This is a genomic window from Acidobacteriota bacterium (assembly GCA_038040445.1).
Taxonomy (GTDB): domain Bacteria; phylum Acidobacteriota; class Blastocatellia; order UBA7656; family UBA7656; genus Onstottus_A; species Onstottus_A frigus.
Genome location: JBBPIG010000012.1, coordinates 115,343 through 173,013 on the forward strand (window position 1 = coordinate 115,343; position 57,671 = coordinate 173,013).

The 57,671-nt window shown below is 58.4% G+C and carries 35 protein-coding genes (2 of these 35 running past the window's edge); 10 read left to right on the forward strand and 25 right to left on the reverse strand.

Annotated features, from left to right (window positions below):
- A protein-coding gene (locus AABO57_14755) for a glycosyltransferase family 39 protein (protein MEK6286996.1) crosses the window boundary here: on the forward strand, positions 1 to 1,217 show its 3' portion. Its footprint begins 625 nt before the window's first position; 1,217 of the gene's 1,842 nt are visible here — the last part of the coding sequence; the start codon falls outside the window, past its left edge; its stop codon occupies positions 1,215 to 1,217.
- 296 nt (positions 1,218 to 1,513) lie between these two features.
- Here AABO57_14755 and AABO57_14760 read toward each other — a convergent pair whose 3' ends face one another.
- The 4 genes from AABO57_14760 to AABO57_14775 form a co-directional block, all read right to left on the reverse strand.
- Complete coding sequence (locus tag AABO57_14760; protein ID MEK6286997.1) at positions 1,514 to 1,870, reverse strand: HNH endonuclease; 357 nt, start codon at positions 1,868 to 1,870, stop codon at positions 1,514 to 1,516.
- Between the two features lie 67 nt (positions 1,871 to 1,937).
- Complete coding sequence (locus AABO57_14765; GenBank protein MEK6286998.1) at positions 1,938 to 2,333, reverse strand: STAS/SEC14 domain-containing protein; 396 nt, start codon at positions 2,331 to 2,333, stop codon at positions 1,938 to 1,940.
- A 299-nt stretch (positions 2,334 to 2,632) separates the two neighbouring features.
- Positions 2,633 to 5,065: an ABC transporter permease gene (locus tag AABO57_14770; protein MEK6286999.1), complete on the reverse strand. Its 2,433-nt coding sequence runs from the start codon at positions 5,063 to 5,065 to the stop codon at positions 2,633 to 2,635.
- A gap of 223 nt (positions 5,066 to 5,288) precedes the next feature.
- Complete coding sequence (locus AABO57_14775) at positions 5,289 to 7,757, reverse strand: ABC transporter permease (protein ID MEK6287000.1); 2,469 nt, start codon at positions 7,755 to 7,757, stop codon at positions 5,289 to 5,291.
- Between the two features lie 378 nt (positions 7,758 to 8,135).
- On the opposite strand from AABO57_14775, the gene AABO57_14780 reads away from it, so the two are divergent.
- The gene (locus AABO57_14780) at positions 8,136 to 8,582 is read left to right on the forward strand and encodes a hypothetical protein (protein MEK6287001.1); all 447 of its coding nucleotides are present in this window, start codon (positions 8,136 to 8,138) and stop codon (positions 8,580 to 8,582) included.
- A 169-nt stretch (positions 8,583 to 8,751) separates the two neighbouring features.
- Here the strand turns inward: AABO57_14780 and AABO57_14785 are convergent, their stop codons facing one another.
- The 7 genes from AABO57_14785 to AABO57_14815 all read right to left on the reverse strand — a co-directional run bounded on the left by AABO57_14785 (position 8,752) and on the right by AABO57_14815 (position 25,530).
- Complete coding sequence (locus AABO57_14785) at positions 8,752 to 11,457, reverse strand: ABC transporter permease (GenBank protein MEK6287002.1); 2,706 nt, start codon at positions 11,455 to 11,457, stop codon at positions 8,752 to 8,754.
- A 13-nt stretch (positions 11,458 to 11,470) separates the two neighbouring features.
- Positions 11,471 to 14,266 carry an ABC transporter permease gene (locus AABO57_14790; protein MEK6287003.1) on the reverse strand — a complete coding sequence of 932 codons (2,796 nt, stop codon included), beginning with the start codon at positions 14,264 to 14,266 and terminating at the stop codon, positions 11,471 to 11,473.
- Positions 14,267 to 14,339: 73 nt separating this feature from the next.
- On the reverse strand, positions 14,340 to 16,919 hold the full coding sequence (locus tag AABO57_14795; protein MEK6287004.1) for an ABC transporter permease: 2,580 nt from the start codon (positions 16,917 to 16,919) through the stop codon (positions 14,340 to 14,342).
- A gap of 142 nt (positions 16,920 to 17,061) precedes the next feature.
- Entirely contained in the window at positions 17,062 to 19,449 is a 2,388-nt protein-coding gene (locus tag AABO57_14800; GenBank protein MEK6287005.1) for an ABC transporter permease, read from the reverse strand.
- A gap of 241 nt (positions 19,450 to 19,690) precedes the next feature.
- Entirely contained in the window at positions 19,691 to 22,540 is a 2,850-nt protein-coding gene (locus AABO57_14805) for an ABC transporter permease (GenBank protein ID MEK6287006.1), read from the reverse strand.
- A 5-nt stretch (positions 22,541 to 22,545) separates the two neighbouring features.
- Complete coding sequence (locus AABO57_14810; GenBank protein MEK6287007.1) at positions 22,546 to 25,182, reverse strand: ABC transporter permease; 2,637 nt, start codon at positions 25,180 to 25,182, stop codon at positions 22,546 to 22,548.
- Between the two features lie 15 nt (positions 25,183 to 25,197).
- Positions 25,198 to 25,530 carry a PadR family transcriptional regulator gene (locus AABO57_14815; GenBank protein MEK6287008.1) on the reverse strand — a complete coding sequence of 111 codons (333 nt, stop codon included), beginning with the start codon at positions 25,528 to 25,530 and terminating at the stop codon, positions 25,198 to 25,200.
- Positions 25,531 to 25,852: 322 nt separating this feature from the next.
- Between AABO57_14815 and AABO57_14820 the strand changes: the two genes are divergently transcribed.
- From AABO57_14820 to AABO57_14850, 7 genes are all read left to right on the forward strand, one after another.
- Complete coding sequence (locus AABO57_14820) at positions 25,853 to 26,293, forward strand: hypothetical protein (protein MEK6287009.1); 441 nt, start codon at positions 25,853 to 25,855, stop codon at positions 26,291 to 26,293.
- A gap of 15 nt (positions 26,294 to 26,308) precedes the next feature.
- Positions 26,309 to 27,301 carry a cyclase family protein gene (locus AABO57_14825; protein MEK6287010.1) on the forward strand — a complete coding sequence of 331 codons (993 nt, stop codon included), beginning with the start codon at positions 26,309 to 26,311 and terminating at the stop codon, positions 27,299 to 27,301.
- A gap of 25 nt (positions 27,302 to 27,326) precedes the next feature.
- Entirely contained in the window at positions 27,327 to 29,195 is a 1,869-nt protein-coding gene (locus tag AABO57_14830) for a PQQ-binding-like beta-propeller repeat protein (protein ID MEK6287011.1), read from the forward strand.
- Positions 29,196 to 29,245: 50 nt separating this feature from the next.
- The gene (locus AABO57_14835) at positions 29,246 to 29,995 is read left to right on the forward strand and encodes a nucleotidyl transferase AbiEii/AbiGii toxin family protein (GenBank protein ID MEK6287012.1); all 750 of its coding nucleotides are present in this window, start codon (positions 29,246 to 29,248) and stop codon (positions 29,993 to 29,995) included.
- A 225-nt stretch (positions 29,996 to 30,220) separates the two neighbouring features.
- Positions 30,221 to 31,450, forward strand: coding sequence for a CoA transferase (locus AABO57_14840; protein ID MEK6287013.1), 1,230 nt, complete (start codon positions 30,221 to 30,223; stop codon positions 31,448 to 31,450).
- A gap of 278 nt (positions 31,451 to 31,728) precedes the next feature.
- Positions 31,729 to 35,538, forward strand: a complete 3,810-nt coding sequence (locus AABO57_14845; protein MEK6287014.1) for a hypothetical protein — start codon at positions 31,729 to 31,731, stop codon at positions 35,536 to 35,538.
- 73 nt (positions 35,539 to 35,611) lie between these two features.
- Positions 35,612 to 36,412 carry an enoyl-CoA hydratase gene (locus AABO57_14850; protein ID MEK6287015.1) on the forward strand — a complete coding sequence of 267 codons (801 nt, stop codon included), beginning with the start codon at positions 35,612 to 35,614 and terminating at the stop codon, positions 36,410 to 36,412.
- 169 nt (positions 36,413 to 36,581) lie between these two features.
- Here the strand turns inward: AABO57_14850 and AABO57_14855 are convergent, their stop codons facing one another.
- Together AABO57_14855 and AABO57_14860 are read right to left on the reverse strand one after the other, a co-directional pair.
- A complete protein-coding gene (locus tag AABO57_14855) occupies positions 36,582 to 37,769 on the reverse strand; it encodes a thiolase family protein (protein ID MEK6287016.1) in 1,188 nt (395 codons plus the stop codon).
- 31 nt (positions 37,770 to 37,800) lie between these two features.
- Entirely contained in the window at positions 37,801 to 39,939 is a 2,139-nt protein-coding gene (locus tag AABO57_14860) for a 3-hydroxyacyl-CoA dehydrogenase NAD-binding domain-containing protein (GenBank protein ID MEK6287017.1), read from the reverse strand.
- 379 nt (positions 39,940 to 40,318) lie between these two features.
- On the opposite strand from AABO57_14860, the gene AABO57_14865 reads away from it, so the two are divergent.
- Complete coding sequence (locus AABO57_14865; protein ID MEK6287018.1) at positions 40,319 to 41,602, forward strand: DUF2235 domain-containing protein; 1,284 nt, start codon at positions 40,319 to 40,321, stop codon at positions 41,600 to 41,602.
- 66 nt (positions 41,603 to 41,668) lie between these two features.
- Here AABO57_14865 and AABO57_14870 read toward each other — a convergent pair whose 3' ends face one another.
- From AABO57_14870 to AABO57_14925, 12 genes are all read right to left on the reverse strand, one after another.
- On the reverse strand, positions 41,669 to 45,109 hold the full coding sequence (locus tag AABO57_14870; protein ID MEK6287019.1) for a caspase family protein: 3,441 nt from the start codon (positions 45,107 to 45,109) through the stop codon (positions 41,669 to 41,671).
- A gap of 207 nt (positions 45,110 to 45,316) precedes the next feature.
- Positions 45,317 to 46,138 carry a cyclase family protein gene (locus tag AABO57_14875; GenBank protein MEK6287020.1) on the reverse strand — a complete coding sequence of 274 codons (822 nt, stop codon included), beginning with the start codon at positions 46,136 to 46,138 and terminating at the stop codon, positions 45,317 to 45,319.
- Between the two features lie 3 nt (positions 46,139 to 46,141).
- Positions 46,142 to 46,303 (reverse strand): tetratricopeptide repeat protein, encoded by a 162-nt coding sequence (locus tag AABO57_14880; protein ID MEK6287021.1) that lies wholly within the window; start codon positions 46,301 to 46,303, stop codon positions 46,142 to 46,144.
- A gap of 406 nt (positions 46,304 to 46,709) precedes the next feature.
- Positions 46,710 to 49,175 carry an ABC transporter permease gene (locus AABO57_14885; GenBank protein MEK6287022.1) on the reverse strand — a complete coding sequence of 822 codons (2,466 nt, stop codon included), beginning with the start codon at positions 49,173 to 49,175 and terminating at the stop codon, positions 46,710 to 46,712.
- 89 nt (positions 49,176 to 49,264) lie between these two features.
- Positions 49,265 to 51,676 carry an ABC transporter permease gene (locus AABO57_14890; protein MEK6287023.1) on the reverse strand — a complete coding sequence of 804 codons (2,412 nt, stop codon included), beginning with the start codon at positions 51,674 to 51,676 and terminating at the stop codon, positions 49,265 to 49,267.
- A 102-nt stretch (positions 51,677 to 51,778) separates the two neighbouring features.
- Positions 51,779 to 54,196 carry an ABC transporter permease gene (locus AABO57_14895; GenBank protein ID MEK6287024.1) on the reverse strand — a complete coding sequence of 806 codons (2,418 nt, stop codon included), beginning with the start codon at positions 54,194 to 54,196 and terminating at the stop codon, positions 51,779 to 51,781.
- A gap of 568 nt (positions 54,197 to 54,764) precedes the next feature.
- The gene (locus tag AABO57_14900) at positions 54,765 to 55,163 is read right to left on the reverse strand and encodes a periplasmic heavy metal sensor (GenBank protein MEK6287025.1); all 399 of its coding nucleotides are present in this window, start codon (positions 55,161 to 55,163) and stop codon (positions 54,765 to 54,767) included.
- Positions 55,153 to 55,653 carry a hypothetical protein gene (locus AABO57_14905; protein ID MEK6287026.1) on the reverse strand — a complete coding sequence of 167 codons (501 nt, stop codon included), beginning with the start codon at positions 55,651 to 55,653 and terminating at the stop codon, positions 55,153 to 55,155. The genes AABO57_14900 and AABO57_14905 overlap by 11 nt, the downstream gene beginning before the upstream one ends.
- A gap of 25 nt (positions 55,654 to 55,678) precedes the next feature.
- Positions 55,679 to 56,248 carry a sigma-70 family RNA polymerase sigma factor gene (locus AABO57_14910; protein MEK6287027.1) on the reverse strand — a complete coding sequence of 190 codons (570 nt, stop codon included), beginning with the start codon at positions 56,246 to 56,248 and terminating at the stop codon, positions 55,679 to 55,681.
- Between the two features lie 111 nt (positions 56,249 to 56,359).
- Positions 56,360 to 56,881 (reverse strand): Spy/CpxP family protein refolding chaperone, encoded by a 522-nt coding sequence (locus tag AABO57_14915; protein ID MEK6287028.1) that lies wholly within the window; start codon positions 56,879 to 56,881, stop codon positions 56,360 to 56,362.
- Between the two features lie 480 nt (positions 56,882 to 57,361).
- Positions 57,362 to 57,544 (reverse strand): hypothetical protein, encoded by a 183-nt coding sequence (locus tag AABO57_14920; GenBank protein ID MEK6287029.1) that lies wholly within the window; start codon positions 57,542 to 57,544, stop codon positions 57,362 to 57,364.
- A gap of 84 nt (positions 57,545 to 57,628) precedes the next feature.
- Positions 57,629 to 57,671, reverse strand: the final stretch of a protein-coding gene (locus tag AABO57_14925; GenBank protein ID MEK6287030.1) for an ABC transporter permease. The gene runs 2,405 nt beyond the window's last position; the window shows 43 of its 2,448 coding nt (coding positions 2,406–2,448); the start codon falls outside the window, past its right edge — the gene reads right to left on this strand; it ends in the stop codon at positions 57,629 to 57,631.

The following is a 57,671-nucleotide window of genomic DNA, read 5'->3' on the forward strand; positions in this document are numbered from 1 at the left end:
TGATCGCTGCCGTCCTTTGGAAGGTCAGAGAGAGTGAGATCCGCGCAGGCACAACGATAGCCAGTCGCCTAAGTGTGATCAAATACATTGGCGCCGCATCGAAACCAATTGCGCTAACCGTCGCAGGGTTCGTATTGACTTCGCTGCCTTTCTTGCTTTACATCGCAGCAACGCAATCGCTCTCCCGCTATAAGCTCTACGTGTGGGACTTGAGCTCTAGCTATGCTCGCTACTATCCGGTGTCGAGAGCGGGCGTCATTTTCCTTCGATACGGGACAGACTATTTCTTGATTAACAACACGCTGTTTATCACGCTAGTCGTTATGGCCGCGGTCACTATCCGGCAAGTGTGGCGATATGCGAGGGGGCGGCAACTAAGAAGCGCGGATGAGGTTCAAGCGGATGATGATTCAAGATTCAACGCCACGGCCTGCCGCACATTCACATCAGACGCAGCGCTCCTCATGTGGTTTGCAGTCTCTTTCGCAGGTGTCGCCACCGGTGGGCGGTTCTTTGCCCACTATTATTTTCAAGTGTTGCCGAGCTTATGCTTGATCGGCGCACGCGGCCTCGTTGTCATTAACATGCACCTGAGAGCGCGCAACCGACTATTGCGGGGAGCTGCGATCACAGTGCTGATCACCGGTTTTCTCTACACGCTCGTACGTTCTCACAGCGAGACTGCGGGGCTCGCCGTTGATTGGGTGCGTGGCAAGAACAGTGTTCTCAACCGTGAAGCGCGAATAGTTGCTGCAATGGTCAGGGACATACCTGATCCGGCTAACACTGTGGATCGTGTCGGCGTAGAAAGCATCCGCGAAGGCGGGCCACGCACGCGCGCGGTTAACGGGTCATCCGACTATCTTTTCATCTGGGGTAACTGGCCTGAGATTTACTACCGGTCAGGGTTGCTTCCAGCCTCCGGATACCTGGCTGCGCCACCGCTCACGGGTATACCTGCTGATGTGCAATACGGCAAGGAAGAATACCGGTCACTTCTCTACGCGAACCTGACCGCCGCCGCGCGTACGGAGCTCGCGCGAGATATGGAACAGACTCAGCCTAAGTACATCGTTGATCAACTTGGCTTTCTCGACCGGCAACTGTCTATTGAAAGATATCCGGAGTTGCACGAGCTCATGAACAGTTATGAAAGATATACACCGGACAATAGCTTGCCGATCTACATCAGGAGAGTTCCCGCGAAGGCACGTTAGTCGGGTCCAATCAAGGGTCTGACTTCTGACCTCCGGCCTCTGACTCGACTGGCCGCTTCCGGTGTCGACCAACTTCATTCCCGCGATTGCCTTTTTGCCCATCGCGCTTTGCTCCTTCCGTCTGCTTGTCGCGGTGATCTCGTCTGATGAAAAGAGGCTTCGAAGCAGGAATTCGTGAGGGAAGACATGAAGTTCTCGAGGGAGCGATAAAGTTTCTGGACTCGAGCGCCAAGAAGTAGCCTCGAAGCCGCAGAGCTTGAGAATGCGAACGGCGCCCTGTCGTTGACCCGTTCGGATCATACGCCAACGGGCGGGTGTTCACCGTGCGCGAAAAGGAGGCTGCGCAGATTGACAACCTCGGCGCGGTTTAGCTGTAAGGCCTCCACCGTGGCGCGTCCTATCGGGGTGAGACCAAGAATCAACTTGTAGTTGGCGCTCCAGGTGAAGTGATCCGTCCACGTGTGCTTGCGAGGGTGAAACAGGAGCGCAAGCTTCTTAGTTAACGGATCTCGCGCCTTGGTTTTGGTGTACTTGTGATTGTTACAGCCCTGACAAGACAGCGCGAGGTTAGACGCGGTCGTCAGGCCGCCACGGACTCTGGGGATGATGTGTTCAATGACGAAAGGATGGGTCGAGTAGCGGGCTTGGCTCAAACAATACTCACAGCAGTCTTGCGCGCGAGTCATTGTAAGACGCCGCAGTTCCGCGCGCGTGCGCGACTCAGGCATAGTCCGGTTCCGGCGCCTCGATGCCGAGCGCCCGCATCAGGTCGGGCAGTGAAAGTCCTCGCAACCGCGCCAGGTCGGACAACCGCTTCAGACGCTCGACATCGTGGCACTCGATCTCTCGCGTCAGCGCCAATAGGTCGCGATGTTCTGCTCTGGTCAGCTTGTGGCGGCGGCGCTTCCTCATCAGCGAGTCGTAACGCCGTTGAACCTCTACCGGCACTCCCTGATTGATCTTCATCAGCAACTCCGACTCTCCCGGCGTCAGACTCGGCGCTTCCTGTCTCGCCTTTAGAGCGAACAGTCTCGCGACAAATCGTTCCAGCTCAGCCCGCGACATCTGCAACGCGGCGTCGAGTAACCGCTCGGTTTCGAGTTGACTGGTTGACATATGGTTGGCGTTCCCTCGCAGCCTTAGGCGCGACAGACTTATTGAACCTCAGCCTGCATACGTCCACGATAATCGTAACTCGCGATTGCGTCAATTGGTTGTGAACTCGAGTGACACGCATCGCAGCGTTTTCCCTTTTGAATTCACACGAAAGGCGCACACTTTCCCGGTGAGAGCGCGCGCTTCGGATGGTTGACGCGCGATGCTCGCGCCTTCAATGCCTTGTCTGAGCCGCTATCCGCGCTCACCGCCTTGACAGTTTCTTGCTCGAACCTCCGCTCGCGAGAATCGAGGCTCATCTACTCGTGACGTAGCGCGACCATCGGATCCACTCTCGTAGCTCGCCTCGCCGGAAGGTAGCACGCCACCAAAGCCACCACACCCAGCAGCAACGACGCGACGACAAACGTTATTGGATCAGTCGCGCTCACGCCGAACAGCACCGTTTTCATCAATCGCGTCAAGACCAACGCCGCCGATAAGCCGATCGCCACGCCGATCAACGTCAGCCTCATTCCTTGTCCAAGCACCAGCTTCAATACATCGGCTTTTTGCGCGCCCAACGCCATGCGAACGCCGATCTCGTGTGTGCGCGTCGACACCGCATAAGAGATCACGCCGTAGATCCCGATCGCTGCAAGCACCAAGGCCAGCAACCCGAAGCCGCCCAGGACCGATCCCACGATGCGCGCCGGAAGCAACGGCAGATTCATCTTTTCGACCAGCGTGGCGCTGGACATCGGAATGTGCGAATCCAATTCAAGGACTTCACGCCGAACTGCGGCGATCAATCTTTGCGAATCGCCGTCGGTGCGAATTATCACGCTCGTCGATCCAACGTCCGACTGCCACAGCGGGCGGGCGACGAATGGCTTCGGGTCTTCGCCCAACCCTGCGTACTTGCCGTCCTGGACAACCCCGATGATCTGAGTCTTCGTCCCTTCGGGACTGCCCAGACTGAAGCGCTTGCCGATCGGGTCTTCTCCGGAGAAAAAGCGGCGCGCAAAGGTTTCGTTGACGATCGCCACCGGGGGCGACTTCTCATCGTCCTGCTCGGTGAAGTCGCGGCCTTGCAGGAGACGCGTGCTCATAGCTTCGAAATATCCGGGCGTTACGCGATTGCGCATCGCAGTCGGCGTGTTCGCGGCGCGTTGAACGGCCTGGCCCTCGATGAAAACAGCGGCGCGCGAGAAGTGGAGATCGACGGGGACCAGATCGGCGATACCGGCGGACCGCGCTTCGGGCAAAGCGCGCACCCGTTCGAGCAATCGCTTTTGAAACTCCTTGCCCTGCGCGCTTTCATAACCCTGCAATCGCAGATGGAACGACACTTCAACGGCGTTATTCGGATCGAAGCCGAGGTTGATTGTTTGCGCCTGCTCGAGCGCGCGCATCATCAAGCCTCCGCCCACCAGCAGCACCAAAGACAACGCCATCTGAGAAACAATCAGACTGCTCTTCCACCACGAGCGGCGATGACTTCCGAATGAGGCTTCATCCTTCAACGCGTGCATCAGATCAGTCTTGGTCGCTTGAAGCGCCGGCAATAATCCGAACAGCACGCCGGTCGCAAGCGAGAGCAGAAGGGTAAAGATGAACACGCGATAGTCGATGTGCAGATCAATCGCCACCGGAACGTTGACCGGCAGTCTGAAAGCCATCAGCAGATTGACCAGCCAGAAGGCCGGCAGCAGTCCCAACGCGCCGCCAGCCAAAGCCAGCAGCAAGCTCTCAGTCAGCAGTTGCCGCACGAGCCGGAAGCGGCTCGCTCCCAACGCCAGGCGCACGGCGATTTCCCGGCGGCGTTCGGCCGCGCGCGCCAACAACAGATTGGCGAGATTGATGCAGGCCAGCAGCAGAACCATCCCAACTACCGCCATCAATAATCCTACAAACCCCAATACCGGGCCGCGCATTGTAAGCCCGATAAAACCCGGAGATGACAGCACGACTCGCTTGCGTTCATTGATTTCCGGATACTCGCGTTCGAGCTGCGCGGCAATTGCGTTGATCGCCGTTTGCGCCTGGGTCATCGAGACGCCGGGTTTGAGCCGGCCTTGCACAAAGATGTTTTCGACATTTCTTTTGTCCAGCCACTGGGCGCCGCTTTCGATTTGCGCCTGCATCGCCATCGGGAAGAACAACTCCGGCGCTGAGACGACTTCAGTCCCGTAAAACCCCTTGGGCGCAACGCCGATGATCATGTAGCTGCGGCCATTCACGATCACGTCTTTGCCGATGATGTTTTGATCGCCGCCGAAACGCTGCCACCAGCATTTGTAGCTCATCACTGCCACCGGATGTGCGCCCGCCGTTCGGTCATCATCGGATGAAATCACCCTGCCCAACGCCGCTTCGACGCCCAACACTTCGAAATAATTACCGGTGACCTGGTAGCCCCACACTCGTTCATTGATGCCGTCGTGGCTGAGGCTCAACGGCGCGTAGCGGTAACCAATGAGACCGGAAAACACATCGTTTCGATCGCGAAAGTCTTTGTAGTTTGGATAAGAAAAAGAGGCGAACGCGAACGCGTGGTTCTCCTCGGTGTTGTTGAGTGAGACTAGTTGCCGCGGCTCATCTATTGGAAGCGGACGCAGCAGAACGGTATTAATCAGGCTGAAGATCGCTGTGTTAGCTCCAGTGCCGAGCGCCAAAGAGACCACGGCAACTAGAGTAAAGCCTTTGTGCTTGAACAACATTCGCACGCCGTAACGTAAGTCTTGAATCATTTCATCCTCCCATCAAGGAGTTCAGGGTTTCTGGTTTCGGGTTTCGGGTTTCTGGTTTCTGGTTCAGGGTTCAGGGTTCAGGGTTCAGTGCCCAATGACGTGCGGCGTGACCTGGGCTTGGAGTTCGAAAACCACAAACCAAAAGAACAAACCAGAAACCCTGAACGCTGAACCCTGAACCCTGAACCCCGAACCCTGAACTCTGAACCAGAAACCCCGATTCTCATTCGTGCCGCAGTGCCATCATCGGATCAACTTTCGTCGCACTCCGCGCTGGGAGATAGCAAGCGGCGAGGACCGCCATCGTCAGCAATAGGGAGACCACCACAAATGTTAATGCATCGGTTGCGCTCACGCCGTAAAGCACACTCGACATCAGACGAGTCAGGGCCAGAGCCGCGGCAAAGCCGATGGCCAGTCCGATCGCAGCCAACGCCATGCCTTGTCGCACTATCATTGTAAGCACATCACCCGCCCGCGCGCCGAGCGCGATTCGAATGCCGATCTCACGGGTGCGCAGGCTGACCGCGTAGGCCATCACACCATAAATGCCGATAGCTGCCAGCATCAGCGCGAGCAGCCCGAAGCTGCCCGCGCTGGCAGCGCCAACGCGCAGCGGAAACAGCGACAGCCGCATGTGTTCGGTCAAGGTCTTGACATCGAAGACGGGAAGGCTCGCATCCAGTTGCTGAACTTCGCGGCGCACAGCGGCGATGATCGCGCTGGCGCCGGCCGCGGTGCGAACGATGAGTGTCCCATCATTGTTGGCGCCCCCAACGTAGTTTTGGAGCAGCGGGCGGTACACGAATGCTCTCGGCTCTTCACTCAGGCTGAAATACTTCCCGTCCTTAGCGACACCGATGACTTCGATGAGCGGCCCCTCGCTCCCGCCGGTGCTCAATCGCTTCCCGACGGCGTTTTGACCCGGCCAGAAGCGCCGCGCGAAGGTCTCGTTGATGATCGCAACAGGCGGCGCATCTTTTTTGTCTTGCTCCGTGAAATCGCGCCCTGCGATGAGTGGAATACCCATCGTCGAGAAGTAATTCAAGGCGACGCTGCCTTGCATCGCTTCGGAAACGCCGGCGCCGCGCGCTGACGCCGGAGCTTCTATATAAATCGGGACGCCCACGTAGTGAAGGCTGAGCGGCAGAAAGCTGGTGACCGACGCCGACAATACTCCGGGCAGTGACTCGGCGCGCGCGATGAGCTGCCGGTAGAACTCCTGTCCTCTTGCTTCGTCGTAGCCTTGAAGCGACAGGTTAACGGACATCACCACGCGGTTCTCGGTCTCAAATCCCGGCCCGAGCACTTGTACGCGTTGCAAGCTGCGAACCATCAGACCGGCGGCAACAAGCAGCACGAATGATAAAGCGACCTGCGCGACAATCAGGCCGTTGCGCAACCCGGAGCGGCGATAGCCGGAAATTGAGGCATCGTCTTTGAGCGCCGGTACCAGATCGGTTTTGGTCGCTTGCAACGCGGGGATCAGCCCGCACAGCACTCCGCTCACCAGCGACAGCAGCAGTGTGAAGCTCAGCACGCGCACATCCATCTGCAAATCAATGGTGACCGCGAAGTCCAAAGATGGTTTCCAGGCCACTATCAATTCCAATATCCAAAAGGCGAGCAGCAACCCCAGGCCGCCGCCCGCTGCCGCCAGCAGCACGCTCTCGGTCAGCAACTGACGCACAAGCCGCCAACGGCTGGCGCCGAGCGCCAGACGAATTGCAATCTCCCGGCGTCGCTCAGTCGCACGCGCCAGTAGCAAGCCCGCCAGATTGGCGCAAGCAATCAGCAGAACCAGCCCGACCGTCACCATCAACATCCCGGCAAAACCGATCGCTAGAGTGCGAGCGGCCGGAATCACCAGACCCGGAGGAGTGAGCTGGATGGTCATCCCTTCATTCGTCTGCGGATGCTCTCGTGCCAGCTCGGTGGCAAGTGCGTTGAGCGCCGTCTGAGCCTGAGCCACGCTCACGCCAGGCTTCAATCGGCCGACGGTGAACCATTGAACACTCTCGCGCTGTTCCAAGCCGCCCGCTCCTGGGTCGATCCACGACTGCATCATACTCGGCACCCAGATCTCCGGCGTGAAGATGAGTTCGGTGCCGGTGAAACCTTCAGGCGCAATCCCGATGACGGTGAATTGGCGCCCATTCAAGGTGATCGTTTGGCCCACGATGGAGGGATCCGCGGCGAAGCGCCGCTCAAAGCAGCGGTGGCTCAGCACTACCACAGGATGCGCGCCGGGCGTGCGATCCTCTTCCGTAGAAAAAGTGCGGCCCAGGACGGCTTTGATACCGAGTACATCGAAGTAATTGCCCGAGACGAGGTAGCCCCAGATTCGTTCGTTGCTGCGCTCATCGTTGCGTTCTTTGTCTGCGATGCCGCTGAAGCTCATCGGAGCAAACCGGTGCGCGGCCAGCCCCGACAGAGATTCGTTATTGTCGCGGAAGTCTCTGTAATTGGGATAGGAGAAGAGCCCAAGGCCGGCGCCCTGTCTGTTCACCGACGAGACGCAGACTACCTGCGCCGGATCGGCCACCGGCAGCGGACGTAACAGAATGGAGTTGACGAGGCTGAAAATGGCTGTGTTGGCGCCGATGCCTAGTGCCAGCGTCGCCACGGCCACGAAAGTAAAGCCGGGGTGCTTCACCAACATTCGAACGCCGTAACGCAGGTCTTGAATCATCTCATCCGCCATCTCAGTGGTTGCAGCCAGAGCGCATCCCAGAACGCGCGGAGACTGCGCCAGAGCTAACCGGATACTTAGAGTTCAGAGTCCAAGCTTTAGCTTGGCGGCCTCTCACAGCAACCTAAAGGTTGTACTCTGAACTTAGTTTGTTTTCCAGTTGAGCTTCGTCCAATCGAGTAGGAATCAGCCATCAGCTTCAATCGTGCCGCCAGCTTTCAACAGCGCGGGAATCAGTGAGACTGCGAATGTGTTTCATCAGGTGATTGCGGACGAGGTTTTCGAACTGAGCTTCAGAATCGGGTCAATCAGCCCCTGACGGGCAACTATCCGGCAACTATTTTGACGCTCCCGTGAAGAGCCGCTAGAATCGCGAGTATGAAACGCAGAGCACCCAGTGCACGAAAAGCCGCGACCAGAGCCGTGAAGATCCAATTGTCCCAGCGACTCTACCAACGAGTCGAACAGACCGCACACCAGACCGGTTGTGGCGTTTCGGAATTGATCGTCTCGACGCTGGAAACCAGACTGCCGCCGTTGCCTGACCGCCTGCCGCCGGAACTCGCCGCTGATCTCGCGCGCTGGTCTTTGCTCGACGACGAAGCGCTGCTGGCCATCGCGAATGCCTTTCTTCCCGCGAAGCAGCAACGGCGCTATTCGACGCTCCTGCGCCAGGCAAATGCCGGTCGCCTCAACGCCCGCGAGCAGGCTGAATGGGATGCCCTGCAGCAGGAATACCTGCGCTTTTCACAGAACAAAGCCAAAGCCCAATTCCTGCTCGCCCAAAGAAAGAGAGGGACCCATGTTGAGGGAGTCCCTGCGTGAGTTCGATCCCGCCACTTTTACGGCGGCGTTTGCGCGCGGAAGCGATCGAACTGTACTGCGAAATGAAACCACGTGTCTGAGTGGAATCGGCCATCGGTTTCATTTGATTGCAGCGCCAGCGTCGAGCCATCAACTCCGAACCCGGAACTCTGAACTCGGAACCCCAAAATTATTCGTGCCGCAACGCAACCAGCGGATCGACTTTGGTGGCCCGCCGCGCCGGCAGGTAGCAGGCCAACAGCGCGACGCCGGTCAGCAAAAGAACAATCGCCCCCAGGGTAAGCGGATCGGTCGTGCTGACGCCGAACAGCAAGCTCTTTAGCGTCCGCGTCAATGCCAACGACGCCACCACCCCAATTGCCGAACCAATCATCGCCAACTTCATTCCTTGCCCAACCACCATTTTCAAGACCTCGCCCGTCGGCGCACCCAACGCCAGCCGGATGCCGATCTCATGGGTGCGTTGTGCGGCCGCATATGACACCACGCCATAAATGCCTACGGCAGCCAGGATCAGCGCCAGTGCGGCAAACAAGCCGAGCAGCATCAGATTCAACCGCTCAGGCGCGATGGAGTCGGCGCGAATCTGTTCCAATGTGCGCAGGTTGTAAATCGGCTGGCTTGAATCGAGGGCCTGTACTTGCTGCCGGGCAGCGGCGATCATCTGCGCCGGCTCGAGCTGTGACTTGATGACCACCGCCATGTTGGAGAACGGAAACTGCAAATAGGAGAAGTAGCCCTGGACTCGATTCGATTCAGCGCTCAGCTTATCCATCTTCACGTGGCCGACGACACCGACGACCGACAGCAATGGGGAGCCAGGATCTACACTTCCGAACCGGATGCGCTTGCCAACCGCGTCTTCATTCGGCCAGTAGCGCCGCGCGAACTCTTCGTCAATGACGATTGCGTTCAACCCGACCACCCCCTGCGCCCCTTCATTGAGCCCGCTCAGGTCGCGGCCCGCGAGGTGCTGCCGGTTGTCCTGCCCGGTGAAGTAGCGACCGGCGCGCAATGGAATTCCCATCGTGCGGAAGTAATCGGGGCTAACCAAACAGGCTTCCAGCAACGGTAGTTCGCTCGGCGGGGAAATCGGCCGGCCTTCGACGACAAACGAATTCCGCCAACTACTGCTGCCGAATGGCAACCCCGAAGCGAGGCCGACCGATTGCGCGCCGGGCAGCGCGCTCAGGTTCTCGGTCAAATTGCTAAAGAAGTCGATTCGCTGTTCGAGCTTTGCATATTTTCTCTGCGGCAGCGAAAGACTGAACGACAGCAGATGATCGTAGTCGAAGCCCGGATCGACTTTGTTGAGTTGGTAGAAGCTGCGCAGCAGCAGCCCCGCTCCCACAAGCAGCACAAGCGCCATTGCCATCTCAGCGACGATCAAAACGCTGCGCACCCTTTGCTTCCCGGCGCTCAGGCTGCGCCCTGCCTCCTTGAGGGTCCGCTGAAGCGACGCTTTGCCGGTTTGCCAGGCCGGAGCCAGACCAAACAAGACGCCGGTCAGAAGTGACGCCGCCACGGCGAACACGAGCACGCGGCCATCGAGACCGATTTCGCTTGCGCGCGGAAGGACAATGCCACCGCCTGCGACGAGCAGCTTCACGCTCCACTGTGCAAGCAACAATCCGGCGCCGCCGCCGAGCAGAGCAAGCATCACGCTCTCAGTGAGCAATTGCCGGGCAAGCCTCGCGCGGCTTGCGCCCAACGCCGCGCGAATCGCCATTTCGCGTTTTCTCGCCGCGGCTCGTACGAGCAGCAGGCTTGCGACATTCGCGCAGGCTATCGCGAGCACCAAGCTCGCCGCGCCGAGCAACACCCACAACGCCCAGCCTACATCGCCAACGATGTTTTCCAGCAGCGGCGTGAGCATCACGCGATGGTCGCGATTGGTGTCGGGGTATTGTTGTTCCAAACCGAGGGCGATGGCCTCGGTGTCGGCTCGCGCCTGTGAGATCGTCACGCCCGGCTTGAGTCGCGCGACGCCATACAAACCCGGATGATTGGCGCGGTGTTGCCAATCACGGCTCAATTGTCCGGCAGGAACCCACAACTCGACGCGGGCCGGAAATTGAAACCCTGGGGGCATCACCCCAATCACCGTATAGCTTCGATCATTGAGCGTGATCGCCCGATCGAGGATGTTTGGATCGGTACCGAACCGTCGTTGCCACAAACCGTGACTCAGCACGACCACCGGCGCGCCGCTCTTCTGGTCTTCATCGTTGTTGAAGACGCGCCCCAACGCGGCGTTCACTCCCAAGGCCGCAAACATATCAGCCGAAACCTGCCCGGTCAGCAGCCGTTCCGGCTCTCCGTCGCCGGTCAGGTTGTAGCTGTCGCGGTTGTAGACGCCAATGTGCTCAAAGACGTGATTCTGCGCGCGCCAGTCGAGGTAGTTCGGCCAGGCGACGAAGACTTTCTCCGCCTGCGGGGTGCGCTCATTGACAAACACCAGCCGTTCGGAATCGGGGTAAGGCAGCGGGCGCAGCAGCACCGCATCGACGATGCTGAAGATCGCGGTGTTCACTCCGATGCCCAGCGCGAGTGTGAGCACGGCAACGAACGTGAAGCCGGGGCTCTTCATCAACATTCGCAAGCCATAGCGCAGGTCTTGAATCATCTCATCCTCCCATCGATACGATTGCAGCCAGAGCGCATCCCGGAAGGCACCCAGAGAGCGCCGGAGCAGATCGACCTTAGTGCGCCAGTCGAGGCGGTCCCAATCAGCCAGCAGCAACTCGCGGTATCGCAGCTCGGCTTCCCACTCCTGCCGCCAATCTACTCGCAATCGGCGCGGCACGATCAGGCCAATGAAGTTGATCAGCCACAGGTGCGCTTTTGAACAACATTGCTTGTTGCGCTCGGCCATCAGCTTTGTCCCATCAGTCGTAGCGCAGCGCTGTCATCGGATCCACGCGCGACGCTCTCCGGGCAGGCAGATAGCTGGCCAAAGCAGTCACGGCGATCATGAGCAACGCTGCCACCGCCATCGTCACCGGATCATTCGGCGTCAGCCCGTACAGCAGGCTTGCAATCAGCCGAGTGGCGGCCAGCGCGGCACCGAGTCCGATGGCCACACCGGCCGCTACCAGCAGCATGGTCTCCTTCATCACCAGCCTGACGACATCCGCACTGCGCGCGCCGAGCGCCATGCGGATGCCGATTTCGTTCGTGCGTCTCGTCACGGCGTAAGACATAATCCCGTACAGCCCGACGCAAGCGAGCAGCAACGCGAACAGGCTGAAGAAACTGGCGAGTTGCGCGACGAAGCGTTCCTGCGCGAGCGATTCATTCACTACATCGTCCATCGTTTTCAGCCCGGCCATTCGTAATCTGGGATTGAGCTCGCGCACCGTGCGCTCGATCGCGCTGCCGAAACCGGTGGGATTCCCGGTGGTGCGCAGCAGAAAAGTCAGCGCGCCAGCGCCGGGATCCTGGAAGTACGACAGATAGAAAGCTCGCCGCGAAGTTTCGCGCAAGCTCTTGTATTTCGCGTCTTTGACGACGCCGATGACTTGGAAGGGACGGGCTTTCAGCGATCCAACCATGAAGTAGAAGTGCTTCCCCAGCGGGTTTTCATCGCCGAAGAAATAGTGCGCCATCGTCTGATTGATCACTGCCGATAGCGGCGCAGCTTCACCGTAGGGGGTCGCATTCTGAACCGCCTGCCCGCCAGCTCGTTGGCTGGGCTTCGCCTCAAACGGCTGTTCCTCCTGCGGGCCAAAATCACGTCCCTGGAGGAGGGGCATGATCATCGTCTCGAAGAACTTCGGCCCCACCCAGAGCAACTGGCAGGAGGTGTCTTCGCCTGCTGGCGGAGTGTGGCCTGGCACAGTGACACTGTTGCTGGCGGTCGTCATGCGGTTGAGCGGCTGGTAACCCGACACACTGGCTGCACGCACTCCCGGCAGCACTTCCAGCCGCGCCAGCAACTGTTCGTACAGGCTCGTCTGCTGCGCCACACTAAAACCGTGGCCGGGCTCAACCTCGAAGACCACGACATTCTCCCGGTCAAAGCCGGCGTCCAGACTCTTCAGCTTTTGCAGGCTACGCACAAACAGCCCCGCGCCGATCAGCAGGAAGAGCGATAGCCCAACCTGCGCGACGATCAGAACTTTATTGAGCGCCAGTCGGGAGCGGCCTGAACTGCCGCTGCCGGCTTTCTCTTTCAATGAGGCCGTCAGGTCGAGTCGTGTCGCCCGCAGTGCGGGCGCGAGTCCGAACAGAATTCCGGTTAGCACCGAAACGGCCAACGTGAAGCCGAGCACGCGGGCATCGGGGCTGACATTGAGAAAAACCGGGCGTTCCTGCGGCAGGTAAGTGAGCAAAAGCTGAGTCCCCTGGTAAGCGAAGAGCAAACCCAGCGCGCCACCAGTGAGCGCCAGCACCAGGCTTTCGGTGAGCAGTTGCCGAATCAATCTGAAGCGCCCTGCGCCGAGCGCGAGCCGCACAGCGATCTCTTTCTGCCGCGCCGCTGCGCGAGAGAGCAGCAGGTTCGCCACGTTCGCGCAGGCAATCACGAGCACCAGGGAGACGACCATCATCAGGATGAGCAGTGGCTGCCTGAACGGCTTGCGCAGAGGGGTCCAGCCCGCGCCGCCCGGCTCCAATTCGATTCTGCTTGCGAAATAATTGCTCCGCTCGGTCGGAGTCAGTTGGGAAAGACGTTCGGAAGGAATCTCGTTGAGTCGCTGACGGTGGATCGCATCCAACTCCGCCCGCGCTTGTTCCACGCTCACCCCTGGCCGCAGCCGCCCCATCACGAGCAGCCACGACGGCCACTTCCTACCGGAGTAGACCTGGGGAGTCATCCGAAGCGACCACCAGAGATCAGGCTTGCCGCCAACTTCAAAGCCTGAGAAGCCCGGCGGCGCGACACCGATGACGGTGAAAGGGAAATCCTCGAGGATGATTTTGCGGCCCACCACGCCTGGGTCTAACCCGAACCGGCGCTGCCAGAAGTCATAGCTGATGACTGCGACCGGCTGTGGGTCGGACGCCCGATCGTCTTCTTCGGTCAACGTTCGCCCCGTGACGGCATTCACGCCGAGCACGGAAAAATAATTGCCCGACACCTGCTCCGCCTGCACCGACTCAAGCTGGCCGCCCGCACCCGGTTCAGCTACGCTCATTCGCATCTTATCCCCACCGTTGGAGGCGACGATCCCAGCAAAGGAATGATTTGCCTGATTGAATCGCTCGAACAGCGGATAGCTGAAGGTCACATCGTTTCCGCCCTGCCTGACAACTGAAAAGACAACGAGTTGTTGCGGGTCTTTGACCGGCAGCGGTTTGAGCAGCAGCGCATCAATCAAGCTGAAGATTGCCGTGTTCGCGCCAATGCCGAGCGCGAGTGAGAAGACGGCCACAACGGTGAAGCTTTTGCTCTTGAGCAACAGTCGAACGCCGTAACGCAGGTCTTGAAACATCTCGTCCTCCAATCTTTGTGGTTGTAACGCCAGCGCATCCCAGAACGCGCCGAGACTGCGGCGCAGCAAATCAAGCATGGTGCGCCAATCGAGCCTGTCCCATTCGGCCAACAGAGTTTCGCGATAGCACAGCTCGGCCTCCCACTCTTGTCGCCAGTCTGCTCGCAACCGGCGCGGCACGATCACGCCGATCATACGGATCAGCCAGAGCCAGAAACGAAACCGAGTTGTGCGTGTCGCGTCAGTCATCAGTTTCGTTCAGTAGGCAGTAGGCAGTGAAGAGAGCGTTCTTTACTGCTTACTGTCTACTACCTACTGCCTACTATTCATGCCGGAGCGCGACCATCGGATCTACCTTGGTTGCCCGCCACGCCGGAACATAACAGGCAAGCAACGCGATCAAGAGCAGAACGCTGGCAATCGCCGCAAACGTCAACGGATCGGTCGCACTGATTTCAAACAGTAAATGAGCGATCAGCCGCGTGACGGCCAAAGCCCCGGCCAGCCCAATGCCTACGCCGGCCAGCACAGCTTTCATCCCCTGTCCAATGACCAGTCGCAAGACATCGCGTCTTTGCGCGCCGAGCGCCAGACGCAAGCCCAATTCCGGCGTGCGCTGCGTCACGCCATACGAAGTCACGCCGTAAATGCCGAGCGCGGCCAACAGCACGGCCACCACTGCAAACACACCGAACAACACCAGGCTGAAGCGACGTTGGTCGAGCGATGAAGAAAAGACTTGTGCCAGCGTGCGGAATTTCGTAGGCACATCGCGATTGAGCGAGTACAAAGTAGATCGCAAGACGGGAATGAGCGCAGTGGCGTCGCCTTGGGTGCGCGCCACAATCGTAAAGCTCCAGGCTTGACGTGGGCGTTGCAGATAATGCGCATAAACCGTGGGCCGCGCGTTCGCATCGAGTCCGAACTCGCGCACGTCGCTTACCACACCGACGATTTCCAGCAACCGTTTGTCGCCGTCCATATTGCTGTATTGAAGGTGTTTGCCCAGTGGCTCTTCATGCGGCCAATACTGACGCGCTAAGTTCTCGCTGATTACCGCCACGTGCTGCGTGTCAGGGCCATCGCTTTCGGCCAGCAATCGCCCGCGCAATAATTGAATCCCCATCACATTGAAGTAACTCGGAGTCGCAATGCGCAGCTCCGCGTAGCCTGTTGAGGCCGGATCGTTCTCAATCAAAAATTGGCCGTCGGCGCCGCCGTCGGTCATTGGCAAGCCGTTGATGCCACCGGCCGCAGCGACACCGGGCAAGGCTTTCACGCGTTCCACCAATTGCTGATAGAAGTAGGCGCGTGTTTGCGCTTCGTTGTTGCCGCTTTGTACAGGCACCGAAATTTCCATCGCGACAGCGTTCTCCGTCCGAAAGCCAGGATCAATGCTCAGCAGTTTGACGAAGCTTTTGCCTAATAACCCCGCGCCCACTAACAGCACCGAGGTCAACGCGACTTGCGTCACGACCAATAAGCCGCGCAAACGATGACTGGCCGCATGGGCGATATGTCCGCGCCCGGCTTCTTTCAGACTGGACTGCAAATCCTGCCTGCCAAACCGCAACAACGGCACCAGCCCCAGCACGACGGCGACGAGCGTGGAGAGCGCAAAGGTGAAGGTCAGGGCACGCGCATCAACGCCGATTTCTTCGGCGCGTGGCAGGTTGTTTTGATTCAAGCTGAGCAACACCTTCACGCCCCAGATCGAAAGCGAGACACCCAGACCGCCGGCCAGCGCGGCCAGTAACAAACTCTCCGTCACGAATTGCCGCGCCAGCCGCCAGCGTGTTGCGCCCAATGCCGCGCGGACATCGAATTCGTGCTGGCGCGCTGTGATTTGCAACAGCAACAAATTAGCGACATTGGCGCAGGCAATCGACAACAGCAATGCAACCGCCGCCATAGTGACGAGCAGCGTCTGACTGGACGAGCCGACCATCGCTTCTTGCAACGGCGTGGCGGCGAGGTCAACCAGATCAATGTCCTTGCCGTTTTCTTGCTTGAGCTGTTTGCCGATGGTGCTGAGTTCAGAGCGAGCTTGCGCCAGTGTGACGCTTTCTCCCAGACGTGCAATCACGCGCCGTCCGTGCGAAGTACGCGACGGCGTCGGCTCGTCTAATTCTATTGGCAACCAGATTTCGGCATTTTGAGGAAAGTTGAACCCGTGCGGCATCACTCCCACGACGGTGTAGTTGGTGTTGTCAATCCGCAGCGGAGTAGCGGCCAGATCACTGCGACTGCCCAGCAATTTCTCCCAATATCCAGCGCTCACCACCGCGACTGGATTTCCGCCGACTTTGGTTTCTTCCGGCAAAAAGCTGCGCCCGATGGCAGGCTGGATGCCCAGCACCTGGAAGAATCCGCGCGAGACGAACGACACTTGAGCGCGGACAGGTTCGCTGCCGCCGAGCACAGTGATTTCTTGCGTCCTATATTCTGCGACCGCCGCCAACGTGTGATTGCGCGCTCGCACGTCCTGAAAATTCCGGTCGGCAAACGTCATTTGTCGGCTCTGCGCATCTACCTCTCTGAGGCTGACAATGCGTTCCGGTTGCGGATACGGCAACTGCCGCAGCAGCACAGCATCTACCACGCTAAAAATCGCCGTACAAGCGCCAATGCCAAGCGCGAGCGTAAAAACAGCGATCAAAGTGAAGCTGGGTTGCTTCCATAACATGCGCACGCCATAACGCAAATCTTGAAACATATCGTCCTCCAATCTTCTAGGTTGTAGCAGCAGCGCATCCCAGAACGCGCCGAGACTGCGGCGGAGCAAATCAAACTTCGTTTTCCAATTGAGCTTGTCCCAATCCGCTAGTAGCAACTCGCGATATCTCAACTCAGCTTCCCACTCCTGACGCCAATCCGCTCGCAATCGGCGCGGCACGATCACGCCAATCAATGCGATCAGCCGGATGTGTGGTTTGAAAAAAGAGTGCCGCTTAGACATTTGTTCAAAGCCTCCTGCCTTTTATCCATCAGTCTTCGCTCCTCGCCCTCGACAACAGAGCCCATGCCGAGAAAACGGATGGCCTTCACTCGTCGCGCAGCGCGATCATTGGATCCACCCTCGTCGCTTTGCGCGCGGGCAGGTAGCAGGCCAGCAACGTCACGCCTGTCAACAACAGCGTGATCACGATGAACGTCAGCGGGTCGGTCGCACTCACGCTAAACAAGAGCGTCGTCATTAGCCGCGTCAGCGCCCACGCTCCGGCCAAGCCTAGTACGATCCCGATAAGCGCCAGCTTGATTCCGTGCCCGATGAACAGCTTCAGCACGTCACCCGCCTGCGCCCCCAACGCCAACCGAATGCCGATCTCGTGGGTGCGCTGCGTGACCGTGTAGGCCATCACGCCGTAGATGCCGATGGCGGCGATCAGTAGGGCGACAGCAGCGAAGACGCCAAAGATCGCCAGGATGAACCGGCGCTGATCGAGCGAGGATGAGAAAACCTGGTCGAGAGTGCGGAAGCTGAGCGGGACATCGGGACGCAGCGCCGCAACGGCGGCGCGCATCGCCAAAATCAGCGCCGGTGGATCATTCGATGCGCGCACGATGATGGAAAGGCTGGAGACCTGCCACCATTGCGGACGCTGCAATGAATAGGCATAAACCATCGGGCCAGCCTCGGCGTCCAAAGCATGGCGCACATCACCGACCACGCCGACGACGTGGAGCAGGCGTTTATCGGTGTCCATATTGCCAAACTGAATGCGCTGGCCGAGCGGGTCTTCATGCGGCCAGTACCGCTGCGCTAACGATTGGCTGATGACTGCGACGTGTGGCGAATTAACCGTGTCGCCGCGGTCAAACAGTCGTCCCCGCAAGAGCGGAATGCCCATCGCCGCAAAGTAGCCGGTGCTGGCTGGTGCGTACCCCGCCTGACCCCGCCGCGACGGATCGTTATCAATCAGAAACGTGCCGGTCGCCCCGGGGCCAGTCAGCGGCAAGGAGGCGATGCCGCCGACGGCCGTGACGCCCGGCAATTGTCCGAGCCGATCCAGCAGTTGCACATAGAATCGCCGCAACTGCTCGTCTTCCTCCGGCGTGATCGTCGAAGGCAACGCCAGCCTCATCACCACCGCGCTCCCGGTCTTGAAGCCAGGATCAATTTGCCACAACCGCAAGAAGCTGCGTCCCAACAAGCCCGCGCCCGTGAGCAGTACCAGCGTCAGAGAGATCTGTAATGCGACCAACGCGCCGCGCATTCGCCCGCCCGCAGATTGCCCGCGCCCGGCTTCATTTAATCCCTTCTGCAAATTCTGTCTGGCAAATCGCAACGCGGGCAGCAAGCCCAGCGCGACGGCAATCAACACGGCCAATCCGCAGGCGAATAGCAGAACGCGCCCATCCACCGCAATTACGTTGACACGCGGCAGATTTCTCTGATCGAGTTGGAGCAGCAGCGCCACGCCAGCCCGCGCCAGCAGCGTGCCCAGCGCCGCCGCGAGCAGCGTCATTTCCAGATTTTCGATCACAAGTTGCCGCGCCAGCCGCCATCGCCCAGCGCCCAACGCCGCTCTCACCGTGAATTCGCGCTGCCGCGTGATGTATCGCGCGAGCAGAAGATTGGAGACATTGGCGCACGCCACCAGCAGCAGCATCGCTACCGCGCCAGCGAAGAGCCACAGGTTCTCGCGTGAATTTCGAGTCAGATACTGTTGCGCCGGGATAAGCGTGAAATCCACGGCGTCCATCGCCGTGCCGTGCGTCTGTAGCAACTGCTTGGCGATTGCGCTCAACTCCGCGCGCGCCTCCTCGATCCGGACGCCAGGACGCAGCCGTCCAATCGTCCCCAAGCTGTGCGCCGCGCGTGAAGTGTTCGGCGGCTCGATGCTTCTCGTGACCCAAACTTCAGTCTCCGGCGGGAAGTTGAAGCTCGCCGGCATGACGCCTACGACGGTGCAACTGACACCGTCTACATTCAGCCGCACGTCGCTGAAATCGGCTCGCCCGCCGAGCAGCCGCTGCCAGAAACCAAAGCTGACCAGCACGGCTGCTGGCCCGGGGTACTGCGTCTCTTCAAGCAGAAAGGTGCGGCCCGCGATGGGTTCCACACCGAGGACTTCAAAAATCCGCCGCGAGGCATAAGAGACCCGCGTCCGCACGGCCTCGCTGCCGCCTGTGACTACGAGGTTGCCGCCGCCGACGTGCCCCAACGCCACAAAGCTCTGGCTTCGCGCCTCGAGATCCGCGAAGTCTGGTTCCGAGACTCCCATCGCGCCGCCCGACGCATTGACCTCGCGCAAGTAAACCAGACGCTCCGCTTCGGGAAAGGGAAGCGGCCGCAACAACACTGCGTCCACGACGCTGAAGATCGCCGTCGTCGCGCCGATGCCTAAGCTGAGCGTTATGATCGCAATCAACGCGACGCCAGGCTTTGTTCGCAACATGCGCATGCCATAACGCACATCTTGAAACATCTCATCCTCCAATCTTCCAATCTTCGCGGTTGCAGAAGCAGCGCATCCCAAAACGCTCCGAGACTGCGGCGCAGCAAATCAGTTCTTGTTTTCCAATTGAGCTTGTCCCAATCCACCAGGAGCAACTCGCGGTATCGCAGCTCCGCTTCCCACTCCTGTCGCCAATCGGCGCGCAAACGGCGCGGGACAATCACGCCGATGAATTGGATCAGCCTCAGATGTGGTTTCACGTTCCCCACGGTTATTCCTGCCGCAGCGCCTCTAGCGGATCTACCTGCGCCGCTTTGCGCGCGGGCAGCCAACAAGCTAGCAAAGCTACCAATGTCAGCAATGACGCGATGACGGCGAAGGTCAAAGGGTCAGTCCCCTTCACGCCGTAAAGCTGGTCCGCCACCTGGCGCTGCCACGCCTCCGCGGCGAAATACTCGCTCGCCAGAAGTCGCTTCAGGGCATATCCGGTCAACGCGCCGACACCCAGTCCGAGCAGCACCAGTTTCATTCCTTGCCAGACCACTAGCCGCAAGACGTCGCGGGCTTGCGCGCCCAGCGCCATCCGTATGCCGATCTCGTTTGTGCGTTGTGCGACCGAGTAGGCCAACACGCCTGACAGTCCGATGCCCGCGAGCAGTAGTGCCAGCCCGCCGAAAAAGCTAAGCAGCAAGGCGTACAAGCGTTCCTGTCCCAACGTGGCCTGCGAGCGCGCTGTTTGCGAGTTGATCTCTGTGACCGGCAAGTCGCCGTCGAGTTCGCGCACGACTTGACGCACGGTAGCGGCGAGCGCGGTTGGTTCGGCCGCCGTGCGCAGGGCGAAATGCATCTCGCCGAGAACGTCGCCTTCCTGCTGCCACGGAGTGTAGATCAGCGGCTTGATCTCTTCGCGCTGGCTCCTGTATTTGGTGTCAGCGACCACGCCGATGATCTCGACTTCGTGTTTGCGGTTGCTACCGGGGAACGTGACGTGTTTGCCAAGCACGTCTTCATTCGGGAAGAACTTGCGTTCGAAGGTTTGACTTACGATGGCGACTCGGGGCGCGCGCTGGTCATCATGCGCCGTGAAGCACCGCCCACGCAGGAACGGAATTTCCATCGTCGCAAAATAGTTCTCGCGGATCATCTGCCGGTTGGTGTCGTGTTCCACGGCAGTCTTTTCATTCCCCCCGGGCAGCAGGATGTCCTCGTACCAATTTTCATTGGCGATGAGCGCGATCCTTCCGAATGTTGCAGCCTGCACGCCAGGCAGGTTATCCAGCCGCTCAAAGAGTTGCTGGTAGAACTGCATCAACCGCTCGGCTTTGTATCCACCCTGCTCCGGCTGCAACGCGAAGACCAGGAGGTTTTCCTGATTGAAGCCCAGGTTGACTCGTTGCAGATTGGAGAGCGTGCGGATGAACAAACCGGCGCCGACCAATAACAGCAACGAGAGTCCGACCTGCGCGACGATCAGCCCCTTGCTCAGCCGCGACACCGCGCCTGTCGTGCGTCGGCTCTGTTTGAGCGCGGTCGCCAAATCGAGGCTGGTCGCACGCCACGCGGGCGCCAATCCGAACAGCGCACCCGTGAAGAGCGAGACGCCAAGCGTGAACACGAGCACCCGCCAATTCAAATTAACGTCCACGCCGCTGGGCAAGAATCTCGTGTCTTTGTCGGTCAGTGTCAGGAGCGCGCTCTTACCCCAGAAAGCGAAGAGCACGCCAACCGCGCCTCCCAACGCAGCGAGCAGCACACTTTCAGTCAGCAGTTGTCGCACCAGGCGCCAGCGCCCCGCGCCGACCGCGAGCCGCACGCTGATTTCCGGGCCGCGCAAGGCCGCCCGTGCCATCAACAGGTTTGCAACGTTGGCGCACGCAATCAGCAGCACAAGCGCCACAACGATGAACAAACCGTAGATCGTGGTTGAATACAGTCTGCGGCGGTCCAGCATCCCACGGCTCCCGGATTCCGCAATCAGGCGCGGGTAATCTTTCTGCTCGAGTTGCGCCGGTTCATTCGCCTTGCGCGGCGGCGGCCTGACCTCCAACGCGGCGGCTTGAAAAGTAGCGTTCAAGCTGTCGCGCGCCTGTTCGTAGGTTGCGCCCGGTTTTAGCCGCCCCATCAAGTTCAGCCACCAGACGCCTGGTTCTTTCGCCGTGCCCAATCTGCTTTGTTCGCCCAACAGCAGTGGCTCGCAGGCAACCGGGACGGTGACGGCGGGGTGATAATCCACTTGCGACGTGCCGGTGAAAGCGGCCGGCGTCACGCCGATGATGGTGAACGACAGCTTGTTGAGGTTGAGCTGTTGGCCGATGACGGAGGGATTCGCGCCAAACCGCTCTTGCCAAAACTGATGGCTGAGCACGACCACTGGCGCTGCGCCTTGCCAATCATCTTCGTCAGTGATTCCGCGCCCCAGAGTTGGTTGCATTCGCAGCCCGGCGTAATAGCCGCCGGACACGGCTTCCCCTTTGACAATCTCCGCCTGCTCCCCCACCACCGCAGTCACTTCGTGGATCGGAGCGAAGGCAAAGAAATCGCTGAGCGGGCTTTCCGGCGCAACGGCGCGCGCCTGGCGCATCTTTTCAAAGACCTCGTGGCGAAACAGCGAAAGTCCTTTTGTGTTCGGCGGCCCGGGCACGAACGACGTGCCGCTCATTCCATTCACTCTGAACGAGAGTCCGGCTTGCCATTCAAAGAGCACCAACCGCTCCGGCTCAGCGACCGGCAAGGTCCTCAGCAACACAGCGTCCACCACACTGAATAATGCGGTGTTCGCCCCTATGCCCAGCGCCAGGGAAAGCACGGCGACCACCGTGAAGCCTTTATGCTTGAGCAGCATTCGCACGCCGTAACGCAAATCTTGAAACACCTCGTCCTCCAATCTTTGTGGTTGCAACGCCAGCGCATCCCAGAACGCGCCGAGACTGCGGCGGACCAGATCAAATCTTGTTTTCCAATTGAGGTTGTCCCAATCAGCCAGCAGCAACTCGCGGTATCGCAACTCAGCTTCCCACTCCTGCTTCCAATCCGCTCGCAAGCGGCGCGGCACAATCACGCCGATCAAGGCGATCAGCCAGAGCCAGAAACGAAAGCGCGTTGTTTGCGTCAAACCAGCCATTGGTTTCACTCGTGCCTCAGCGCCAGCAGCGGATCAACTTGCGTCGCCCGGCGGGCAGGGAAATAACAGGCCACCGACGCCACCACCAGCAGCAGTACGGGAAGCAACACAAACGTCCACGGATCAGTCGCGCTCACGTCGAAGAGCAGCGTCTCCATCAAGCGCGTCAGTGCGAATGAAGCCACTAACCCGAACGCCACGCCGAGCAGTGTCAGCTTCATCCCCTGCCCCTGCACCAACCGCAGTACATCTCGCGCCTCGGCGCCCAACGCCATCCGAATGCCCAACTCGTGTGTGCGTTGCGCAACCGAGTAGGCAATCACGCCGTAAATCCCGATGGCGGCCAGCAACAACGCCAGCCCCGCAAACACTCCCAGCAACGTCATCAATACGCGACGTTCTGCAATTGAGTCTGCGAGCGTGGCGTCGAGTGTGGTCAGGCCGGCAACGCCCAGGTCTTTATCCACCGCCGCAACTGCTTGCTTGAGCGCGCCAGCCACCATTTGCGGTTCGCCTTTGGGACGCACCAACAGGCTCATAAACGACCAGACGCTTTGCGGGTGCGGAACGTAAGCGAGCGGCGGCGCTTCGCTCTCCAACTTCAACTGTCTGACATCGCCGGCGACGCCAACGATCTCGAACCAGACCGGAGGCCTCCGAGTGCCGAGGTGAATGCGTTTGCCGGCGACCTCTTCGTTCGGGAAAAAGCGTTTGGCGAAACTTTGATTGACGATGACTACGCCAGGGGCTTGTGCATCGTCGTGGATGCTGAAAGCCCGGCCGCCGAGCAGCGGGATTTGCAACGTGCGGAAATAATCCGGGCTGACAGGAATTTGCCCGGCAAACAACCCCTGCGGAGTTTCGGGACGGCCTTCGATGATGAAGATGCGCGAGTTGTAAATGTCACTCAGCGGCGAGTAGGCGGCGGTAGCTGTGGCCTCAACACCGGGCAAGGCTTGCAGCTTCTCGGTGATTTGTTGCAGGAAAGCGGTGCGCTTTTCAGGTTGCCCGTAACGCGCATCCGGGAGGTTGAGATTCAATGTCACCACGCCTTCCGGCTTGAAGCCCGGATCAACCGCCTGCAACTTGAGAAAGCTTTTGATGAGCAGTCCCGCGCCCACCAGCAACACCAGCGACAACGCGATTTCAACGACCATTAGCCCTGCGCGCAAGCGTTGGCCGTCCGGTCTGGATGCCGCGCTGCCTTTCAAAACCGCACTCGGTTGCTGAAGCGAAACCTGCAATGCCGGCATCAAACCGAACACTGCGCCCGTCAACAGAACAGCCAACGCCGTGAAGCCGAGCGCCCGGCCATCGAGCGCGACCTCATCCAATCGAGCCAGCTTCAGCACACTGAGCCCCTTCAACCAACTCAGACTCCACACGGCCAACAGCAATCCCGCTATGCCACCGAACGCCGCCAGCAGCAGGCTCTCCGTCAACAACTGCCGCAGCAAACGCCCGCGACTTGCGCCCAACGCCGCGCGCACGGCCATCTCCCGTTCTCGGCCCGACGCGCGGGCCAGCAGCAGGTTGGCGATGTTGGCGCAGGCAATCAGCAACACAAAGGCGACCGCGCCAAACAACACCAACAACGGTCTGCGAATCGCGCCCGTCAACTGCTCGTTGAGCGGCCTCAGATCGAAATGATCCCGCGTGGATCGCGCGGATTGCGCCGCCAACTCTGCCGCCATGCTGTCCATCCCGGCGTGCGCCTGTTCGCGAGACAAACCCGGCTTCAGGCGAGCCAGCACGTTTATGAAATAGGCCTGACGATTGGCCTGCGGGTCGAGCGTCAAGGTCCTCCAAAGCCTGGTCTCATCGGGATAATTGAAGCCCGGCGGCATCACTCCAATCACAGTGCAGGGCCGAGCATTGATGGTCACTTGCTGTCCGATGATGCCCGGTGCAGCGCCGAATTGCTGCTGCCATAACGCGTGACTGAGCACGACCACGGCTTCCGCCCCCGGTTTGTCTTCGTCGGGCAGAAAGCCGCGCCCTAACAGCGGCGGCACGCCCAGCGTCTCGAAAAAGCCAGCCGAGACATTGGCGCCGCGCACCAATGCCGCTTCATCCGCACCAGCAAGATTGAAGCGCCCATTGGTAAAAGCCGTCATCTGCTCGAAGACCTGATTCCGCTGTTGCCAATCAATGAAAAGCGGCACCGAGCTGGGGAGGTCTTTGGCCGTCTGCTCGGCATTCGCGCGCCAGACCATCACCAGCCGCTCCGGGTTCTTGAACGGCAGCGGCTTGAGCAACATGGAATTGACCATCGTAAAAATGGTCGTGTTCGCGCCGATGCCGAGGGCGAGTGTGACGACGGCAATCAACGTGAAGCCGGGGTCCTTCAGCAGCATTCGTATGCCGTAACGCAGGTCTTGAAACATCTCGTCCTCCAATCGCTGCGGTTGTAACAGCAGCGCATCCCAAAACGCGCCAAGACTGCGCCGCAGCAGATCAAGTTTGGTTTTCCAGTTGAGCTTGTTCCAATCAGCCAGTAACTCTTCGCGATGTCTTAACTCGGCCTCCCATTCTTGCTTCCAATCGGCGCGCAGTCTTCGCGGAACGATCACGCCGATGACGTTGATTAACCAAAGATGCGGCTGTTTGTGGCGCTTGCTGGACCGGTTTGAGAGCGACATCTGAAACCCCGCTGATCATCCTCGTTCACGAGAGGGCTTGATCTTCGATGGGTAAGGCGCGAGATTTTCCAACATCCGGTAGCGTTTTGTGGCTTCGGCTAAGGCGTCTTTTCCGTCGGAGGTCAATTCGTAATACTTGCGCGGAGGCCGTCCTTCACGTTGAGCGATACCCGCCTTCTCCCATTTGGAATCAATGAGACTCGTTTCCTCGAGCCTGCGCAGCGCCGGGTAGACGGTCCCACTCGGCAAGCCGGTGATATCCATAATGTCGAAGCCGTATTGATAGCCGTTAGACAGCGCTTGCAGGATCGCCGCCGCCGAATGAGAGAGGTACGCTTTCGGACTCATCAGCCCTCCTTTGACTGTCCTGAGTAGGATGCTAGTTATATAGAATGCTACATAGGCTGTCAAGGTTGAAGGTTGGCTGCCCCTTTTCTCGTTTACAGCAAGATCGCTCGTGTAGTAAAAAGCGAACGATCGCGCTGCAAGAGGTGCGGTATGGAAGCCATATGCGAGATCAGCAAGCCGCAACACAGGGACGCCACCCGCGGACAGGTATTCTCGATCGCCTGCAGCCCGTCGCAACTCCCAGTCTGTTAAGATTGCTCGGCAAGAAAAGCGCCGCGCGTAAGACCACCACCAACAGAACGACAAAACGAAAGGAGTCAGCATGAGTGACAAACACCACGACGTTGCGTTGATTTTGAAGCTGTATGAGCTTCGCCGCGAGGAGGGGATTCGCCGCGCGCGCAAATGGTACTTCACCGAGTTCAACCCACAGAGCGCCGAGGACATTGTGAAGATCTTCGGCAGCGGACACGACGGAAGCGCCTACTATCGAATGATAACTTCCTACTGGGAAATGGCCTCGTCTTTTGTGAACAACGGCGGAATAGACGAGAAGATGTTCCTGGATGCCAACGGAGAGCACGTCGGGGTGTTCTCGAAGCTCGAGCCGTTCATCACCGAAGTGCGGGAGGCGATCGGCCAGCCGGACTACCTGCGCCAGCTCGAAACTCTGGTTGGCAAAACACCAAACGCGAAGGAGCGGCTCGACCGGCTTCGCGGAGTATTTTCACGCTGGTCAAAGATCGCAAAGGAGTCAGCGTAATCGAGGAGGATTGCAATGCGATTTATCACAGTCTTCAGCCTTGTCACCGTCATGTTGTCCGGCATGATCTTCTCGGTTTTGGCAGGTTCGTATTCGGACAAGAAACTCACCAAAGCAGACGTCGACGCAATGATGAAGGAGCTTTCCAACTGGGGGCGCTGGGGCAAAGACGATCAGCTTGGCGCAATGAACCTGATCACTCCGGCGAAGCGAAAGCAAGCCGCGGCGCTGGTGAAAGACGGCGTTTCAATTTCGCTGGCGCGCGACACCAACACCGAAACTGCACCGGACAACGCGCAGCCTTACGAGCATTCGATGACGCTGAGCGGCGTCGGCAATCGCGGACAGTTCAGCCTGGATAAGATCGGCGTCTCTTTTCACGGCTACCAACACACGCATTTGGATGCGCTCTGTCATATGTTCTGGCAGGGCAAAATGTATAACGGATTCTCGCAGGAAGAAGTCACTAAAGAGGGCGCAGCAAAACTCTCGATCGCGAATCTGAAGCCGGGCGTCTTCACCCGTGGGATTCTGATTGACCTGCCTAAGCTCAAAGGCGTGCCGTACCTTGAACCCGGAACGCCGATTTATCCCGAAGACCTGGATGCGTGGGAGAAGATGGCGAAGATCAAGGTTTCACCGGGAGATGTCATCTTCGTCCGCACTGGACGATGGGCACGCCGGGCCGCGGTTGGCGCCTGGGATGTGAGCGGGAAGTCTGCCGGGCTTCACGCTTCGTGCGCAAGATGGATCAGGCAACGCGACGTTGCGATCATCGGGAGCGATGTGGCGAGCGACTTGCTCCCTTCAGGCATCGACGGCGTGTCGCATCCGATTCATCAACTGGTGCTGGTAGCGATGGGCGTGCATATCTTCGACAACTGCGATCTTGAAGCCGTGAGCGAAGCCTGCGCAAAACGCAATCGATGGGATTTCTTGCTGACGGCCGCGCCGATCGCGGTGGTCGGCGGCACTGGATCGCCGCTCAATCCGATTGCTACCTTCTGATCAGTGACGGTGTTTGGGAGATCGAATGGAATCGCCAGGTCGACTACTTATCACGATGGTGCTCGCTGGAGTTGTGTCTGTTTCCTCCGAGGGCATTGCCGCTTTTCGCAACGACGCCGAGCAACAGCAACCGCCGCAGGCTGATCCGGCGAGCGCCGAGATCTACCAGCAGAAATGCGCGATGTGCCATGAAAACCCGGTGGATCGAGTCCCGCCTCGATTCCTGATCGCGAGACGCTCGGCCGAGGATGTCATCCACACTCTGACCACCGGCGCGATGAAACAACAAGCGGCCGGCCTAAACGCCGATCAGATTCGAGCGCTCGCGATTTATCTCACCGGCAAACAGCCCGGCGCGCCTGTTCAGGCAAACCTCGAAGCGAACCGCTGCAAGGGCAGCGGCGGACCGATTAATCTCAACGGCCCCCAGTGGAACGGATGGGGACGTGACAATCAGAACTCTCGCTATCAGCCCAAGCCGGAACTAAAAGCTGAAGACGTTCCCAAGCTGAAGGTGAAGTGGGCCTGGTCGCATCCCGGTCCGATGGCGACTGGACAGCCGGTGATCATCGGCGATCGTCTCTATATCACTACCGAGGTGGGACAGATCTTTTGCTTGAACGCGCAAACGGGTTGCACGTATTGGACGATGAACGCCGGAGCAGCAGTTCGCGCCGCGATGAGCGTCGGTCCGCTGCCTCCCGGATCGCAGGCCAGGTTTGCGCTTTATTTCGGCGATGAGAAATCAAACGTTCAGGCTGTGGATGCCGCGACCGGAAGGCTGCTGTGGAAGACGAAGATCGAGGAGCATCTGCTCTCGCGGATAACCGGCTCGCCGGTGCTGTACCGGGACCGGATCTATGTGCCCGTTTCCTCTTTTGAAGAGACCGCCGGACGCGACAGCAAGTATGAGTGCTGCACGTTTCGCGGCAGTGTTGTAGCGCTCAACGCCTACTCGGGCAAGGTCCTCTGGAAGACGTTCACGGTCCAGGATGTGCCGAAGCCCTTTAAGAAAAACTCCACCGGCACGCAGATGTACGGTCCCGCCGGCGGCGCAATCTGGTCGGCCCCGGCACTCGATCTGAAACGTAAGCTGATTTACGCCGGCTCCGGCAATTCATACACCGATGCCGCAACGGCGCTCACTGACGCGATCATTGCATTCGACATGGAGACGGGCAAGATCAAGTGGTCGAATCAAGTCACTCCCAAAGACAATTTCCTGGTAGGCTGCCGCCAGCCCGGCGTCGGCAACTGCCCTGAAGAAGCGGGACCCGACTATGACTTTGGCAGCTCCCCGATTCTGCACACGTTGCCCAACGGCAAGCAGGTCATTCTGGCCGGGCAGAAGTCCGGCGTGATGTATGCGCTTGATCCCGGCGACAACGGTAAGATTCTGTGGCAAGTGAAAGTAGGTAACGGCGGCGCGCTCGGCGGGATCGAGTGGGGATTCGCAGCCGATTCGGAAAACGCTTACGTGCCGATGGCCGACGTGTTTGGCGCGGGCCGTAAGCCGGGCATAACCGCCTTGAAGATCGCAACCGGAGAGAAGCTTTGGTATGTGCCGGCGCCTCCGGCGAAATGCAGTTGGGGAACGACACGTTGCGCCAACTCTCAATCTCAAGCGGCGACGGTCATTCCCGGCGCAGTCTTTTCAGGAACCGCGGACGGGCATCTGCGGGCTTACTCGACCAAAGACGGAACGGTGATCTGGGACTTTGATACGGCGGCCGAGCCCTACGACGGCGTCAACGGAGTGAAGGCGAAGGGCGGCACGTTGGATGGCGGCGGACCAACGATCGCGAATGGAGTGCTGTACGTGAATTCCGGCTACGGCCGGATCATCGGCCAGCCGGGCAATGTGCTGCTGGCGTTCACGGTTGATGGTAAGTGATTCGGACGGTTCTTTTAGAACGGGCGTATACCTGAGAGAATTAGGAGCGAATGCGCGACGAAGTCGATCAAAGAGGCACGAGCGCTGCAACCCAACCGGGAGGGAGTATCACCATTCCTCCCGAGCTTGCGGACGTGGTGAGAGTGGGTGTGCGCGCCGGCCGCGAAGTGCCGGGCAGTGTGGCGCTGGGCGGTTCAGTGTGTGCTCTCTTCGCTCATCATAGAGAGTCGATCGACATCGATTTTGTTCTTACCGATCTCAACAAACGATTTCAGGAAGTGAGAGAACATCTGTTAGAGGTTCCCGGATGGAAGGAGGCGCGGATCAGGGTCCCAGTCCTGATTCTCGGCTCGCTTGACGGCGTTGAGGTTGGCTATCGTCAGCTTCGCCGTTCGGCGCCGCTCGAGACACAGGAAGTTGAAACGCCGGAAGGGACGTTGATCATCCCGACGCTGGCGGAGATGCTGAGAGTGAAGGCTTTTCTCATCTACGAGCGGGATACCACTCGAGACTTCGTTGATTTTGCCGAGCTGTCTCGTCTACTCGAACCGGACGAAGTAGTGGATGCTCTGAGTGTGCTTGATGAGAAGTTTGGTTGGGAAAAGCAGCCGTCGATCATCCTCGAAGTGACTAAGGCCCTTATGCGGCCCGAGCCGCACGACCGAGGCACCAACGGATTCGAGACGCTTCGGTTTCTCGATCCTAAGCTAAAGACCTGGGAAGAAGTGGCGGCGCAGTGCTGCGACATCGGGCGGCGTCTGGCGGTTAGAACGTTAGGTGGGAACTCAGATGCAACATAGGAATATCAACACTGAAGAATGGTCGCGAATGGCGATTGATTCTCTTTTTGAGCGCGGAGTTCTTCCCGATTGGCGCGAATTCGCGCAAGCCTTGCGGCGGGACGCTGACCTAGCAAGCGAAACCCTCCTAATGTGTGAGCGCCATCCCAACAAAGCGTCGGCCGCGCTTGCCCGCACACTGGCCGAGCATTTTCACCCTGAACTTCTTCGGCGGTGACCATCACGATGAGCAACAGCCCGAACCTCCTCTCAGGACTGCGTGTGATCGACTGCGGCACCTACATCGCCGGGCCGGCCGCGGCTACCATGATGTCCGACTTCGGCGCCGAGGTGATAAAGATCGAGCGCCCTCTAGGCGGCGATCCTTATCGATACCTTTCATTTCTTCCAGGAATGGCCGTCTCCGAACATAACTATTGCTGGCTGCTCGACGCACGGAACAAGAAGAGCCTTGCCCTCGATTTGCGAGACGAAGCCGGGCGCGAGATCCTCCGCAAACTTATCGCCACTGCCGATATCTTCATCACCAATTACTCGCCTGATCTCGCTGACAAATTTCAAGTGCGTTACGAAGACATCGAGCCGCTCAACCCTCGCCTTATCTACGCGCACATCACCGGCTACGGGGAAGCCGGGGATGACGTCAATAAACCGGGCTACGATACGACGGCCTATTGGGCGCGCTCAGGGTTGACGGGAATCATGTTCGATCTGACCACCGCCACGGGCGCAACCCCGTGCGGAACCGGGGACCACCCGGTGGCGCTCGCGCTGTTCGGGGCAATCATGCTTGCGCTGTATCGGCGTCAAATTACCGGACACGGATCCAAGGTATCGACATCCCTGATGGCGACCGGCGCGTGGAGCAACAGTTGTCAGATCCAAGCCGCGATGCTCGGCGCGGTGTTCCCGGTTAAGCGCACTCGCTTCTCCGCGTTAAACCCGTTGGTGAATCAGTATCAAACTCGCGACGGCCAACGATTCATGTTTTGTTGTCTCGATACCAGGCGCGACTGGGGCCGAATCTGCCGGGCCATTGGGCATACTGAGTTGAGTGACGACGCTCGCTATTCGACTGTCGAGGCGCGCTTCGAGCGAGGAGAAGAGGTGGTCGCTCTGCTGGATGAATCTCTCGCGACGAAAGATATGGCCGAGTGGCAAGCGTTGTTCGACGAGCAAGGCGTCATATGGGGTCCTATCCCGACGATGGATCGCGTAGCGGCGGACGCGCAGATGAAAGCGAACGGTGTTTTCGCTGAGTTTGAACATCCGCAACTTGGCAGCGTTCCAACCGTCAACAACCCGATCAACGTGAACGGCGTCGCCAAGGAGAAACCGCAACTCGCGCCTGGAATAGGCCAGCACTCTCTGGAAATCCTGAGCGCCCTCGGCTATGAAGGTCAGGCCATACAGGAATTGATGCGTCTGGGTGTGATTGCGGTGCCGCTAGCATGAACCGCCTTTCAACGAACCGGGGGCGAAGGCTCCCGCTCTTGATCTGTAAATAAGCGCGGTCTGTCCCGGATCAGGCTTTCCAGGTAGTGTAATTGTAGTATTATTCAGTTTCCTGGTTTCACTGCTGTTGGCCTCACGAGCCTGTTGCGGTACTCGCACCCGGCGGCATCCTCGCCAAAGCGGCCCGTGGATCCAAAGACAATTCAGTTTGCGCTCCGGATCAGTTGTCGTTAGTAAATGGCCAAACCACATCTGTGCCCCGGAATCGCTGCAGCCCAATGACGAAAAAAGACGACGCCACAGCAACAGCGCTTTCCGAGATCTCTGATAGCGGGCTGATTTCGCATCTCGGCGCCGGGTTCTATCCGGTCAATGCTCAGTTCGAGTTCGCGATTGGAACCTTGCCATATCCTCCATCGAATGGCCCGTGGTTAGAGAGACTCTGTTTTCTTCTGCTGCGTAGCCAGGGATTCGTGCCGCGCTATTTTGGAAACTCCGGCCAGAAGGACCGAGGCGTTGATCTCCTGGTGACCTCCGGTGATCAGTTGTTTGTCTATCAATGTAAGAATGTCCAGTCCTTCTCGCCTGGCGATATGGCGAAAGCGCTGAAACGCTTTGAAGACGAGTGGCTGAAATCGTCAGGTCTGCCAAAGCCCAACAAGTTTATTCTGTGCTGTCCATCCCTGCTTCGCGGGCGAGAGCCAAACGAGGATTGGACAAAGCTCGAACGCGATTTTCAGTCGAGAACCGGTGTCGACGTTGAATGTTGGCATCGCAACTTTCTCGACGAAACTCTCAAGTCCCTGCCGGACATCGTCGCCGAAGTCTTTTCAGATCAAATAGCCACGTTGTTCTGTGAGTGCGACGATTGGAACTACGATCAATTCTCACCCGTTGTCGCAGACTCGCCCGACCGTTACATCAAACGATACCAAGAACGCAAAGCTACTGACCGTATCTACCTCGATCCCGACCTGGCCGCTGAGTTCACCGAGAAGCTGGAACGGAACGGCAGCGTGTTGATTATGGGACTTCCCGGTTCTGGCAAAACCACCACCTCGTTTGCGCTGGCAGAAGAGTTACCAAACAGGCGCACTTACTATGTCACGTTGCGAGAGACCATATCCGACAACGATCTGGTAAATGGAATCGGAAACAGACTCAGCCGGCAAACGATCTTTCTGGTGGACGACTGCCAGGGCAGGTTCGCACAACTCGACAGCGTGATGAACAGGGTCAACAGGCTGCTACAGGGCAAACGCAATCAAGCCTTTTTTGTCTTCCTTACACGCACAACGCCCACGCCCGGCGATCTGGTTCGGGGCGACGATATGACGGAATTCGAGGAAGAGTTGAAACAGGCTGACTCTGTTCTGAGATTCACGGTCGATCAGCAGACATTCCGCCGCATCATTGAGCAGACCAAGCCCGAGTTTGGATCGCTTTCGGACGAGCGTTTGGCAAGCATCTACGAATTCACCGGCCATGACCTGTTCCTGCTCGACCAGATGCTCGAAACGATCGACGACGAGAGGGGAATTGATGACCTCAACCTCGAATATCTTTTCGGGAAGACGATTGTCCGCTACTTCGGCAAGGGAACTGTTGACCGGCCCGGCTTTATGAATCTGGCGGCGCTGGCGCAGTTCGAGATTGCGCCCCGCGTGGCCGGATTCCCAATTGATCTGGAAACCGAGGACGCGAGGGCGGCTGCCGAACTGGTTGTGCAGGCAGGCCGCCCGCCGCGTTATTTCTTCCTGCATTCCTCAGCTGCGGAGCTAGTCTTTCGCGCGCTGGTGAAGAATGACGGAATCGAGGATCACGCCGGTACAGCAGCCGGTTACCTGATCCAATTTTTCAAAAGCCGCTCGCCCGATGACAAAGCTCTGGCGGACGATCTTTCGAAGGCGATCCGAAACCGTCTGAAGCTCGCAGACGATGAGGCGGAAGAGAATCGGTTGAAGAGCGCCTTCCTTGCCGACGAAGGAATCTATGCACTGATCGAAGGCAGTTTTGAAACGCTACCGCTCAACCTAGTGGCATCATGCCTGATCGCTTTGAAGAACTCTAGCTCGTCAGTGCTGGAGCGCTATCTAGCGTTGGTGGGCGGCAAAATTGAAGACGGAGCCGTGTTGAAATCGGCAGCCACCCACCCATTCTGGGAAAGCAACATGTTCTTGTGGCTGATGAAGAGAGCTTATCAGCCTTTGTTCATCATTCTGAGCAAACAATTCTCTGATAGTGGCGATCGCTCGTTACTGAGAACAACCGATCTCCCGGATTACCTTAGACTCCTCTCGACGATCGCCGGATCCGAAAAGCACGTGTGGTTTGAGTCGCTCAATCTCATACCGGATGATGAAATCGAGGCGATGATTCAGCGAACAATGAATGCCGGTCGCTCCATCGGCACGCTGCATTTCGCATTGCGTGAAGTGAAGCATAACGCCAAACCGTTGCTGATCCTATTGGAAGAGAAAATCGGCGCAGCACGATTCCTCCGCCTGATCGCCGCCAACGGCTCGATCTTCGAGTTGTTCATGCTGATTCGGTACTCCTCGCTGCCGATGGCTGAGAAATTGATCGCTTCGCTCGACGACCCCCTGCTGGATCAACTAATCGAGCAGACCATCACGTTCGGGCGCTCCATTGGCACGCTCAACTTAGCGTTGCGCGAATTGAAGCAGAACGACGAAGCGTTGCTCACGCGTTTGGAAGGGAAGATTGGCGCGGCACGCTTGCTCCGCCTGATCGTTGCCAACGGCTCGATCTTCGAGTTGTTCATGCTTATTAAGAACTGCTCGCTGCCGATGAGTGAGAACCTGATCGCGGCGCTCGACAACCCGGTGCTGGATCAACTCGTCGACCAGACCATCTCCTCTGGACGCTCCATTGGTTCGCTACATTGGACGCTGGAGTATTTGAAACTGGCCAACGGTATGTTGCTGCGCAAGCTGGAAGAGAAGATCGGGGAGAGTCGCTGGTGGCGGCTTGTTTGTTCTTTTGGATCGATCAGCATTCTAGTAGATCTGCTGCCAGCAATGGACAATTCATTCCGGCAAAGGTTCGTACAGGCGGCCAGGGGATTGTCCGCCGAAGCGTGGCAGAAACTGCTGCTGCAAAGAGATTTCTACGACCTTTGCTACTTCGTCAAGAACGTTCCATTCTTCTTTTCCGCGAAATTCCGCCCTGAGTTTCTCAAGCCGATCTTTGTGACATTGATACAAGCCGGAGACTGGAAAGCGCGAAACACTGGATGGTCGCTGCTCTCCGCCGCAGAGGACTCAGTAGGCAAGAACTATCTGGTGAAATTGCTCTATGAACAGATCGGGGACATACAACCTGGCGCCTTGAGCTTCCCCGCTATCGCCGAAGCTGCTCACTGCGTGAATCTACTGTGGCGGCTGCTTCCGGCAAAGCGGAGAGAATTGCTCGACGCGTTGCATCGCTTCGTCGCGGAAGGCAAGCCGATTTACTGCGACCCGGCATATATGCGCTCGGTGCGTTTCCTCTTCTCAACGCTGGCCACTCCGCAGGCCGAAGATGCAGATGCTCGCATGATGCACGCCATCGGCAATGCGCCAGCAGTCGCGCCACTCTGTGCTAAGGCGACAACGCTGGATATGTTCCTCTACCTTTGGAATCTCTACGCTCTCTGGTTTGAATGGAAAAGTCCGCAGGAGAACTCTTTCGTCGGGTTCCTGCGTATCGAGATTGTGGAAGCGACGATTGCCAGCTTGCCCAAACGGTTTCGCGCGGCCAAGGACGAGAAGGAAACTGGCAACCTCATAACATTGACAGGGCTGTTGTCGTTTCTCGGCGTGACCGTCGACCGGCCGAGCGCGGCGGAGGACTTCGCGTCGAGGCTCCTGTCTTTCGACAAGTTGATCGACCGTCTCGATGAGGATCGACCTTTCATCCCGTCAGTCTTCTACCTGTTAGGATTGGAATGGCTCTATCAAGCGGATCGTGGCGTCCCAGCGGTCGTCTGGTGGGATGAGTTAGGAAAAGCGAACGACTACCCTGAAACTACTGCGGCGTTGGAGTACGTAAAAGTCGAAGCGACTAAGCGATCAAGAGTGTTTTAGCCGCTCGCTGTGTTGAAAATCTATTGCGAGGGAGACTCACTAGTTGAGTTTTGCAAAGATGGAACGTGGACGGATGGAATCGAAGTCTGAGCACAAGATCAATCTGACGCTTGACGATCACGATGAGCGCGGATGCGTGGCTCGCATCGTCGTCGATTATCAGGCGCGGCTCAATATTCTGAACAGCGAGTTGATCCGCCAACTAACCGAGGCGGTCAACGGTCTTGCTGACAATGAACGGCTGCGAGTGTTGATTCTGACAGGCGCGGGCGACGGAGCCTTCATCGGCGGAGCTGATATCAACGAGATGGCTGCGCTGGACAATTCGTCTGCGCGCGATTTCATCTCGCGATTGCATGAAGCCTGCGTCGCGCTGCGCGAGTTGCCGGTGCCGGTGATAGCCAGAATCTCCGGCTATTGTCTTGGCGCGGGATTGGAGATCGCGGCCTCGTGCGATCTGCGAGTTGCCGCCGACCATTCCACTTTCGGGATGCCCGAAGTCAGAGTCGGAATTCCCTCGGTCATTGAAGCCGCGCTGCTTCCGCGACTGATCGGATGGGGAAAGGCCGCCGAGTTGATCTACACAGGCGAGTCAATCTCGGCCTTCGAGGCTCTGGCTTGTGGCCTCGTCGAGCGAGTCGTCCCGCGCGAGCAGCTTGACCATGCTGTAGAGAGGTGGACGCAAGCGATTCTGGAAGCCGGCCCGCGTGCTGTGCGTTTGCAAAAGGAGTTGATCCGCGAGTGGGAACGATTGCCGCTCGATCAGGCGATTGAGCGAGGCATAGAGTCATTCGTTGCGGCCTATGATACCGACGAGCCTCGTGCAATGATGAAAGGATTTCTCGGGCGCCGGGAAAAGAAAACCGGGCTCTAGTGACTTGTAACGGCCATTTCGCTCGCGATCAAATGGGTATCGAAATCCGTGCGAATCTGTCAAATCCGCGTCATCGGTGGTCTATGAGTTCGTAAGAATCGTCTTGCCAGCGCCGCATAGACCACGGATGACACTGATTCGACGGATTTGCGCGGATACCGCTCCTTCATTAGTTGCAAGCTTCGAACAAACCGGCCGCGCCTTGACCGCCCCCGATGCACATCGTCACCACGCCGTACTTCGCTTTGCGGCGCAGCATCTCGTTTGCAATCGTCCCAACCATCCGCGAGCCGGTCATCCCGAATGGATGGCCGATAGCGATCGAGCCGCCGTTGACGTTCAGCTTCGCCGGGTCTAGTCCAAGTTGATCGCGACAGTAGACAACCTGCACCGCGAATGCTTCGTTAAGCTCCCACAAGTCGATGTCATCGACCTGCAATCCATGACGCTTGAGCAGTTTAGGCACCGCAAACACCGGCCCTATTCCCATCTCATCCGGCTCGCAGCCGGCAACCGCAAAGCCTCGGAAGATCAGCTTGGGCGTTATTCCCAGCGCCCTGGCGCGGTCGGCTGACATCAGCAACGTCGCCGAAGCGCCGTCAGACAACTGCGATGAGTTGCCCGCCGTAACGGTTCCCTCTCCGCTGGTCTGATCGAAGTAAGGCTTCAACCCGGCGAGCCCCTCGAGCGTCGTGTCAGGCCGGTTGCACTCGTCGCGGTCGCACAGGTGTTCTTCCTTCTCGACGATCTCCCCGGTCTTCTTGTCCAGAATTCCGCGGGTCACTTTCATCGGCGCGAGCTCCTCGTTGAAAAACCCCTGGGTATAGGCGCGGGCCGTGCGCTGCTGGCTCGACAGCGAGTAGATATCCTGCGCGTCGCGGCTGACCTTGTAACGCTTGGCGACGACTTCGGCGGTGTCACCCATCACCATGTAGATGCCCGGCTTGTGCTCGAGCACCCAGGGGTTCGGGTGGTTATCGCGTGACATCATCGTGATGCTCTCGACCCCACCGCCTATGGCTGCGTCGGCGCCCTCGTTCATGATCTGGTGGGCGGCCATCGCGATCGATTGCAGACCAGAAGAGCAGAAACGATTGACTGTCGTCGCGGCCACCGACACCGGCAGCCCGGCCCGGATCGTCGCTACCCTGGCGACGTTGGTTCCCGAGACGCCGTGTGGCTGACCGCAGCCGAGGATCACGTCTTCGATTTCGGCGGGATCCAGTTGCGGCGTTTTGCGCAGCACGTCCTTGATGCAATGCGCGGCCAGATCATCGGGGCGCGTCAAATTGAACGAGCCGCGAAACGATTTCGCCAGGGGCGTTCGCGAGCTCGCTACTACTACTGCCTCTCTCATCGTCAACTCCTTTCCCTTATGAAGAAGTTCGTTACTTGCCTGACGCGGCGCGGCCCTTTTCCTTGTCGAAGTCCGCGAAGGTCTTGCCTTGCTCAGCGAGGGTTTTCAACAGCGGCGCTGGCTCCCACAACTCACCGTGCTGATCGTGAAATTCACAGACCCGGTCGTAAACTTTTTTCACTCCAACTGTATTGGCATACCACATCGGGCCGCCGCGCCACGCCGGATAGCCGTAGCCGTTGAGATAGATGATATCAATGTCCACTGCGCGCAAGGCGATGCCTTCTTCAAGAATCTTCGCGCCTTCGTTGATCAGCGCATATTGAGTGCGCTCGATGATCTCTTCGGGCGTGATCTTGCGACGCTCGATGCCGGCTTCTTCGGCGACGCGCTCGATCAGCTTCTCGACTTCCGGGTCGGGAATCCGATTCCTGTTTTCATCGTAGCGATACCAACCGGCGCCGGTCTTCTGTCCGTAGCGACCCATTTCACATAAGCGGTCGGCGAGCGCCGGCTGCCGGATGCCGGGCTTTTCAAGGTGTTTGTATTCCTTGCGAATCCGCCAGCCGACATCCAATCCCGCCAGGTCGCCCATCGCCAGCGGCCCCATCGCAAAACCGAAGTCGTACAACGCGCCGTCCACGTCCTGTGGCAGCGCGCCTTCTTCGACCAGGAACTGCGCTTCGCGGCCGTAGGGCGCGAGCATTCGATTACCGACAAATCCCCGGCAGTTCCCGACCAGCGCGCCAACCTTTTTCAACCGCTTCGCCAGCGCCATCGACGTCGCGATCACCTCGGCGCTCGTCGCTTTGCCGCGCACCATTTCCAGCAAGCGCATCACGTTTGCCGGGCTGAAGTAGTGGTGGCCGATCACCCACTCCGGGCGTGACGTAGCCGAGGCGATCTCATCAATATCAAGCGTCGAAGTATTCGACGCGAGCACCGCGTCCGGTTTGCAGATCTTGTCGAGTTCTGAGAACACTTCCTTCTTCAGTTCCATGCCTTCGAACACTGCTTCGGTCACGATGTCGGCCTCTTCAAAACCGTCGTAAGTCAGCGTCGGCGTGATCGAGGCCATTCGCTGGTCCATAACCTCCTGGCTGAAGCGGCCTTTCTTGACTGAATTGGCGTAGTTCTTTTTGATCGTCGCCAGACCTCGATCCAGGAACTCTTGCGAGGTTTCTTTCAACAGCACCGGGATGCCGGCGTTGGCGTAGTTCATAGCGATGCCGCCGCCCATCGTGCCCGCGCCGACTACGGCAGCTTTGCTAATCTCGAGGGTCTTGGTGTCTTTGGACAAGCCGGGAATCTTGGCGACCTCGCGCTCGCCGAAGAAGACGTGAATCAGCGCCTTGGATTGATCAGAGAATAGACATTCACGAAAGAGCTCGGTCTCGCGCTTGCAGCCTTCGTCGAAGGACAGCTTCGTCGAGGCTTCGACCGCTTCGATAGCCGCCAGCGGCGCCGTCATTCTGCGTCTGGTCTTTTTTGCTTGCTCGCGCGCGGCGGAAAAAGCCGCGGCGTTGGAATCCGGGTCGCCGAGTTTCTCATCACGTTCGCGCGTCTTCGGATGACGTTCATTCCTGGCAATCGCTTCGCGGAGAAACTCGACGGCGCCCTGAAGCAGATCGCCTTCGATGATGCGATCGATGATTCCGGCTTTCAGCGCTTCGCTGGCTTTCACCGGTTCTCCGAAGGCGCACATCTCGACGGCCTTGGCGACGCCTGCCAAGCGCGGCAAACGCTGGGTGCCGGCGGCACCAGGAATGATTCCGAGTTTGACTTCCGGTTGTCCGACCTGCGCGGTTGGCGCGGCAACGCGATAGTGAAAGGCCATCGCTACTTCCAGCCCGCCGCCGAAAGCCGTACCGTGAATGGCCGCCACCGTGGGCTTAGGGCAATCTTCAATCGCCAACAGCAACGGCAGCAGGCTGCCCCGGCCTTTCTCGCCGGAAGTGACCTTGCCGAACTCTTTGATATCCGCGCCGGCGATAAAGGTCCGCCCGCCTCCTATCAACACGACGCCTTTGACTGAATCGTCTTCGGCTGCCGCTGCGATCGCAGCCGCTATGCCTTCCGGGACCCCAGGGCTCAGCGCATTGACCGGTGGATTATTGATGGTGATGATGGCAATCTCGCCTTCGCGTGTCTGTGAAACCAATTCGTTCATTCATGACTCCTTAGTTAGTTAGTTTGATCGTCGAATACCATAGCATCGCTTGGGATGATCCCGCTGAAGCGCCGCTATCCTTAGAGCCGCTTCTCATCAAAGGCTTCAGCGCCACCGGGCAAGCACCATAGAATTTCAGGCCCACAAGGCCGCGTGTCAAGCAGTAAGCGGAATGTTCTCTTGCCATCCTTCAAAACACGCTGCTAGATTAGGCGCCGGCCGCAGCTCATCGATTCGTCCTGTGGGTTGTCTATGTCACTCGATTGCGCGTTGGTTCCGTAGTATCCGTGGTGTCTCGGCGCGCGCGATCGTCTGCACTTCAAAGTCTTAACCCCGACTAGCAGGATGTTCCGAAGGCAGACGGACAGGAGAGAACGCAATGTCTAGGAGTACCGGAAGCGAGACAGATCGCGACGTGCAAGAGGCGCACGCGTCTTTGCTCCAGATCGTGGGAGTTCCGCTCGTTTTCCTGGTGGTGGTCACCGCAGTGGGTTGGATTTTTAACGCTCCATTCGTAGGAGCCGTCATCGGCGCGGCACTAGGAGTCATAGTTCTTGGGATATATCTCTTTCAGATCAAGACCGGTAGGCTCTACTGGCGAGTTGCGACCTTGAATCTGTCCCAGCCAAGCGAGGCGCCGCGCAACCATATTATCTGCATCGACGGCACCGCGATGCACAAAGAAAAGAAGGGAAATGTTTACAGGTTCTACGATTCTATTCAGGACGATTGCAAGCGCTACTATCGCGGGGTCGGCGTCAAGGACAACAAGGATGTGGCGCTCAGGGTTTTTAAGGTGGAACACGGCGGGACGGCGATAGGCGGCGCCACCGGTCACGGCGCTACGGCGCTTTTGAGGCGGGCGTACTTTGATTTTGTGAAGGAGTATCGACCGGGCGATCGGATATTCATCTTTGGATTCAGCAGAGGCGCGGCGATCGCGCGTGTGCTGGCCAACTGGATTTGTCGCGATGAAGGTCTACCGGAGTCCGTTAGGATCCAGTGTCTGAAACGATTGACCAGGGAAGACTCAGTGGAAGACTTCGAGGCAAAATGGCCGGCGACAAAACACACCTGCCAGATCGAGATGCTGGGGCTTTGGGATACCGTTGCTGCCTTTGGAAATCCGTTTAATAAGAAAGACCCGTTCGATTTTACGATCCCAGACGGCGTAAAGAAGACTTACCACCTGGTGTCGATCGACGAGAAGCGGGGGACATTTGACATCACTTTGATCAAGCACAATGGCCAGGATAATCGAGTCGAAGAGATTTGGTTTGCAGGCGACCATAGCAACGTCGGCGGCGGCCTGCCAGACTGCGGGCTGTCCGACATCAGCCTGCGCTTTATGATCAATCGTGCGTCTGGGGCAATCAACTTCACGAAAGAGGCAATCGAATTCAAGGGCCAACCGTTTAAGCTCAAACCCGAAAAGCAAAATGAGGTGGTCAAGCTCTTCTCGGAAGAGTCGGGGTGGTATTGGGGATCGAACATAATCCGAGCGTTCAGAGTTGAAAGCGAAGAGCCCGGGGCATTGCCTCACATTCACAAATCCGTTTTTGAGCTCAAAGAGGCACTGAAGCTGGCTGGCTGCAAGAAGTATTTGCAGAATGTCCCTGAGTTCACGGCGCGCGACGCCTACCGCCTTGAAGAGAGGGACTAGCCGAACATCGGTAAGGCGTCAGATCATCCTGCCATCCAGGCTCAAAGCCCCGCAGCCATCGACCATTTATCTACTGCCCGGCACTTTTCCGACAACCAAAGGCTGAGGTTCGACCTCGCGCCGATAAAAAACACGAGGCCGCTGCACATTTCGTTTCGCCGGATCGGAAACTTTTTCTTCCCCTTGTACGAATGCGATCTTCAGCCCTCGCGGTCCCAGCAATGCAGCCGTTTGCATCTCCGGCACTTTGTCCACGGCGTAGTCCAGCCATTCACGTATCAAAATTATTTGATCTTTGTCGCTATCGGCTGCGGCATTCTTCAGACCATCCTCCACAAGAGCATAAGTCAAAAAACCATGTCCCAGGTTTTCCGCTTCCAAAGCCGCTTGATAGCCTTGCGCCGCCGTAAGAACATAGATCCCTTTTTCGTACGCGAGCTGCGCGAGTCCTTTTGAGTTCATCGGGCCGCGCCGCTTCTCCTCGGATTCCAACGCCTGCCCGCTATTACAGGCGTCGATCACCATCAGGAGACCACTCGCGTCGATGTGCTCGAAAGCCTGCTCGAGCACTCGGTCTGAAATGCTGTGCGCGAGCAGCGAGTTCAGACCCGCCTCATCCAGTCCATCCAGAGGCCCGGCATAGCCAAGGTCATGCGGTATCAAATAGAACCTTTGCTTTTGCGCGGTGCCGTGGCCGGCGAAGTAGACGACTACCGCGTCTTCAGGTTCAGCAGGTTTGATTCGATTCAACACAGCCGGCATGTTCGGCGGCGTTTCACCGTCATTTCCCGAAAGCCGGTTGAGCGCGGCCAAAATGTTCGCTCGGGTTGCATCCTTATTAAAGAGCGGGATCAGCTCAAACCGCGAGAAGTTCGCCAGTTTGCTTTGTGCCTGCCGCAACGTCTCGCCAAAAGTTTGCGCGTCGGCGACTGCATACTTGAGGTTGTATTGCGGATTCGCGTATTCATTGACGCCGACTATCACCACGTACGCGACGCCTTTGCGCTTCAGGCTGTCGCTTCCCTTCAGCGGAAGCGTGGCGTCCGCGCTTTTTATGTTGTCTCGATTGAAGGCGTAAGCGGTGAGCGCATTCTCGCCCGCGACGATTGAGATGGTTTCTTCGAGCGTCGCGTTTGGCTGCGAGTTAAGCACGTCGCCGCGCCATGCCTTTATAAGCGCGCCGTTTCTGAACAGCCTCACGTCGCGCGCTCCGCTACCCGAGCTATGAGTTGCATCCGGCAGCGCTTCCGCGACCTGCACTCTGATCTTGATCTTTCGCGAAGCGATAGGCCGGGTTGCGTTCAGGCTATCGTCAACCAACGCGAGTTTCACTTGAGGCTGGCGGCGATCGACTTGCGCGATGCTTTGAGCAGCGCGTGGCTTTTTGCCCGCCAGAACATCCGCAAGCAGGCCAGGGTAGTAGAACTCGTTGAAGAAAATTTCGACCGGCCTCACATCGAAGGTATTAGCGGCAAAACGCCAAAGAATCGATTTCCACGCTTCTGGGGAGCCGTCAAACAGACCCTCGGGTGTGACAGCCAACCAATCTGCTCCTTCGTTGAAACTCACCAGCGTGGTGAGAGGCGCCGACTGATCGGGCGACCAAATCTTAGCGCTCGCATCCTCGCTGCCCGAAACAATGAACTTGCCGTCCGGGCTGAAGGCTACGGCGATCACCGGGCTGGTATGACCTTCCAGAATGCGAATCGGTTGACCGGTGTTCGGGTCCCAGAGCCGCAGCGTTTTGTCGTAGCCTCCCGAAACCAACACTGTTCCGTCCGGATTGAACGCGACTGCAAAAACGTCCGCGGCGTGGCCTTCAAGGGTGCGGATCAGTTTACCGGTCTGGGTGTTCCACAGCTTGATGGTCTTGTCGCGGCTGGAGGAAGCCAGCATTGTACCGCCAGGGTTGAAGGCAATACCGGTTACTTCGGAAATGTGCCCCGTAAGAGTGTAGACCGTTTTGCCGCTCTCGACGTCCCAGAGCCTGATCGTATTGTCATAGCTTCCGGAAGCGACGGTTTTGCCGTTGGGAGAAAAAGCGAGCGCGCTGATAAGAGTGTAGTGCCCTTCCAGCGTACGAGACCTGCCAGTCTCGACGTCCCATAACCTGACGGTCTTATCAACGCTGCCGGAAGCTATGAGCCGGCCGTCCGGGCTAAAGGCAAGCGCGGTGACGTTGGAAATGTGTCCCGTAAAATCGCGGATCAGTCTTGTGCGCGCCACATCCCAGAGCTTGATAGTTTTATCCGCGCTCGCCGAAGCGAGTTTCTTTCCGTCCCCGCTGAAGGCCACGGCATTGACCTGTGACGAATGCCCCTGCAAGGTATGTATCAAGCCACCGGAGCGCCCGTCCCAAAATTTCACGTTGTTCCTGGTTGCGGTAGCCAGCGTTTTGCCGTCCGGGCTAAAGGCGACTGCGCGGATGTTGGATAAGCGGCCTTCGAGCGTGCGAATCCACTTGCCGGTCGCTCCGTTGGAGAGAATTATTCCGGTCCAACTGCCGGCGGCGAGGGTGTTCCCATCATTGCCGAGAGCCAGGGCGGTGATCGGCGCCGTTGCGCCTTCAATCACGCGGATGGTGTTGCCCTTTTGAAGATCCCAGACCCTGATCGTCTTATCCTGACTTGAAGAAAAAAGGAGTTTGCCGTCCTGACTGAACGCCGCGTAAGTAACAATCCCCAAATGCCCCTGGAGGGTGCGGATTAAGACCCCGCTATCGGCGTTCCAAGTCTTGATGACCTTGTCCTCCCCGGCGGAAGCGAGGACTTGCCCGGCTTCTCCTGGTGGGCCGAACGCGACAGAACGTATGGCGGCCGAGTGGCCCTCCAGAGCGCGGATCAGATGAGCGTCACTCACCTGCCACAGTCTTACAGTTTTGTCCGAGCTTCCCGAGGCCAGAATCTTTCCGTCGCGACTGAAGGCGACTGCGCGAAATTCGGCACCCGGCACTTCAATCGTCTCGATCACCTCGCCGGTGGCCGCGTTCCAGAGATTGATTGTCGCATCGCGGCTACCGGAGGCGATTGTTTTGCCATCCGGACTGAAGGCCACCGCGTTCACTTCATCTTCGTGATCCGCAAGCGTGCGAACCAGCCGCCCAGTCTTGACGTCACAGATCGCGACGGTCTTATCGAGGCTACCGGAAGCAATCGTTTTTCCGTCGGGGCTGAAGGCTATGGACGTTACGCTGTCTCGATGCTGATCGAGAACGCGAAGCATCTGGCCGGTCTCAACTTCCCACAATCGTATGGTCTTATCCGAGCTCGCTGAAGCCACGAGCTTGCCGTCTGGGCTGAATGCCACCGCGCGGACGTTATCCGAGTGCCCGCTCTGAAGCACCAGCTCGGGCCTGTTGACAGCCGGCGCCGGCGCCGGTTGCGGAGCCGACGGTTTACGTTGGGTCGGAGTCTTAGGCGTCGGCTTCGGACGTTGAGTTCGCTGGGCAAAAAGCGGAGCGTTGAGCACGAAGAGTCCGATGACGGCAAATGAGAGAATAGCTTTCATGGTTAGGCCTTTATATTTGATTCTTGTTCTTCATAGCTCAGTACCGAGAGTATTAGCGAGCGTGACTCGAATGAACAGGGCCGAGGACGCTCGCGGTACTGACTCGCCGGTTCCGACAGGCTTAAATGATATGCTTTTTGTCAGCAGGTTCCTAGCAGGCCGCAAGGTCTGGGCCTCGAACGAGTGTTCACGAGAGTGCTCACATACTCAGCGCACAACGAACGCGATGATGCGAAGCGGGCCGCCGCTGCCGCCTCTGATCTTCATCGGCATCGCGATCACCATCGCCACCTTCTCCGGCAAGCGCTCGAGATTTGCCACATTCTCGAACGCCGGGATGCCTTGTCCCATCAAAATGCGGTGGCTCTCGAACAATTGAGACTGACCATAGTCGATGCTTGCGGTGTCCAGGCCGATCGCCTTGATCTTGCGGTTCTCAGTCAACCAGCGGGCCGCTTCGGGCGCAAGCCCCGGGAAGTGAAGCTCAGCGACAGCTTCGGCGCCACGCTTATCGGTGCCGAGGTACTTTTTCCGGTCGGTCCAGTACTCGGACCACCCCGTCTCTAGCAGCACGATCGAGTCGTCCGGGATTCTGCCGTTTCGCGTTTCCCAGGTTTGGAAGTCGGCGACGCTGACTTGATAGTCGCGATCTGCCTTCGAGTTTGCCGATACATTCACCTTGATCGCGCGACCGATCAGCCGGTCCAACGGGATTTGATCGACACTATCCTGCCGCTCGGCGAAATGCACCGGCGCGTCAATGTGAGTCCCGCCGTGTTCGGCTGCGCTGAACTGGTAGGCCGAGTAGTAATACCCTTTGTCTGTGATTCCCGCCGATACCGTGTCCAGCTTGAACGGCTCAGCCGTCGGCCAGTAGACAGTGTCGGGAGCGAAATCGTGCGACAGGTCAACCCACGCACCCGCGGGAAAGACGTTCCGCCCGGTTGGGGCTTCGTGCCGTGAGCAACCAGACAATAGAACCATGCAAGAGATGATAAGGATGATTGTCGAGACAGTTCGGGTTTTCAATGCTCACTCCTTCTTTTCTTCCTGCAGCTTCTTCAGTGTAGCTATGCCGTTCGTGTTCCTGGGATTCAATTCAATCGACCGCTGATAGTCCTTTATCGCAAGCTCCTTATTGCCGTCAATCATGTACGCCTCGCCAAGGCTGTCGTAGGACGTGTTGGCCGCCACCCGCTTCGCGGGTTAGGCCTCGCCCTTCTGTCGCCGCATACCACGGGTTCGCGGACTCACCCGTGGCTTTATTCCGTCACCCTTCCAGGGTTGGTAGTGTCCTAATCTTGTGTTGGTCGACTAGGACACTATCGGGCGACCGCGTATTTGGACTGCGGTGGCGTCTTTGCGTTGCCACCGCTTTCTGTCGTTTCGTGGGCGATAACCAAAAGCGCCGGCAACGCACAAAGGCCGCCGCAGTCCAAATATTCCGTCGCCCGTCACCGGTGTCGTGCGCCAGGCACCTGCAAATATCAACACAAGAATAGGACACTACCCCAGGGTTCGCGGCCGATGATCAACCAGAGATCGCGGTTTTCCATTCAATCTCTATTCTCTATCCTCGACTCCCACCTATCGATGCTCTTTATTCGTGCCGTAACGCATCCATCGGATCGACCTTCGTCGCGCGCAGCGCAGGGATGAAACAGGCTCCCAGAGCGACTCCTGTCAACAAGACTGAAATGGCTGCAAACGTCACAGGGTCGCGTGCGCTCACTCCATAAAGCAGGCTCGCCATTACCCGTGTCAACGCGAACGCGCCAATCAGTCCGATGCCCGCTCCCGCCAGCGCCAGTCTCATGCCCTGACCCACAACCATCGTCAGAACGTCACGCGGCTGCGCTCCGAGCGCCATTCGCACGCCGATCTCATGAGTGCGCTGGGCAACCGAGTATGCAATCACCCCGTAGATTCCAATCGCGCCCAGCCCTAGCGCCACAACGGCGAACGTGGCGAGCAGAATCAAATTGAAGCGCGGGCGCACGATGGCGGTTCCAATTATTTCCTCCATCGTTCTGACTTGTGTGATAGGAATGTCAGGATCGGCAGCCCTTACTTCCTCCCGAATCGCATTCGTCAAACTCGCGGAATCGGCCGTTGTGCGAACCATCAGCCCCATCGACACTGATTGACCCAGCCGACCCATTGAACCCGCCTGCTGCCGCAACGGAACGTAGACGTCCTGACGAGTGTCCCCGGTCAGCGTTCGATTTTTCGCGTCGGCCACTACGCCGACGATGGTCATGTACTGCGAAGTTGCCCGCTCGGGCGGCGCGTCGAGCAAGCGCAGCCGCTTGCCGATCGGGTCTTCATCGGGCCACTGCCTGCGCGCCAGAGTCTCGTTGACGACCGTCACATTGGGCGAACTTTCTCTGTCGAACTCTACAAAGTAGCGGCCGCTGATCAAACGCTGGCCCATCGTCTGAAAGTACTCGGGGCTGACCACCCGAAAGTCGGTGTTGTAGCGCGCGGTCTCGAGTTCAAACGGACGGCCTTCGATCTGCATGATCGTGTCGCTGTTTCCGCCGCCGATTGGAACGCGATCCGAGACCGCGACCGACTGCACACCGGGAAGCGATTGAAGCCGGGTCGTCAGTCCTTCATAAAGACTGGCCACCTGCTGGTTGCTCCCGTAGCGTGTGGCAGGAGGCGACAACCGCATAGTCAGCAGGTGTTCCGGATTGAAGCCGGTAGGTACACGTTGAAGCTCCCAGAAGCTGCGCAGAAGCAAACCGGCGCCGATCAACAGCACCAACGCGAGAGCCGTCTGCGCTACGACGAGCAACTGGCGCAACCAGCCGCGGCTCTGGGCATTCGAAGTTCGACCGCCTTCTTTGAGCGTCGAGATCAGATCAGTCCTGGCCGCCTGAAGCGCGGGGGCAAGACCGAAGAGGACGCCGGTGAACAAGGACACGAGCAGTGTAAACAGCATAACGCGCGAGTCGAGACCGATCTCATCAATTCGCGGAATGTTGCCGGGGTTGATCGCAACCAGCGCATCGAGGATCCATTTGGCGAGCAGCAATGCCGCAGCGCCGCCGGCGGCGGCGAGCACCAGGCTTTCAACCAGCAGTTGCCTGACGATTTGCGAGCGGCTGGCCCCGAGAGCAGTCCGAACAAAGATCTCTTTTTGCCGCGATTCGCTTCGAGCGAGCGAAAGGTTGGCGACATTCGCGCACGCGATCAACAACACCGCGGCAACCGCGCCGAGCAGCACCAGCAGCGCAGGGCGCACGTCGCCGACTATTGCCGTGTGCAGGGGAGTGAGGTACGAGTTGAAGCTTCCATCGGTAGGATAGAAGGTTGGATTTTCGGCCATCAAGCGGCCGATGATTGTCTTCGTCTCGTCTTGTGCCTGCTCGAGCGTAACCCCTTCGCCCAACCGCGCAATTGTCACGAGGCCGTGACTGCCGCGATTGAGATTGCCAGGGTTGAATCCGTAACCAACCCAGACATCGGCGGAAGCCGCAAACTGGAGCTCGATCGGCGATTTGAAGCCGGGAGGCAGCACGCCGGCAATCGTGAAGTTGGCGCCGCTCAGTGTCACCCCCTGTCCGATCACGCGTGGGTCTGCGCCAAATCGTCTCTTCCAGAAACCGTCGCTCAGAATGACGATATTGTTCTTGCCAACGAGATCCTCGTCGCGCGCGAAGCCTCGCCCGAGCGCGACTCTAACGCCGAGCAGATCAAAGTAATTCGATGAAACTACTGCTCCCTGCACGCGCTCCGAATCGCCGCTGCCGGTCAGTGTGAAATTAGCGCCGTTGCTGATGGCGATCTCGGCGAGGCTCTTGGTTTCACCGCGCAGGGTCATATACTCGAGCTCACTCAGACCGTCGCGTGGAAAATCCGGGAAGGAATCGAAAGCCGCCACCAGTCGCTCCGGTCTACTGTAAGGCAGCGGGCGCAGCAACACAGAGTTTACAACGCTGAAGATCGCGGTGTTAGCTCCAATGCCTAACGCCAGCGTGATTACGGCGACGACGCTGAACGCCGGCCGTTTGATAAGCATTCTGGAAGCGAACTTGAGGTCCGCGATTATTGATTCCATCCATATCCTCCCGTTGGCGATTGCCGATTGCCGACTGCCGATTGAAAGCCAAAGCGCGATCAGTTCGCAATTGGCAATCGGCAGTCAGATCATTCGTAGCGCAGCGCAACCATCGGATCGACTTTCGTCGCGCGCAGCGCGGGGATGAAACAGGCTCCCAAAGCCACGCCCGTCAGTAGAATTGAAATGGCCGCAAAGGTCAACGGGTCGCTTGCGCTAACTCCATACAGCAAGCTCGACATAACCCGCGTCAACGCAAACGCGGCTACTACTCCGATGGCTACACCCAACAGCGCCAGCATCAGACCTTGCCTCACAACAAGCCCGAGCACGTCGCGCCGTTCGGCGCCCAACGCCATCCGAATGCCTATCTCGTGCCTGCGCTCGGTGACCGCATACGACATCACGCCGTAGATTCCGACCGAAGCCAGAATCAGCGCCACTCCGGCAAACACGCCAAGTAGCAAGGTGTACAGCCGAGGCTCGGCGACCAGATCGGACAAATGATGCTCGACTGTTTCGGCGCCGGAAACCGGAAGGTCCTTGTCGGCTTCCCAGATCGCCTGCTGCAGGTCTTTCCTCAAACTCATTGGGTCGCCGCTTGAAGCGCGAACCACCAGTGCCGCTCCAAGCCACGGGACCTGCTGATAGGGAACATACATCTCGGGCTTGGCCGGTGAGCTTATTTCTTCCTGCTTGATGTCGCTTGATACGCCGACTATCTCGCGAACCAATCGGCGGCCCATGTAGCCGAGCACGATCTTTCTTCCGATCGGGTTGCTGTCCGGGAAGTACCGCCGAGCAAGCGTCTCGTTGACGATGGCGACACTCGGCGCTCTTGCATCATCGCGGTCATCGAAGTCGCGGCCCGCGCGAACCTGCGCTTTCAGCACGTGGAAGTAGCCAGGCGAGATCGAGCTGTAACGAACACTCGCGTCGCCCGCCGGCAACGGATCGCCTTCGATGTTGAATTGAAAATTGAGCAGCCCGAACCACGTCTCGCAGGTCAACGCGACGCCATCCGCGCCGTGCACTTGTGAAGCTTGTTCCAGCAGCCGCTTGTAGAAACGCGCCTTGGCTTCTTCGTTCGGGTATCGAGAAAACGGCGCCGACACCCACATCGTCAGCAAGCCGTTCGGGTCGTAGCCGAGATCAACGCGCCTCAATCGCAAGAAGCTTTGAACCAGCAATGCGGCCCCGACCAGCAAAACGAGCGCGACCGCGATTTCACCGATGATCAGCGCGTTGCGCGTGCGCTGGTGAACCGAGCCCGAGCCGCGGCCGCCTTCTTTTAGCCACGAGCTCACGTCCGGCCGCGAAGCCTGCCAGGCCGGGACCATGCCAAAGACGATCCCGGTCAACACTGAAATCACAAGCGTGAAGAACACAACCGCGCGATCGATGCGAATCTCAACCGGAAGCTGAAACGCTTCCTTCGAAGGCAGAATTCCGATGAGTAGATCCAGCCCCCACGCCGCGAGCAGCAGCCCGACTGCTCCCCCCGCAAGTCCGAGCACTACGCTCTCGGTAAGCAACTGCCGCATCAGTCTCGAGCGCCGCGCTCCAAGCGCGAGCCGTATTGCCATCTCTTTGCGCCGCGAGGCCGCGCGCGCCAGCAGAAGGTTCGCAACATTTGTGCAGGCGATCAGCAGCACGCAACCAACCGCGCCCAGCAACACAAACAGCGCGGTTCTCGTGCCGCCCATCAGCTTGTCCCGAAATGGAGTCAGTTGCGCGGTCCAACCTCTGTTTGCTTTCGGGTACTGCGCTTCCAGACGACTGGCGATCGCCTCGAGTTCGGCCTGCCCGCTCTCGACCGACTGATCGGGATTTAGCCGTCCGACAACGTTGAAGTAGCGGTTGGAGCGGTTGCGCATCTCGCCTGAGTTTCGCGCAAGCGGAGTCCATACCTCGGCGTAGCTCGGAAACTTGAAGTCGGGCGGCATAACTCCGATGACCGTCGTCCCGCCCTCGAACGTGTTGAAGGTCCTGCCGACGACCGACGGGTCGCCCCCGAAGCGCCGCATCCATAGCCTGTAGCTGAGCACGACCGTCTCCGGTGAGTTGAGCTCGCCGTCTTCAGGCGAGAACGCCCGGCCAAGCAAAGGCTGAACGCCAAAGGTCTGAAAGAAATTGAAAGACACTCGCGCTCCGTTAAAGACGTCGGGCTGATCCGTGTCCTTCAAGTTGAAGCCGCCGCCGCCCGAGAGAACCGCGAGTTCTTCGAATGCCTGGCTCTGTTCTTTCCAGTCCCAGAAATCGGCGGGCGATACGCCGGCAGTCTCGCTTTGCGGGTTCAGCGAATTCACCGACTCTGCCGAGACCAATCTTTCAGGCTCCGCATAAGGCAACGGTCTGAGCATCACGGCATTGACCACGCTGAAGATCGCGCTGTTGGCGCCGATGCCCAGCCCAAGCGCCACCACGGCGACTGCCGTGAAGCCCGGCTTCTTGAGCAGCATTCTGATTCCGTATCGTAAGTCTCTCAGCAGAGTTTCCATCGGTAGCCTCCGGATTTCAGATTGCCGATTGCCGATTCAACTTGATCACTGTATGACGCGCCCAGCAATTCGCAAATCGGAAATCGCCAATCGTCAATTACTTCACTCGGACCTCAGGGCGATCATCGGGTCCACTTTGGTAGCACGGCGGGCGGGAACGAAACTGGCTCCCAGCGCCACCCCTGCCAGCAACACCGATATCGCTGCGAAGGTGAACGGGTCGGTAGCACTAACCTGAAACAGCAGACTCTCCATCACTCGCGTCAAAGCTAGAGCGCCAGCCAGACCCATTGCCGTGCCTATCACCGTAAGCGCAGCCGCCTGTCCAACAACCAGCCTGATGACGTCGCGTCGCTGCGCCCCGAGCGCCATGCGGATTCCGATCTCGCGAGTGCGCCCGGCAACCGTGTAAGTCATCATGCCGTAGATGCCCACCGCTGCGAGAACCAAAGCAATAGCAGCGAAGATTCCAAGCAAAGCCATCGTCAGCCGGGGCTGCGCGACGGACTCGGAGAGATACCGCTTCATTGTCTTGACGTCGGAGATCGGCTGGTCTTTGTCGACTGCCTGAACCTGGCTCCGCACTGCGGCCACAAGGCTCGCCGGATCACTGGCCGAATGTACGACGAGTGTCGTCGATCTCATCGAGTATTGAAGATATGGGAGGTACACTTCGGGTTGTAGCTCGACATCAAGGCTCTGTTGCCTGATGTTCCCGACTACGCCGACGACTTTGCGGCAAAAGCCTGTCTTGCAATCGAAGCCGATCCCTTTGCCGATCGGATCCTGATCCGCGAAGAAGCGGCGGGCCATCGATTCGTTGATTAGCACAACTTCGGTTGAGCCGCGATTGTCTCGCTCGTCGAAGAAGCGGCCGTTCAGCAGCGGAATTCCCATAGCATGAAAGTAATCCGGACTTGCGATGCCGACGATGATTGGCTGGTCCCGCCCCTGCTGCGGCGGCGGAGAACCTTCGACTTGGAAGAATGCCGCCATGGTGTATTCCGATAGGCGATGACTGATCGCGCCCACGGACTCCACACCGGGCAGCGTACCTACTCCCCCAAGCACCTGCTCGAAGAATTGCGTAGCCCGCTGAGGATCGCTGTACTTAGCTCTCGGCAGCTCGAGACGCATCGTCAGGACATTCTCGGCGCGGAAGCCGGGTTCGACATCTATCAGCCGCACGAAGCTCTTGATCATCAGTCCGGCGCCGACCAGCAGCACGAGTGCGAGCGCAAGCTCGGCGACCACCAGCAAGCCTCGAAGGCTGCGCATTCCGTAACCGAACCGTGCTGTCCTTCCTCCTTCCTTGAGCGCGTCCGTCAGATCCGGCTTTGACGCCGCAAACGCGGGAGCAATACCAAAGACGATTCCCGTCACCATTGAAACTACTAACGTGAACGCGAGCGCTTGCTTATCGATCCCGATTCCATTCAAGCCGTGAAACGTCTTAGCCATCCCGGGTGGAATCGCCGCCAACAACAAGTCTATGCCCCACATCGCCAGCAAGACGCCGATCGATCCGCCCAGGAATGCGATCACCACGGACTCGGTGAGCAACTGCCGCACTAACCTCCAGCGACCCGCGCCCACCGCAACTCGAATTGCCATTTCTTTCTGGCGAGTCGCCGCGCGCGCCAGCATCAAGTTTGCAACGTTGGCGCACGCTATCAGCAGCACGAACCCGACTGCTCCGAGCAAGACCAGGACTGCGAGTCGAACGTTCTTAACGAGCCGCTCATGAAGTCGTACAACTTCGATACGCATCTCAGCGCCATGCCCCGGTCCGTCATCCGGGAGCCTGCTCGAAATGATCGCGAGTTCCGACCCGGCGCGTTCGATCGTCATCCCCGGCTTGAGCCGGCCAATCACATCCACGAACGTGAATATTTCCCCTCCCCTCTCTTGCTTGGCGTCAAGCGCGATCGGCAGCCAGACATCGAAGCCGCGTGGAAACTCGAAACTCGCCGGCATCACTCCTACCACGGTGTAGCTCTTGCCGCTGAGCATCAGGCTCTGATCCGTGAGCGAAGAGTCATTTCCGAATCGGCGCCGCCAGAACCCCTGACTGACGACCGCCACTTGATTGTGTCCTGGCCGGTCTTCTTCAACCAAGAAAGTTCGGCCCATCAGAGGCTGGACCCCGAGCAGAGGGAAAAGCGTCGCGCTCACTTGCGCACAGGGCACGCGATCAGGTTCGCCGCCTCCCGACAGGTTGAAGTTGTTGTAGGTGTGAGCGGCAACCTGCTCGAGCGATTCGCTCTGCTCTTGCCAATCAAGAAACTCGCGGCCCGTGGTGCCCCCGAATCCTCCTTTCACTGCGATCTTATCGACAGCAACGATTTGTTCGGGATCGTCGAAGGGCAACGAGCGCAGAAGGACCGCGTTGACCACGCTGAAGATCGCGGTGTTGGCGCCAATGCCGAGCGCGAGAACTATAACCGCGACGGCGGTAAAGCCGGGACTCTTTGCGAGCATTCGAAAGGCATAGCGAAGATCTTGCGACAGGGTCTCCATTGTTCCTCCCCGGAAGGGCTCGCGGGTCGATACAAATGAGCGAGCCTGGCAGATTCAGAATTGCAAGCCCACAACTTCACTTCGATCCGGCGCTTGGGCTCAACACGAAGCGAACTATCAGCGATAGATTCCGGCGGCGGCCGAGAACATCCAACTCAACGCTACCGCTATGAGCGCGAGGATCATGCTTCTTCTAAGGTATCTGTTGTTCACGATGGTGCGACCTCTATTCGAGTCCGGACGAACATCCGTCACAGCGTTAGACCAACTTCCGTGCCACAAGCACTTCGGCCTAAGTTCTGGATTTAGTTTAGTTCGAAGAGTAGTTTTGAGCTGGCGTGTGCGCCTTTGGGAAAGGCGAATCTCAGATTCAGAAATCCAGGCAAGAGGGCATGGAGTTCAGGCTCGAATGTCTTCTCTGCGTGACCCTTGCGTCCTCTGCGTCTCCGCGGTTAACCTATCGCCGAAATCACGCACCGCAGAGTCGCCGAGCACGCAGAGATGGCGCAGAGAAATTGAAGTTGGGACACTACCCGTAGCCGCCGAACTAACGATGAAAGGATGCTGTCTAGGGCCGGCCCCCTTCTCTTCTCGGTCTGCCACCAGTCCTGTTTCTTCTTCTATCGGTCATCTGCTGGAACTGCTCCCACTGCTCCGGTGTGAGCACCGACTGCAATCGCTCATCGGTATTCTTGCGCACGTCTCGGAACCTGGGCTCCGACTCTTTGCGCAACTCGGTCAATTGCTTTCGCGCGTCTTCAAATATGCCGCTGATCTCGGTTCTCTGATCCGATGTTAGATTCAACTTGTCGAGCATCTGTTCGAATCCGCCTCGGCCCCCGGCTCGCGGAGACCACTGTCGCGAGCGATAGATGTTCATCGCCAGCCCGCCCGCGATAAAGCCGACAACGAAGAGCAAGAGAACCGCGAGTCGAACCTGCCATTTACTCTTAGCGTTACTGTCCATCACCGTCCTCCAGGTCGTACATTGTCGCGACCACTTGATCGTTCGCCATCTCGTCATCGCCGATATCGCCGCTCTCCAACACCACATATTCAGGCGAATACAGATTCTGGCTGGCCGCCACCGCCGCCGTCGGCGCTTGCCACTCAGGGCTCGGACTAAAGATCGTCATGCCGGTAAGGATCACCAGCAACAGAGCCATCGTTGACACCAGCGCGCCGGCGGCTTTCCACATTCTCAGGATCGCGGGCTCCTCAGACGAGAGCCGTCTTTCTCTCAGCGCCGCCATTACTCGAGTCTTGAAAAAAGGTCCAACGTCGATTGCTTCAGAGGTTCGAGCTTGTATGAGAGAAGCCGCGATCCGCGCCGCAAGATACGCCGACTTGCAGGCATCGCAGCTTGCGATGTGCGATTCAGCACTTGCGATATCGCCGCCGCTGAGGCTGCTAAAGGGCTTCTCTTCGAGCATCTTTATTATGTGCGTGTCTCGCATGGTGCTATCCGCCTTTCCGCGCGTCTTAGGCTTTTGTCAGGCTGCGGTCGAGCAGTTTTTCAACCGCCTTGCGCATCTTGCGGCGCGCGCGAAATGCCTTCACCTTTACATTCGATTTCGACAAGCCAGTCATTTCGGCTACTTCATTGACCGAGAGTTTCTCGCCGTCAATCGACATCAGAACCAGCCGGTCGCCGGGCGGCAACTCGCTCAGGACTTTCTCCGCGAGATCCGAGGCGACCAGGCCGCGCTCGCTGGACTTGTGCCGCTCGACGGAAAGCCCGGCCATTTGGTTCTCCAGCCAGGCGCCTTCGTGATCGGTCAGCTCAGAAACCATGGACTCAGGTCTGCGCTGCGCGCTTCTGAGCATGTTGATGCACTGGTTCGTCGTAATACGCGTAAGCCATCCCTCGAAAGAGCCCCGTCCCTCGTAGCTTGAAAGCTGCGTGTAAGCTTTCAGCAAGGCTTCCTGAGCGGCGTCTTCGACCTGTGCGCGCTGGCGAAAGAATTTGCTTGCGATGGAAAAGACTCGCGGACTATGCCGGCGCACGATCTCCTCAAACGCGCTCTCGTCGCCTTCGCGCGCCAGCCTCACCAGTTCCAGGTCCGAAGCCTGTTCGATGTCGCTTGCCAGAGCCGCTCCTGATCAAGATTCAAAAATGGCAGGCCCTCGAACAGCCGGGCCTGCCGTCAATGCTCTCTGCGCTCACTTGGCGCTTTGTTTGTTAGCGCGCCGTTCGGTCCATTTTGATTTGCGCTGCTCTCGCGTCTGCTCGAGCTTGGCCTTCTGTTCCGCGGTCAGAACAGAAAGCGTTTCCTCGTGGAGGCGAGACTGCTCGCCCATCAGCTTGGCTTCAAGCGGCGCTATTTCGCTGAGCTTTTGAGCCACCAGAGCCTCATTGAATGTCCCGCCCTGGCTTGCCTGACGAATCTCCTGCCGCTTTGCGCGAATCTGCTCCATCAAAGGACGGAGGTTCTGACTGTGACTTTGCCGGATCTGCTTCATCTGAGCCTTCTGCGCGTTGGTCAAATCGAGATTGCGAAAGAAAGCGCCCCCCATGCGGCCGCCGCCTCGCATCCCCTGTCTGCGCTCTTGCCCGCGCCCTTCAGCATGACGCTCTCTTTGCGCTCCCGCTTCTTTCGATTGCGCTATCGCAACCGGGATGGCTACGGCGATGGCCATAACACCAGCCAAAGCGAAAGCGTGAATTCGGTTTAGTTTACCCATGTTACCTCTCTCTTTATTAGCATCGTCTTATTCCTTTCGAAGGTTCCATCTGCTTAGACACTCTGGTCCAGCCAATGGTTACAAGCGGCAGTAAGTTTCTGGTTTCTAGTGTCCTGTAACAGGGAATTCGATAGCAGCTTCTCATTAACACCCAACTTTCAGTTGGGTGTTGGTGAATCAGCGGTCGGTCGCAACCGTTTCAACGGTTTTGCCGCCTAGTGGACGTGGCGAAACTGTTGAAACAGTTCGGAGATCCGCGCTCCACAAATCACCCCTCTTGAAGAGGGGTGTTAATGAGAGGACAACGAATCATAGCAACCTCAACAAGACTCTGCCGACTTCCGAGACACTACCGATTTCGATGTTACAGTTCACTAGTTTCGGCTTTTCCGGTTCTCCGTTCGACGCTTATCTGATTGAACCAGAAACTACAAACTAGAAACCAGAAACTAGAAACCATTTTCAAACCAGAAACCATCTTCATTCATACCGCAGCGCCACCATCGGATCGACCTTGATCGCCCGGCGCGCAGGGACCAAACAGGCCACTAAAGCCACTCCACTCAGCAGCGACGCGAAAACGAGATACGTCGCGACATCAGTGGGACCGACTCCAAACAGCAGACCGGACATCAACCGCGTGAGCCCGAACGCCGCCAACAAACCCACCTCCACTCCTGCGAGCGCCAAGGCGGGACTATGAACCCTGAACTCGGAACCCTGAACCCGGAACTCTGAACCCAGAACCTATTCGTATCTAAGCGCCGTCATCGGATCTACCTTCGTAGCC

What these genes read in the sequence shown, in the direction of transcription:
- AABO57_14840 (MEK6287013.1), top strand. Translation starts at nt 30,221, where the DNA reads ATGAGCAACAGCCCGAACCTCCTCTCAGGACTGCGTGTGATCGACTGC.
- AABO57_14895 (MEK6287024.1), bottom strand. Translation starts at nt 54,196, where the DNA reads ATGGAGACCCTGTCGCAAGATCTTCGCTATGCCTTTCGAATGCTCGCA.
- AABO57_14815 (MEK6287008.1), bottom strand. Translation starts at nt 25,530, where the DNA reads ATGAGTCCGAAAGCGTACCTCTCTCATTCGGCGGCGGCGATCCTGCAA.
- AABO57_14845 (MEK6287014.1), top strand. Translation starts at nt 31,729, where the DNA reads ATGACGAAAAAAGACGACGCCACAGCAACAGCGCTTTCCGAGATCTCT.
- AABO57_14860 (MEK6287017.1), bottom strand. Translation starts at nt 39,939, where the DNA reads ATGAACGAATTGGTTTCACAGACACGCGAAGGCGAGATTGCCATCATC.
- AABO57_14790 (MEK6287003.1), bottom strand. Translation starts at nt 14,266, where the DNA reads ATGACTGACGCGACACGCACAACTCGGTTTCGTTTCTGGCTCTGGCTG.
- AABO57_14780 (MEK6287001.1), top strand. Translation starts at nt 8,136, where the DNA reads ATGAAACGCAGAGCACCCAGTGCACGAAAAGCCGCGACCAGAGCCGTG.
- AABO57_14805 (MEK6287006.1), bottom strand. Translation starts at nt 22,540, where the DNA reads ATGGCTGGTTTGACGCAAACAACGCGCTTTCGTTTCTGGCTCTGGCTG.
- AABO57_14800 (MEK6287005.1), bottom strand. Translation starts at nt 19,449, where the DNA reads ATGTTTCAAGATGTGCGTTATGGCATGCGCATGTTGCGAACAAAGCCT.
- AABO57_14770 (MEK6286999.1), bottom strand. Translation starts at nt 5,065, where the DNA reads ATGATTCAAGACTTACGTTACGGCGTGCGAATGTTGTTCAAGCACAAA.
- AABO57_14820 (MEK6287009.1), top strand. Translation starts at nt 25,853, where the DNA reads ATGAGTGACAAACACCACGACGTTGCGTTGATTTTGAAGCTGTATGAG.
- AABO57_14835 (MEK6287012.1), top strand. Translation starts at nt 29,246, where the DNA reads ATGCGCGACGAAGTCGATCAAAGAGGCACGAGCGCTGCAACCCAACCG.
- AABO57_14765 (MEK6286998.1), bottom strand. Translation starts at nt 2,333, where the DNA reads ATGTCAACCAGTCAACTCGAAACCGAGCGGTTACTCGACGCCGCGTTG.
- AABO57_14865 (MEK6287018.1), top strand. Translation starts at nt 40,319, where the DNA reads ATGTCTAGGAGTACCGGAAGCGAGACAGATCGCGACGTGCAAGAGGCG.
- AABO57_14825 (MEK6287010.1), top strand. Translation starts at nt 26,309, where the DNA reads ATGCGATTTATCACAGTCTTCAGCCTTGTCACCGTCATGTTGTCCGGC.
- AABO57_14890 (MEK6287023.1), bottom strand. Translation starts at nt 51,676, where the DNA reads ATGGAAACTCTGCTGAGAGACTTACGATACGGAATCAGAATGCTGCTC.
- AABO57_14855 (MEK6287016.1), bottom strand. Translation starts at nt 37,769, where the DNA reads ATGAGAGAGGCAGTAGTAGTAGCGAGCTCGCGAACGCCCCTGGCGAAA.
- AABO57_14885 (MEK6287022.1), bottom strand. Translation starts at nt 49,175, where the DNA reads ATGGAATCAATAATCGCGGACCTCAAGTTCGCTTCCAGAATGCTTATC.
- AABO57_14810 (MEK6287007.1), bottom strand. Translation starts at nt 25,182, where the DNA reads ATGTCGCTCTCAAACCGGTCCAGCAAGCGCCACAAACAGCCGCATCTT.
- AABO57_14830 (MEK6287011.1), top strand. Translation starts at nt 27,327, where the DNA reads ATGGAATCGCCAGGTCGACTACTTATCACGATGGTGCTCGCTGGAGTT.
- AABO57_14775 (MEK6287000.1), bottom strand. Translation starts at nt 7,757, where the DNA reads ATGATTCAAGACCTGCGTTACGGCGTTCGAATGTTGGTGAAGCACCCC.
- AABO57_14915 (MEK6287028.1), bottom strand. Translation starts at nt 56,881, where the DNA reads ATGGGTAAACTAAACCGAATTCACGCTTTCGCTTTGGCTGGTGTTATG.
- AABO57_14905 (MEK6287026.1), bottom strand. Translation starts at nt 55,653, where the DNA reads ATGCGAGACACGCACATAATAAAGATGCTCGAAGAGAAGCCCTTTAGC.
- AABO57_14850 (MEK6287015.1), top strand. Translation starts at nt 35,612, where the DNA reads ATGGAATCGAAGTCTGAGCACAAGATCAATCTGACGCTTGACGATCAC.
- AABO57_14785 (MEK6287002.1), bottom strand. Translation starts at nt 11,457, where the DNA reads ATGGCCGAGCGCAACAAGCAATGTTGTTCAAAAGCGCACCTGTGGCTG.
- AABO57_14870 (MEK6287019.1), bottom strand. Translation starts at nt 45,109, where the DNA reads ATGAAAGCTATTCTCTCATTTGCCGTCATCGGACTCTTCGTGCTCAAC.
- AABO57_14900 (MEK6287025.1), bottom strand. Translation starts at nt 55,163, where the DNA reads ATGGACAGTAACGCTAAGAGTAAATGGCAGGTTCGACTCGCGGTTCTC.